Annotated in this window: 54 protein-coding genes (1 of these 54 running past the window's edge); 24 read left to right on the top strand and 30 right to left on the bottom strand. The window is 70.8% G+C overall.

Annotated elements, in window-relative coordinates:
* The 3 genes in view from MKK88_RS11475 to cpaB are tightly spaced (at most 20 nt apart) and all read right to left on the bottom strand, a layout consistent with a single transcriptional unit that may run on beyond the window.
* Positions 1-80, bottom strand: the 5' portion of a protein-coding gene (locus MKK88_RS11475) for a CpaD family pilus assembly protein (protein WP_243999735.1). Its footprint begins 679 nt before the window's first position; the window shows 80 of its 759 coding nt (coding positions 1-80); its start codon is at positions 78-80; its stop codon lies beyond the left edge, outside the window.
* A 20-nt stretch (positions 81-100) separates the two neighbouring features.
* Entirely contained in the window at positions 101-1,660 is a 1,560-nt protein-coding gene (locus tag MKK88_RS11480) for a type II and III secretion system protein family protein (protein ID WP_243999836.1), read from the bottom strand.
* Positions 1,661-1,665: 5 nt separating this feature from the next.
* A complete protein-coding gene (gene cpaB, locus MKK88_RS11485; RefSeq protein ID WP_243999737.1) occupies positions 1,666-2,457 on the bottom strand; it encodes a Flp pilus assembly protein CpaB in 792 nt (263 codons plus the stop codon).
* A gap of 257 nt (positions 2,458-2,714) precedes the next feature.
* Here cpaB and MKK88_RS11490 point away from each other — a divergent pair, with 257 nt between their 5' ends.
* Positions 2,715-3,962 carry an ABC transporter substrate-binding protein gene (locus MKK88_RS11490; RefSeq protein ID WP_243999739.1) on the top strand — a complete coding sequence of 416 codons (1,248 nt, stop codon included), beginning with the start codon at positions 2,715-2,717 and terminating at the stop codon, positions 3,960-3,962.
* A gap of 268 nt (positions 3,963-4,230) precedes the next feature.
* On the opposite strand, the gene thpR is transcribed toward MKK88_RS11490, so the two are convergent.
* Both thpR and MKK88_RS11500 read right to left on the bottom strand, forming a co-directional pair.
* Positions 4,231-4,770 carry an RNA 2',3'-cyclic phosphodiesterase gene (gene thpR / locus MKK88_RS11495; RefSeq protein ID WP_243999741.1) on the bottom strand — a complete coding sequence of 180 codons (540 nt, stop codon included), beginning with the start codon at positions 4,768-4,770 and terminating at the stop codon, positions 4,231-4,233.
* Positions 4,770-5,381, bottom strand: a complete 612-nt coding sequence (locus MKK88_RS11500) for an arylesterase (protein ID WP_409566645.1) — start codon at positions 5,379-5,381, stop codon at positions 4,770-4,772. The genes thpR and MKK88_RS11500 overlap by 1 nt, the downstream gene beginning before the upstream one ends.
* Positions 5,382-5,555: 174 nt before the next feature.
* Here MKK88_RS11500 and MKK88_RS11505 point away from each other — a divergent pair, with 174 nt between their 5' ends.
* Positions 5,556-6,257, top strand: coding sequence for an ABC transporter ATP-binding protein (locus MKK88_RS11505; protein ID WP_243999744.1), 702 nt, complete (start codon positions 5,556-5,558; stop codon positions 6,255-6,257).
* On the top strand, positions 6,257-8,833 hold the full coding sequence (locus MKK88_RS11510) for an ABC transporter permease (protein ID WP_243999746.1): 2,577 nt from the start codon (positions 6,257-6,259) through the stop codon (positions 8,831-8,833). Before MKK88_RS11505 ends, MKK88_RS11510 begins: the two co-directional genes overlap by 1 nt.
* Positions 8,834-9,060: 227 nt before the next feature.
* On the opposite strand, the gene MKK88_RS11515 is transcribed toward MKK88_RS11510, so the two are convergent.
* Entirely contained in the window at positions 9,061-9,369 is a 309-nt protein-coding gene (locus MKK88_RS11515) for a hypothetical protein (RefSeq protein ID WP_243999748.1), read from the bottom strand.
* Between the two features lie 161 nt (positions 9,370-9,530).
* On the opposite strand from MKK88_RS11515, the gene MKK88_RS11520 reads away from it, so the two are divergent.
* The 3 genes from MKK88_RS11520 to MKK88_RS11530 all read left to right on the top strand — a co-directional run bounded on the left by MKK88_RS11520 (position 9,531) and on the right by MKK88_RS11530 (position 12,279).
* Positions 9,531-10,124: a PAS domain-containing protein gene (locus MKK88_RS11520; protein ID WP_243999750.1), complete on the top strand. Its 594-nt coding sequence runs from the start codon at positions 9,531-9,533 to the stop codon at positions 10,122-10,124.
* Positions 10,125-10,519: 395 nt separating this feature from the next.
* The gene (locus MKK88_RS11525) at positions 10,520-11,290 is read left to right on the top strand and encodes a Bax inhibitor-1/YccA family protein (protein ID WP_243999752.1); all 771 of its coding nucleotides are present in this window, start codon (positions 10,520-10,522) and stop codon (positions 11,288-11,290) included.
* Positions 11,291-11,385: 95 nt separating this feature from the next.
* On the top strand, positions 11,386-12,279 hold the full coding sequence (locus MKK88_RS11530; protein ID WP_243999753.1) for a dihydrodipicolinate synthase family protein: 894 nt from the start codon (positions 11,386-11,388) through the stop codon (positions 12,277-12,279).
* A 191-nt stretch (positions 12,280-12,470) separates the two neighbouring features.
* On the opposite strand, the gene MKK88_RS11535 is transcribed toward MKK88_RS11530, so the two are convergent.
* Positions 12,471-12,845 (bottom strand): DUF2794 domain-containing protein, encoded by a 375-nt coding sequence (locus MKK88_RS11535; protein WP_243999755.1) that lies wholly within the window; start codon positions 12,843-12,845, stop codon positions 12,471-12,473.
* 349 nt (positions 12,846-13,194) lie between these two features.
* Here MKK88_RS11535 and bluB point away from each other — a divergent pair, with 349 nt between their 5' ends.
* On the top strand, positions 13,195-13,833 hold the full coding sequence (gene bluB / locus MKK88_RS11540; RefSeq protein ID WP_243999838.1) for a 5,6-dimethylbenzimidazole synthase: 639 nt from the start codon (positions 13,195-13,197) through the stop codon (positions 13,831-13,833).
* Between the two features lie 181 nt (positions 13,834-14,014).
* Complete coding sequence (locus MKK88_RS11545; RefSeq protein WP_243999757.1) at positions 14,015-14,524, top strand: L,D-transpeptidase; 510 nt, start codon at positions 14,015-14,017, stop codon at positions 14,522-14,524.
* A gap of 226 nt (positions 14,525-14,750) precedes the next feature.
* Here the strand turns inward: MKK88_RS11545 and MKK88_RS11550 are convergent, their stop codons facing one another.
* The 3 genes from MKK88_RS11550 to MKK88_RS11560 are packed head-to-tail and all read right to left on the bottom strand — an operon-like array spanning position 14,751 to position 15,751.
* Positions 14,751-15,101 carry a nucleotidyltransferase domain-containing protein gene (locus MKK88_RS11550; protein WP_313902310.1) on the bottom strand — a complete coding sequence of 117 codons (351 nt, stop codon included), beginning with the start codon at positions 15,099-15,101 and terminating at the stop codon, positions 14,751-14,753.
* A gap of 59 nt (positions 15,102-15,160) precedes the next feature.
* Positions 15,161-15,469, bottom strand: coding sequence for a cupin domain-containing protein (locus tag MKK88_RS11555; protein ID WP_243999761.1), 309 nt, complete (start codon positions 15,467-15,469; stop codon positions 15,161-15,163).
* Positions 15,470-15,529: 60 nt separating this feature from the next.
* Positions 15,530-15,751, bottom strand: coding sequence for a DUF1674 domain-containing protein (locus MKK88_RS11560; RefSeq protein WP_243999762.1), 222 nt, complete (start codon positions 15,749-15,751; stop codon positions 15,530-15,532).
* A 55-nt stretch (positions 15,752-15,806) separates the two neighbouring features.
* Here MKK88_RS11560 and MKK88_RS11565 point away from each other — a divergent pair, with 55 nt between their 5' ends.
* From MKK88_RS11565 to mscL, 6 genes are all read left to right on the top strand, one after another.
* On the top strand, positions 15,807-17,186 hold the full coding sequence (locus MKK88_RS11565) for an RsmB/NOP family class I SAM-dependent RNA methyltransferase (protein ID WP_409566646.1): 1,380 nt from the start codon (positions 15,807-15,809) through the stop codon (positions 17,184-17,186).
* A gap of 1,051 nt (positions 17,187-18,237) precedes the next feature.
* A complete protein-coding gene (locus MKK88_RS11570) occupies positions 18,238-18,465 on the top strand; it encodes a hypothetical protein (protein ID WP_243999764.1) in 228 nt (75 codons plus the stop codon).
* Positions 18,462-18,740 (top strand): type II toxin-antitoxin system RelE/ParE family toxin, encoded by a 279-nt coding sequence (locus tag MKK88_RS11575; RefSeq protein ID WP_243999766.1) that lies wholly within the window; start codon positions 18,462-18,464, stop codon positions 18,738-18,740. The genes MKK88_RS11570 and MKK88_RS11575 overlap by 4 nt, the downstream gene beginning before the upstream one ends.
* A 91-nt stretch (positions 18,741-18,831) precedes the next feature.
* The gene (locus tag MKK88_RS11580) at positions 18,832-19,542 is read left to right on the top strand and encodes a phosphatidylserine decarboxylase (RefSeq protein WP_243999768.1); all 711 of its coding nucleotides are present in this window, start codon (positions 18,832-18,834) and stop codon (positions 19,540-19,542) included.
* Positions 19,543-19,546: 4 nt separating this feature from the next.
* Positions 19,547-20,383: a CDP-alcohol phosphatidyltransferase family protein gene (locus MKK88_RS11585; RefSeq protein WP_243999770.1), complete on the top strand. Its 837-nt coding sequence runs from the start codon at positions 19,547-19,549 to the stop codon at positions 20,381-20,383.
* A 60-nt stretch (positions 20,384-20,443) separates the two neighbouring features.
* Entirely contained in the window at positions 20,444-20,863 is a 420-nt protein-coding gene (gene mscL / locus MKK88_RS11590) for a large conductance mechanosensitive channel protein MscL (RefSeq protein WP_243999772.1), read from the top strand.
* A gap of 4 nt (positions 20,864-20,867) precedes the next feature.
* Here mscL and MKK88_RS11595 read toward each other — a convergent pair whose 3' ends face one another.
* The 14 genes from MKK88_RS11595 to MKK88_RS11660 form a co-directional block, all read right to left on the bottom strand.
* On the bottom strand, positions 20,868-21,143 hold the full coding sequence (locus tag MKK88_RS11595; protein WP_243999774.1) for a hypothetical protein: 276 nt from the start codon (positions 21,141-21,143) through the stop codon (positions 20,868-20,870).
* Positions 21,144-21,276: 133 nt separating this feature from the next.
* Entirely contained in the window at positions 21,277-21,690 is a 414-nt protein-coding gene (locus tag MKK88_RS11600) for a DUF1236 domain-containing protein (protein ID WP_243999776.1), read from the bottom strand.
* A 124-nt stretch (positions 21,691-21,814) separates the two neighbouring features.
* Positions 21,815-22,555 carry a NepR family anti-sigma factor gene (locus MKK88_RS11605; RefSeq protein ID WP_243999778.1) on the bottom strand — a complete coding sequence of 247 codons (741 nt, stop codon included), beginning with the start codon at positions 22,553-22,555 and terminating at the stop codon, positions 21,815-21,817.
* A gap of 160 nt (positions 22,556-22,715) precedes the next feature.
* Positions 22,716-23,501, bottom strand: coding sequence for a class II glutamine amidotransferase (locus MKK88_RS11610; RefSeq protein ID WP_243999780.1), 786 nt, complete (start codon positions 23,499-23,501; stop codon positions 22,716-22,718).
* Positions 23,502-23,579: 78 nt separating this feature from the next.
* A complete protein-coding gene (locus MKK88_RS11615; protein WP_243999782.1) occupies positions 23,580-23,891 on the bottom strand; it encodes an oxidase in 312 nt (103 codons plus the stop codon).
* A gap of 1 nt (position 23,892) precedes the next feature.
* Positions 23,893-24,552 (bottom strand): cytochrome c oxidase subunit 3, encoded by a 660-nt coding sequence (locus MKK88_RS11620; RefSeq protein ID WP_243999784.1) that lies wholly within the window; start codon positions 24,550-24,552, stop codon positions 23,893-23,895.
* On the bottom strand, positions 24,549-26,225 hold the full coding sequence (locus tag MKK88_RS11625) for a cbb3-type cytochrome c oxidase subunit I (RefSeq protein WP_243999786.1): 1,677 nt from the start codon (positions 26,223-26,225) through the stop codon (positions 24,549-24,551). Before MKK88_RS11625 ends, MKK88_RS11620 begins: the two co-directional genes overlap by 4 nt.
* Positions 26,222-27,211: a cytochrome c oxidase subunit II gene (coxB, locus tag MKK88_RS11630; RefSeq protein ID WP_243999788.1), complete on the bottom strand. Its 990-nt coding sequence runs from the start codon at positions 27,209-27,211 to the stop codon at positions 26,222-26,224. Before coxB ends, MKK88_RS11625 begins: the two co-directional genes overlap by 4 nt.
* On the bottom strand, positions 27,208-27,696 hold the full coding sequence (locus tag MKK88_RS11635; protein ID WP_243999790.1) for a hypothetical protein: 489 nt from the start codon (positions 27,694-27,696) through the stop codon (positions 27,208-27,210). Before MKK88_RS11635 ends, coxB begins: the two co-directional genes overlap by 4 nt.
* A complete protein-coding gene (locus tag MKK88_RS11640; protein WP_243999792.1) occupies positions 27,693-28,766 on the bottom strand; it encodes a hypothetical protein in 1,074 nt (357 codons plus the stop codon). The genes MKK88_RS11635 and MKK88_RS11640 overlap by 4 nt, the downstream gene beginning before the upstream one ends.
* Positions 28,763-29,296 (bottom strand): c-type cytochrome, encoded by a 534-nt coding sequence (locus MKK88_RS11645; RefSeq protein WP_243999794.1) that lies wholly within the window; start codon positions 29,294-29,296, stop codon positions 28,763-28,765. Before MKK88_RS11645 ends, MKK88_RS11640 begins: the two co-directional genes overlap by 4 nt.
* On the bottom strand, positions 29,293-31,305 hold the full coding sequence (locus MKK88_RS11650) for a DUF3341 domain-containing protein (RefSeq protein ID WP_243999796.1): 2,013 nt from the start codon (positions 31,303-31,305) through the stop codon (positions 29,293-29,295). The genes MKK88_RS11645 and MKK88_RS11650 overlap by 4 nt, the downstream gene beginning before the upstream one ends.
* Before the next feature lie 2 nt (positions 31,306-31,307).
* Entirely contained in the window at positions 31,308-34,268 is a 2,961-nt protein-coding gene (locus MKK88_RS11655) for a TAT-variant-translocated molybdopterin oxidoreductase (protein ID WP_243999798.1), read from the bottom strand.
* Positions 34,265-34,924: a cytochrome c3 family protein gene (locus tag MKK88_RS11660; protein WP_243999800.1), complete on the bottom strand. Its 660-nt coding sequence runs from the start codon at positions 34,922-34,924 to the stop codon at positions 34,265-34,267. The genes MKK88_RS11655 and MKK88_RS11660 overlap by 4 nt, the downstream gene beginning before the upstream one ends.
* 361 nt (positions 34,925-35,285) lie before the next feature.
* Here MKK88_RS11660 and MKK88_RS11665 point away from each other — a divergent pair, with 361 nt between their 5' ends.
* Positions 35,286-37,859, top strand: coding sequence for an ABC transporter ATP-binding protein (locus MKK88_RS11665; protein WP_243999802.1), 2,574 nt, complete (start codon positions 35,286-35,288; stop codon positions 37,857-37,859).
* A 168-nt stretch (positions 37,860-38,027) separates the two neighbouring features.
* Positions 38,028-38,483 carry a hypothetical protein gene (locus tag MKK88_RS11670; RefSeq protein ID WP_243999804.1) on the top strand — a complete coding sequence of 152 codons (456 nt, stop codon included), beginning with the start codon at positions 38,028-38,030 and terminating at the stop codon, positions 38,481-38,483.
* A gap of 54 nt (positions 38,484-38,537) precedes the next feature.
* Here the strand turns inward: MKK88_RS11670 and MKK88_RS11675 are convergent, their stop codons facing one another.
* Entirely contained in the window at positions 38,538-39,650 is a 1,113-nt protein-coding gene (locus MKK88_RS11675; RefSeq protein WP_243999806.1) for an FAD-binding domain-containing protein, read from the bottom strand.
* A gap of 206 nt (positions 39,651-39,856) precedes the next feature.
* Between MKK88_RS11675 and MKK88_RS11680 the strand changes: the two genes are divergently transcribed.
* Positions 39,857-41,047 carry a murein L,D-transpeptidase family protein gene (locus tag MKK88_RS11680; RefSeq protein WP_243999808.1) on the top strand — a complete coding sequence of 397 codons (1,191 nt, stop codon included), beginning with the start codon at positions 39,857-39,859 and terminating at the stop codon, positions 41,045-41,047.
* Positions 41,048-41,252: 205 nt separating this feature from the next.
* Positions 41,253-42,194, top strand: a complete 942-nt coding sequence (locus MKK88_RS11685) for an MBL fold metallo-hydrolase (protein ID WP_243999810.1) — start codon at positions 41,253-41,255, stop codon at positions 42,192-42,194.
* Here the strand turns inward: MKK88_RS11685 and MKK88_RS11690 are convergent, their stop codons facing one another.
* On the bottom strand, positions 42,195-42,413 hold the full coding sequence (locus tag MKK88_RS11690) for a hypothetical protein (protein WP_243999812.1): 219 nt from the start codon (positions 42,411-42,413) through the stop codon (positions 42,195-42,197).
* A 247-nt stretch (positions 42,414-42,660) separates the two neighbouring features.
* Between MKK88_RS11690 and MKK88_RS11695 the strand changes: the two genes are divergently transcribed.
* Both MKK88_RS11695 and MKK88_RS11700 read left to right on the top strand, forming a co-directional pair.
* Complete coding sequence (locus MKK88_RS11695) at positions 42,661-43,905, top strand: complex I NDUFA9 subunit family protein (RefSeq protein ID WP_243999814.1); 1,245 nt, start codon at positions 42,661-42,663, stop codon at positions 43,903-43,905.
* Between the two features lie 41 nt (positions 43,906-43,946).
* Positions 43,947-44,912, top strand: a complete 966-nt coding sequence (locus tag MKK88_RS11700; RefSeq protein WP_243999816.1) for a GDP-mannose 4,6-dehydratase — start codon at positions 43,947-43,949, stop codon at positions 44,910-44,912.
* 18 nt (positions 44,913-44,930) lie between these two features.
* Here the strand turns inward: MKK88_RS11700 and MKK88_RS11705 are convergent, their stop codons facing one another.
* The 4 genes from MKK88_RS11705 to MKK88_RS11720 all read right to left on the bottom strand — a co-directional run bounded on the left by MKK88_RS11705 (position 44,931) and on the right by MKK88_RS11720 (position 48,883).
* Entirely contained in the window at positions 44,931-46,133 is a 1,203-nt protein-coding gene (locus tag MKK88_RS11705) for a CaiB/BaiF CoA transferase family protein (protein ID WP_243999818.1), read from the bottom strand.
* A gap of 175 nt (positions 46,134-46,308) precedes the next feature.
* The gene (locus MKK88_RS11710; RefSeq protein WP_243999820.1) at positions 46,309-47,124 is read right to left on the bottom strand and encodes an IclR family transcriptional regulator; all 816 of its coding nucleotides are present in this window, start codon (positions 47,122-47,124) and stop codon (positions 46,309-46,311) included.
* Positions 47,121-47,858: an enoyl-CoA hydratase-related protein gene (locus MKK88_RS11715; protein WP_243999822.1), complete on the bottom strand. Its 738-nt coding sequence runs from the start codon at positions 47,856-47,858 to the stop codon at positions 47,121-47,123. The genes MKK88_RS11710 and MKK88_RS11715 overlap by 4 nt, the downstream gene beginning before the upstream one ends.
* Entirely contained in the window at positions 47,855-48,883 is a 1,029-nt protein-coding gene (locus MKK88_RS11720; RefSeq protein ID WP_243999824.1) for an NAD(P)H-dependent flavin oxidoreductase, read from the bottom strand. Before MKK88_RS11720 ends, MKK88_RS11715 begins: the two co-directional genes overlap by 4 nt.
* A 317-nt stretch (positions 48,884-49,200) precedes the next feature.
* Here MKK88_RS11720 and MKK88_RS11725 point away from each other — a divergent pair, with 317 nt between their 5' ends.
* From MKK88_RS11725 to MKK88_RS11740, 4 genes are all read left to right on the top strand, one after another.
* Complete coding sequence (locus MKK88_RS11725) at positions 49,201-51,270, top strand: 3-hydroxyacyl-CoA dehydrogenase NAD-binding domain-containing protein (protein WP_243999826.1); 2,070 nt, start codon at positions 49,201-49,203, stop codon at positions 51,268-51,270.
* Between the two features lie 88 nt (positions 51,271-51,358).
* A complete protein-coding gene (locus MKK88_RS11730) occupies positions 51,359-52,546 on the top strand; it encodes an acetyl-CoA C-acyltransferase (protein WP_243999828.1) in 1,188 nt (395 codons plus the stop codon).
* Positions 52,547-52,550: 4 nt separating this feature from the next.
* Positions 52,551-53,747, top strand: coding sequence for an acyl-CoA dehydrogenase family protein (locus MKK88_RS11735; protein WP_243999830.1), 1,197 nt, complete (start codon positions 52,551-52,553; stop codon positions 53,745-53,747).
* Between the two features lie 182 nt (positions 53,748-53,929).
* On the top strand, positions 53,930-55,084 hold the full coding sequence (locus MKK88_RS11740) for an acyl-CoA dehydrogenase family protein (protein ID WP_243999832.1): 1,155 nt from the start codon (positions 53,930-53,932) through the stop codon (positions 55,082-55,084).
* The last annotated feature ends 40 nt before the right edge of the window (positions 55,085-55,124 follow it).

Here is a 55,124-nt window from a genome sequence, read left to right on the forward strand (position 1 = left end):
CCGAGCGCGCTGGCGGCGAGCAGGGGGGCGAGGCGGCGCTGGTGGGCCGCTGGCCGGGCGGGCGGGTGGCGTCCGATCATGGCTTCGATCCTGGAAGGCGCTATTCGACGATGAAGCCGACGCGGCCGCGATAGCTCTGCCCGACCGGCGCCGCGCTGGTGGGGGCGACCTTGCCGTACAGGCGGTTGATCTGGCCGAGCAGCACCGCCTGGCCGTCGGTGGAATCGACGAAGTTGTCGTCGGGCCGGCTGACCTGCTTCGGCTCCATCACCCGGGCGATGTAGGGGGTGACCATGATCATCAGCTCGGTCTCCATGCGCTGGTAGTCCCGGGAGCGGAACAGGGCACCGAGGATCGGCAGGTTGATCAGGCCGGGCAGGCCGGAGATCGCCTGCTTGTTCACCTGCTGGATCAGGCCGGCGGTCATCATCACGCCGCCGGAGGGCAGCTCGACCGTGGTCTCGGACCGGCGGACCCGGGTGCCGGGGATGGCGGTCGTGACGCCGCTGTTCGTGTAGTTGAAGCTGTTCTGCGGATCGATCTCGGTCACGTCGGTGGCGACGCGGATGGAGATGCGGTTGTCGGCCAGAACCACCGGCGTGAAGCTCAGGGCAACGCCGTAGGGCTTGAAGGTGATGCCCGGCGGGGAACAAAGGCCGCCGACGCAGGTCGATGCCGCCGACGGCACCGGGAACTCGCCGCCGGCCAGGAACTTGGCGGCCTCGCCGGAAATCGCCGTCAGCGTCGGCTCCGCGAGCACCCGCGAGACCCCGGCCTGCTCGAAGGCCTTGAGCGTCGCCTGGAGCGAGAAGCCACCCGCCTTCACCGAGGCCTGGATCTGGTTGCCCTGGGGGAAGGTCGTATTGATCGGGAAGGGCAGCGCGTTGTTGAACGCCGGGGAGGTCGCCGCGTTGCCGAGCGGGTTCAGCGCCGACCAATTGCCGTTCAGGTTGATGCCGAACTGCTTCAGGACCGTGCGCGACACCTCGACCACGGTGACGCGCAGCATCACCTGATCCTTGTTGCGGATGGAGAGGTTGTTGATCACCGCGCCCCGGGCGCCGGCCGCGACGCCGCCGCTCGCAGCCCCCGCGGCCCCCGCCGCGCCGGAGCCACCCAACCCCACGAAGGCGTTGGAGATGTCGATTGCCTGCTGGGCCTCGGCCGAGGAATTCACCGAGCCCGACAGCAGCACCGAAGCCCCGGAGGAGCGTACGTCGAACCGTCCGCCCGGGATGCTCTGGTTGAGCAACTCGCGGAGGGTGCCGAGATTGAGGTCGCGCGCCACCGTCACGTCGAGGGCGGCGATCTGGCGGCCCTCGGCATCCATGATGAAGATCGAGGTCGCGCCGTCGGCCATGCCGATGACGAAGACCTTGCGGGTCGAGCGGACCACGGCGTTGGCGACCGCCGGATTGGCGACGAACACCTCCTTGGCGTCCCGCGGCAGGTCCACGATCACGGAGCGTCCGGCGGTCAGCTCGACGCGGCGGGTCGAGGCGGCCTCCGCGGCGCCGACCGTCAGGACCGGCGCCGGGCCGTGGATCGAGCGCTCCTGCGCGGCGGCCGGGTTGGCCAGGGCGGTCAGGATGGCGAGCAGGCCGGCCGAGCGGGAGGCTTGGCGGCGGGCCGTGCGGGCGAGGGGCAGCTGAGCGATCATGGCGGTCACGGCGTCTGCTGCCGCGCGACGCCGAAGCGCACGACGGTCAGGTCGGATGTGGGCGTCTCCGCCGGAGGCGGCTCGGAGGGCTGACCGGCATCGGCGAGGCTGCGCAGCGACAGCGACAGCACGCCGTCGCGTCCGGCGAGGGTCAGAATCTCCGCCTGGCTGGGGGTGACCGCCAGTGTCGCGGTCTCGCCCGTGACGACGTTGGTGCCGTTCTTCTCCTGGATCAGCTGGCCGATCGCCAGGACGCGGATATCGGTCAGGATCGTCTCCGAGAGCTGCACGTCGCGGTTGTCGCTCTTCCTGATCTTGTGGAAGGTGCGGATCACGTCGACATGGTCGTTCGGCAGGATGAAGCCGCCGGCCGAGTTGGTGCCGCGGCTGTCGGTCGTGATCGCGACCGCGCGCTGGCCCGGCGGCAGGATCGCCGCCATGAAGCCGCTCTCCGGCCGCACGAGCTTCTGCGCGCGGATCGGCTCGCCTGCCAGGAAGCCCGAGCGCGCCGAGGCGCCCGTGGTCTCCTCCAGGCCCTTGGGATTGCTCTTGCGGGTCACGAAGCCGGCATTGACGGCGTTATCCGGCCAGGGCTGCCAGCGCAGGTCCGCGGCGCGCAGCACCTGCCCCATGGGCATGTCGGCGGCGGCGACCAGCACGTCGGTCATTGGCACCGGCGGCGCCTCGGCCTTCATCGGCGTCGGCGGTGGAGCCGGATCGCCACCGCTCATCAGGAAGGCCGCTCCACTGCCCGCCGCGAGGGCGATGCCGAGGACGGCGAGACGGGCTGGTTTCATCGCATGGCCACGCGCCGGAGACGGCCGAATTGCCGTTCATGACCGGAATCTGCGCGGGGAATCGTGTAATTATGGTTAAGGTTTAATAACCCCGCCGCGACCTCCGTCTGGAAACGGACATTCGGGCGATTCCGCATCACAACCGGCGCGATCCTTCAGCAAACGGTGCAGCTTGGCCGTGGCCTGACACCCATGCCTGCTCTATTTTGCATGCGGAATCGCCCCGGAAGCGGGCGCACGGACGAATCGGGGGAAACATGACCAGGACAATCGGTGGCGCGGTGGTGGCGGCGGCGCTGGCGGGCACGGCCCTTGCGGGACTGATTTCCGGGGCCGCCGCCCAGGGCGGCGCGGACGCGTTCTCGGGCAACGCGGTGCGCATCGGCGTCCTCAACGACCAGTCCGGCCTCTACGCCGAATACGGCGGCCAGGGCTCGGTCGAGGCCGCCCGCATGGCGGTGGAGGATATGGGCGGCAAGATCGGCAGCGTGCCGATCGAGATCCTCACGGCCGACCACCAGAACAAGCCCGACATCGCCTCGGCGATCGCCCGGCAATGGTACGACCGCGACGGCGTCGACGCGATCATGGAACTGACCACCTCCTCGGTGGCGCTCGCGGTCCAGGGCCTGTCCAAGGAGAAGAAGAAGATCACCATCACGACGGGCGCGGCGACCAGCGACCTCACCGGCAAGGCCTGCACGCCCTACGGCTACCACTGGGCGTTCGACACGCGGGCGCTCGCGGTGGGCACCGGCGGCGCGCTGACCCGGGCGGGCGGCGACACGTGGTTCTTCCTCACCGCCGATTACGCCTTCGGGTCGGCGCTGGAGGCCGACACCAGCAAGGTGGTGATCGCCAACGGCGGCAAGGTGGTGGGCAGCGTCCGGCACCCGCTCTCTAACCAGGATTTCTCCTCGTTCCTGCTTCAGGCCCAGGGCTCGAAGGCCAAGGTGATCGGGCTCGCCAATGCCGGGCTCGACACCTCGAACGCGATCAAGCAGGCGGCCGAGTACGGCATCGTCGAGGGCGGCCAGAAGCTCGCGGCTTTGCTGTTCACCCTGTCGGAGGTTCACGGGCTCGGCCTGAAGGTGGCCCAGGGCCTGACGCTCACCGAGGGCTGGTACTGGGACGCCAACGACGAGACCCGCGCCTTCGGCCAGCGCTACATGAAGCGCACCGGCCGGATGCCCAACATGATCCAGGCCGGCACCTACTCGGCAGTGCTGTCCTACCTGAAGGCCGTGAAGGCGGCGGGCACCGACGAGACCGACGCGGTCAACGCCAAGCTCAAGGCGCTGCCGGTGGACGATGTCTTCGCCCATAACGGGGTCGTGCAGGCTGACGGCCTGATGGTGCACGACATGTACCTGTTCGAGGTCAAGAAGCCGTCCGAGTCGAAGGGCGAGTGGGACCTCTACAAGCTGATCTCGACCGTCCCCGGCAAGGAGGCCTTCGCCTCGCCGACCGAGAGCGGCTGCCCACTGACGGCGGCGGCGAAGTAGGAAGTTGTCGAACCAAGACGGTACATGGCCTCAGGCCGAATTGAGTCCAAGGTCACCGCGCATTCTCCCTCCCCCCTTTGCGGGGTAGGGTGGCCCCCGAAGGGGGTCGGGAGAGGGCAGCGACGGTGCAGAACAGGGCTGTGGCCTTCATGCCGATCGCGTCCTTTGCGGAAGCCGGGCTCCCCTCTCCCGACCCCCACTGACGCGTGGGCCACCCTCCCCCGCAGAGGGGGGAGGGAGGGCGCTTGGTTGATCCGAGCTGCCAAAACTATGCGAACGGAAATTCCGCCTCCGCCACATACGGCCCACCCCCGGTCGAGTCCCGCGCCGAGAACAGCGTCACCCGGTCTACAGTGAACGCCAGCGTCGCGAAGACCGGCGCCTGCGACAGGTACATCGCGGCCGCCTCCGGGGTCGCGTCGCGCCGCAGCCGGGCCAGCGTGATGTGCGGGGTGAATTTCCGCCGCTCCGGCTCGACGCCGGCCCGGCGGATCAGCCGCTCCTGCTCGGCCTGGAGATCCATCAGCGCCGGGTCGGCCACCACCGAGGCGTAGAGCGCCCGGGGCCTGTCGCCGCCGAACAGGCCGAGGCCGTCGAGCGTCACCGTGAGGGCCGGGCGCGCCCGCATCTCGGCGAGCGCCTCCACCACGTCGTCGGCCGTCCGCGCGTCGATGTCGCCGATGAAGCGCAGCGTCACGTGGAAGTCGTCCGGGTCGATCCAGCGGGCGCCGGGCAGGCCGCCCTGATAGACCTCGAGCGCCTCGGCGACCGCATGCGGCACGGTGAGCCCGGTGAACAGGCGTGGCACTACCGCGACGCCCCCTGCCGGAGGCCACCCAAAAACGTCTCCACCGTCGGCAGCATGCGGGCTGCGATCGTCTCCACCCCCTGCCGGTTCGGGTGCAGCATGTCGTCGAGGTGCTGCGCCCGGTCGCCGATGATCCCGTCGAGGAAGAACGGGTACAGGGTCAGGTCGTAGCGCTTGGCCAGCGTCGGGTAGATCGCGTCGAACCGCGCCTTGTAGTCCGGACCGAGATTGGGCGCGGCCTGCATGCCGGCGAGCAGGACCGGGATGCCCCGCGCCTTCAGCCGCTCGATGATCGCCGACAGCGCGCCCTCGGTGACCTTCGGATCGGTGCCGCGCAGCATGTCGTTGGCGCCGAGTTCGAGGATCACCCCGGCGGTCCCGTCCGGCACCGACCAGTCGACCCGGTCGAGGCCGCCCGTGGCGGTGTCGCCCGAGACGCCGGCATTGGCCACGGTGACATCCTCGCCCTTGGCCTTGAGCATACGCTCGAGAACGGTGGGAAAGGCGGCGTCGGACGGGAGCCGGTAGCCCGCGGTGAGGCTGTCGCCGAGGGCGACGAGCCGGGTCGGGCCGTCCGCGGCCTGCGGGGCTGTCATGAAAGGGAGAATCATGAGCGCTAGCGCTGCGGCAAACAGGGCCGTGCGCCGGAACACAGCGCCGCCATCATGGTGCGGCCCCAATGGGCGACCCATATCGCGGTGCAACCACGGCCCGTGCCGCCAGGATCGAAACCAAGACAGGACCTCGCGCGCCATGCTCGTCATCGCCCACAGATCGGCTTACCCGTGAACCAAGGCAAGGTGGTGGGCGCACCCGCGATCGCGCTGTCCGACATCGATCTCAGCCTCGGACGCGGGGCCGCCCGGGTCCACGTCCTGCGGGGCATCTCCCTGAATGTCGGCCGTGGCGAGGCGGTGGGCCTCGTCGGGCCGTCCGGTTCGGGCAAATCGACGCTGCTGATGGTGATGGCCGGGCTGGAGCGGCCCGATTCCGGCGGCGTCGTGATCGAGGACACCGACCTCGTCCGCCTCGACGAGGACGCGCTGGCCCGGTTCCGCGGCCGGCGGATCGGCATCGTGTTCCAGGCCTTCCACCTCGTGCCGACCATGACGGCCCTGGAGAACGTGGCGCTGCCGCTCGAACTGGCCGACCGGCCGGGCGCCCTGGAGCGGGCCCGCGCCGAGCTGGAGGCGGTGGGCCTCGGCCACCGGCTGCACCATTATCCGGCGCAGCTCTCGGGGGGCGAGCAGCAGCGCGTCGCCATCGCCCGGGCGGTCGCCCCCGACCCGGCGATCCTGGTGGCCGACGAGCCCACCGGCAACCTCGACGAGGCCACCGGCCGGCAGATCGTCGATCTCCTGTTCCGCCTGAAGCGCGACCGCGGCGCGACGTTGGTGCTGGTCACCCACGACAACGGCCTCGCCCGCCTGTGCGACCGCACCGTGCGCCTGCGCTCGGGGCAGATCGAGGAGGCTTTGGCGGCCTGATGCACGGCACGATCACCCGCCCCGAACCGGCACCCCGCCGCATCCCGCTCACCCTGCGCCTTGCTGTGCGCGAGCTGCGCGCCGGCCTCTCGGGCTTCGCGGTGTTCCTCGCCTGCATCGCGCTCGGCGTCATGGCGATCGCGGGCGTGGCGTCGATCTCGCGCTCGCTCTCGGACGGGCTCGGCCGGGAAGGGCGCCGCATCCTCGGCGGCGATCTCGCCTACAACCTGATCAACCGCGAGGCGACCGAGGCGGAGAAGCAGGCCCTGGCGCGGGAAGGCAAGCTCGATATCGTCGCCTCCCTGCGGGCGATGGCGGTGGCGCCGAGCGGCGATGCGGCGCTCGTCGAGCTGAAGTCCGTCGATCCCGCCACCTACCCGGCCGCGGGCGAGCTCGCCACCGATCCGCCGGGGCGCCCCGCCGATCTCCTGGCGGAACGCGACGGGGTGCCGGGGGCGCTGGCCGACCCGGCGCTGCTCACCCGCCTCGCCGTCAAGGTCGGCGACCGCCTCTCGCTGGCCGGCCACCCGATCGCGATCCGCGGCACCATCGTGTCCGAGCCCGACAAGATCGCCGGCGGCATCGGCTTCGGGCCGCGGCTGATGATCTCCGAGCCGACTCTGCGCGCCACCGGCCTCGTCCAGCCCGGCAGCCTCAACCGCTGGAGCTACCGCCTCATCCTGCCGCCCGGCACGCCGGATGCCGACCTCGACGCCGCGCAGGCGCGCATCAAAGCCGCGACTCCGGAGGCCGGCTGGGAGATCCGCTCGCGCACCAACGCCGATCCGCGCTTCGCCAAGAGCATCGAGCGGTTCACGCAGTTCCTGACCCTGGTGGGGCTCACCGCGCTGATCGTCGGCGGGGTCGGGGTCGGCAACGCGGTCCACGCCTTCGTGGAGCGCAAGCGACCCGCGATCGCGACCCTCAAGAGCGTCGGCGCGCCGGGCTCGCAGGTGGTCGCCCTGTACCTGGCCCAGGTGATGCTGATCGCCGGCCTCGGCACGCTCATCGGTCTCGTGATCGGGGCGAGCCTGCCCTTCCTCCTCGACGCCCTGTTCTCGGCCGATTTGCCGCTGCCGCTCAATCCCACGCTCGCCCCGGGGGAGCTGGCGCTGGCCGCCGCCTACGGCCTGATCACGGCCTTCGCCTTCGCGATCACGCCCCTCGGCCGCGCTCACGACGTGCCGGTCTCCGGGCTGTTCCGCGACACGGTCGATCCTGCCCGGGTGCGCCCGCGCTGGCGCTACCGGATCTGGCTGACCCTCAGCCTCGCGGCCCTGGTGGGCCTGTCGGTGGCGACCGCCTTCGACCGGCGGGTGGCGCTGATCTTCATCGCGGCGGCCGCCATCGCGTTCGGCCTGCTGCATCTGGTGGCCCTCGGCCTGATGGCGCTCGCCCGGCGCCTGCCGCATCCGCGCTGGCCGGCGCCCCGGATGGCCCTCGCCAACCTCCACCGGCCCGGCGCCCTGACGCCGGCCATCGTCCTGTCGCTGGGCCTCGGCGTGACGCTCCTCGTGACGCTCAGCCTGATCGACGCCAACGTCCGGCGCACGATCAGCGCGACCCTGCCGGCCCGGGCGCCGAACCTGTTCTTCCTCGACATCCCCTCGCGGGACGCCGCCCAGTTCCGGGAGTTCCTGGCCCGCTCGGCGCCCAACGGGAAGATCGAGGACGTGCCGATGATGCGCGGCCGGATCGTCGCCCTGAACGGCGTGCCGGCGGGCAAGATCCGCGCGCCGGAGGACGCCGCCTGGGTGCTCGACGGCGACCGGGGCATCACCTACGCCGACACGGTGCCGGAAGGCTCCAGTCTCACCGAGGGGGCGTGGTGGAGCCCGCAGCAGGGCGCCAAGCCGCTCGTCTCCTTCGAGGCCGCCCTCGCCCGCCAGCTCGGCCTGAAGCTCGGCGACACCGTGACGGTAAACGTACTCGGCCGCGACCTCACGGCGACGATCTTCAATCTGCGCCGGGTGGAGTGGCGCAACCTGGGCATCAACTTCGTGATGGTGTTCTCCCCCGGCACCTTCCGGGGCGCACCGCACTCGGATCTCGCGACCCTGACGCTGCCCGGCGGCACCGATGCGGGGGTGGAGAACCACATCCTGCGCGACGTCGCAAAGAGCTTCCCGTCGGTGAGCGCGGTGCGGGTCAAGGATGCCCTCGACGCGATCGGCGATCTCGTCGGTCGGCTGGTCCTGGCGATCCGCGGGGCGAGCGCGGTCGCGGTGCTGGCGAGCCTGTTCGTGCTGGCCGGCGCCATCGCGGCCGGCCACCGGGCGCGCCTCTACGACGCCGTGGTGCTCAAGGTGCTCGGCGCGAGCCGGTCCCGCCTGCTCACCGCCTACGCCATCGAGTATGCGGCTCTGGGGCTCGCCACGGCCCTGTTCGGCCTCGCGGCCGGCACGCTCGCCGGCTGGGTGATCGTCGCCAAGGTGATGCACCTCGACTTCCGGCTGGACCTCTCGGGGGCGCTGGTGGCGGCGCTGGCCGCCGTGGCGCTGGCGATCCTGCTCGGGCTGCTGGGCACGTGGCGGATCCTGGGGCAGAAGCCGGCACCGTACCTGCGGCAGATCTGACGGCGCCGGCCCATGTCGGCCTCAGCGCCAGACTCCCCCGGGGCCTCTGGCGAAGAACGGTCTCGCCCCCTGCCGCACGCCGATCCTGTCGCCGCCGAAGCCGGGCCGGCTCCGGTCAAGGCAGGCCCTCGGGCCCGCCGGGCCAACCGCGCCCCGTCGAACGACGCCCGATCCGGAATCGGCACCATCGGTCCGAAGGGAGGGGCTTTCAGCGCCCGAGCCCGCACTCATAGGTCCCCGCACGCCGCCTTCTCAGCGGTGCTCCGGCCGTCTTCGGCACCTCCGGGGCCAACCATCGTGAGAACCGCTTCACCGAAGCGCGTCCGTGCGCCCGGATCGAGCCGGCGCAGATGGATCCCGACCAGTGCCAGCAGCCGCTCCGTATCCCGCTCGATCACTCCGGGGTGATCGGGACCGTAGAACGCCCCGACCGGCAAATCGAGGGACTGGGCAATCCTGTTCAGCGCACGCGAAGGCGAAGATTCCGCCTTCAGGTCCGCAATCCTGCGCAGGGAATCGAGCGCCTTCTCGTTCATGGCGAACCCTCGGATTGCTCACCGCGGAGGATAATTTTCCAATCGTGACGGGGAGTGCCTGTTTGAACGGGTATTCGCAAGTGAACTCTTTGTCATTTTTCCAGAAGATTGGTACGTGACCAGACATTCGGGTTTCGATCGGCCCGGGGGGACCGTTCAACATGCACATCAACCTCATGGATGGCCGCGCGGAGAACGCCGACCGTCTCCGCGCGGCTCTCGAAGCCTCGTGCGTCGTGGGAACCTGGGAGTGGGACCATATCCGCGGCATGGTCGTCTACGACGCGGGCGCGGCCCGCCTGCTGACCGGCCGCGCCGACCTCGCCGACCAGCCGATCAAGGGCCCGATGGCCCTGGCCGCGGTGCATCCCGAGGACCTGACGTGGCTGATGGACGACATGCTCCAAGCGATCCGGTCCGGCGGATTGGTGCTGGCCGAATACCGCGTGTTCAAGGCGGATGGCTCCGTCCGCTGGCTCCTGAGCCGCGGGCGGACCCACCGGAACGAAGACGGCCAGCCGCAGCGCTCGCACGGCATCCTCATCCTGATGGACATCACGGAAATCCGGGACGGCGGCGACCGCTACGTGGTCGGCAAGCCCCGGGCGGGTGGCGACCCGCTGGAACGGGCGGCCGATCTCGCCATCGCGCTGAAGCACGCGCTCACCGACGACATGCCCGGGGAGGTGCGGGTTGCCGCCGAGTTGCTGCTGCTGGGCCTGGGCCGCGCGCTCGCCCGTAGAATGCCGGGCTGAGCACGGGAACCGGATTTCGACGACCGCGGATCGCGCAGGCAGGCTCGAACCGGCCGCGCCCGACCGATCCGCACCGGAAAACCCGGAGCCAGCGCGGGTGGGCGGGACATAAGGAAGCCATTAAGACTTCGCGCATGCACATCGAAACGCCCGGATCCCGGCAACCGCCAGTCGAACAACCCGCGGGCAGGGCGGAATGCATTTTAATCCCCGCCCGGATGGACAAAAATACATCGTCCGGACATGGAAAACCGGCCGCGCAACCGTGGCCGGGCACTTGTGCTGGCGACGCGCGCGCAACATATTCCTGACCGAGGCGCCAGCCTGGCGCCAGAGGTCCTGCGTGGGCCTCGCCCGAAACACCACGCTGAGAGAGCCTCCGCAAGGAAACTCCCATGGCATTCGAGAACAGTCCCTTCCGGTACGGCGCCCAGCAGCCGACGGGCTACGCCGGCACCCAGGTCGAGGTCGACCAGGGCCTGCGTGCCTTCATGCTCGGCGTCTACAACAACATGGTCATCGGGCTCGGGATCTCCGGTCTCGTCGCCCTCGGCCTGAACATGGCCTCGGTCGCGGCCTACCAGGGTACGCGCCCGATCCTGACCCCGTTCGGTCAGACCCTCTACCTGAGCCCGCTCAAGTGGGTGCTGATGCTGGCCCCGCTTGCGTTCATCTTCGTCTTCTCGATGCGGATGGACCGGATGTCGGCCTCGTCGGCGCGGACGATGTTCTTCGCCTTCGCGGCGGTGATGGGCGCGTCGATGTCTTCGCTCCTGCTGGTCTTCACCGGCGCGAGCGTGGTCCAGGTGTTCTTCATCACGGCGGCGGCCTTCGGCTCGCTGAGCCTGTGGGGCTACACCACGAAGCGCAGCCTCTCCGGCATGGGCTCGTTCCTGATGATGGGCCTGATCGGCATCATCCTCGCGTCGCTGGTGAACATCTTCTTCGCCTCGTCGGCCCTCCAGTTCGCCATCTCGGTGCTGGGCGTGCTGATCTTCGCGGGGCTGACCGCCTACGACACCCAGAAGCTCAAGGAGATGTATCTCTACGGAGGCTTCAACGGCGAGATGGCGGCCAAGATGTCGGTCAACGGCGCCCTGACGCTCTATCTCGACTTCATCAACATGTTCCAGTTCCTGCTCAGCCTGATCGGCGACCGCCGCTAGGCAAGACGGACTGACTGACGCACGAAACCCCGGCGGGCGACCGCCGGGGTTTCTTTTTGCCTGACGGGTCGGGGCGCGGGCGCTACCCTGGCCTCATGCTGAGAATCACCGGCCTCTCCGCCTTCCCGATCACGCCGAGCGACGCCGACGGCCGCGTCGAGGCCGACGCCCTGCGCCGGCTGCTGGAGCCGCTGGCGGCGGCCGGCGTCGATTCGATCGGCCTGCTCGGCAGCACCGGCACCTACGCCTACCTGTCCCGGGACGAGCGGCGCCGGGCGGTGGAGATCGCCGTCGAGACCGTGTTGGGCCGGACGCCCCTGCTGGTCGGCATCGGCGCGCTGCGCACCGATGACGCGATCCGCCTGGCCCGGGATGCGCGCGCGGCCGGCGCGGCTGCGGGTCTCCTCGCGCCCGTCTCCTACACGCCGCTCACGGAGGACGAGGTCCTCGCGCATTTCGAGGCGGTGGCGGGGGAGGGCGGCCTGCCGCTCGTGATCTACGACAATCCCGCCACCACGCATTTCCGCTTCGCGCCGGAGCTGATCGGCCGGATCGCCCGCCTGCCCGGCGTGGTAGCCGCCAAGTGTCCGGCGCCCGAGCCGGACGCCGCCGCGGCCGGGGTCGCCGCCCTCCGGGCCGCCGTGCCGACCGGGTTTCCCATTGGGTTCAGCGGTGACTGGAACGCGACCGAGGCCCTGATCGCCGGGGGCGCCGCATGGTTCAGCGTGGCCGCGGGCCTGTTTCCGAAGACGTGCCTGGCCCTCGCAAGGGCCGCCGAGGCGGGCGACGCGGACCGCGCCCGGGCGCTGAATGCCGAACTCGAACCCCTCTGGGCGCTGTTCAAGGCCCATTCGAGCCTGCGGGTGGTCTATGCGCTGGCCGGGATCCTGGGCCTCTGCCGGGCCGAGCCGCCCCGTCCGATCCGGCCGCTGGCGCCCGAGGTCCAGGCGGAGATCGCTGGGATGCAGCACGTTCTATCGCTCACGTGAAATCGACGGATCATGCGGCTTCCGTTTGAACGCCGCGGTCGCTGCAGCCCACACCATCATCACGAGCGCAGCGCCGTGACCCAGGCCGGCGCGACGCCGGACGACGTGGCGCCGGACGACGTGGCGCCACTGGATCGCTGCGCTCCGCTCGCAGAGACGGCGGGGTCGAACGCGTCAACCGGAGCGCGGTCTCACACCGCCCGGGGTGCCGGTTCCAGCACGGCGATCACCCGGGCGAGGTCGGTGCCGCGCTTCAGCACCTGTCCGCTGGCGGCGATCACCGCGTAGGCCCCCTGGCGGCGGGCGAGCTTCGGATCCTTCTCGATCCGGTAGAGCGGCATCTCGGAGGCGCGGCGATAGATCGAGAACACCGCCTTGTCGCGCCGGAAGTCGAGGGCGTAATCGCGCCATTCACCCGCGGCGACCTGCCGTCCGTAGAGGTTGAAGATCACGCGCAACTCGTCCCGGTTGAAAGCGATCTGGGGCGGCTCCGCGCGGACCGGGAAGGGGATCACATGGCCCGCCGCCTCGTCGGGCCCGGGCCCGGCGCCCATCCGCTCAGTCATTCGAACTCCCGCGCATCCTTGCTTTGCCGGATGATGGCCCCCGCCGGAGCGACCTGCAAGGGTGCCGGCCGGGCCAATCCGTGTCGCGCAGGACACACCCAAGAGACAAAAATCACCGTTCCGCCCAATTGATGCCTTTTGCAGGCCGCGCTGCAGGCTCACAACAGATGGTGAACCTCGCCGGTTTCTGACCGGCCGGCGCCCCGACCCAGCTCCCCAGCCCTCGGTCGCCGGTCGGGATCCCAGGACCCGGCACTCCGAGGTTTCGAGACCCAAGACTTCAGGCCGCCCCAACCGGGCGGCCTTTTTTCTGTTCGGTCCGGGCCTGGATGCTTGTATGCCACGGGTCATGGGCCCGCCCGCCTTCGACGACGCCTTCCTGCAGGATCTCGACGCGCTGTTCGCGTGGCGCCGGGACGTGCGCCGGTTCCGGACCGATCCGGTCGACGCGGACCATCTCGACGCGTGCCTGGCGGCGGCCCACCACGCCCCATCGGTCGGCAACAGCCGGCCCTGGCGCTTCGTGCGCGTCTCGGACCCCGACCGGCGCGCCGCCATCATCGCGAGCTTCGGACGCTGCAACGCGGCGGCGGCGGAGACCTACGATGCGGATCGGGCGGCGCGCTACCGGGCGCTGAAGCTCGCAGGCCTGCGGGAGGCGCCGGTCCACCTCGCGGCCTTCTGCGATTCGGCGACCGCGGCCGGCCTTGGGCTCGGCCGGGCCAGCATGCCGGAGACCCTGGCGTATTCGGTGGTCGGGGCGGTTCAGTGCTTCTGGCTGGCCGCCCGGGCGCGGGGGCTCGGCGTCGGCTGGGTCTCGATCCTTGAACCCGATGCCGTCACGGCGATCCTGGCGGTGCCGGAGACGTGGCGGCTCGTCGCCTACCTGTGCGTCGGACACCCGGTCGAGGAGCACCGCGATCCGGAGCTGGAGCGCCACAGCTGGCAGGAGGAGGATCCGCGCGGCCGGCGGCTGATCGAGCGCTGAGCCCTGACACAGCCAGACCCGAAGTCGTACCCAAGACCTCGGCGGCGAATTTACGTTGCTGCTTTACCGTGATCCGCGGTTTCAAGTGCCATCCACGCATCAACCATAGCTTTCGCTGGAACGCCAAGCTCGGCCGTGGATTACTCGGCCGCAGAAGATCACGCGTATCGGGGAACGAGTTATGTCGGGTCGGGTGGCGGCTGTATTCGGATTGGCCGGCGCGATGCTGGCTGGATGCTTCGGCGGCGCGCAGGCGCGCGAGATCGTGCCCTTCCAGAACGGCGTCGCGCCGGGCTCGATCGTGATCAGCGTGACCCAGCGCAAGCTCTATCTGGTCAACGGCGACGGGACGGCGATCCGTTATCCGGTGGCGGTGGGCAAGCCCGGCAAGCAATGGTTCGGCACCGCCGCCATCGACGGCAAGTACGTGGCGCCCGCGTGGTCGCCGCCGGACGAGGTCAAGCGCGACAACCCGCGCCTGCCGAACCTGATCGCGGGCGGCTCGCCGCACAACCCGATGGGCGCGGCCGCCATGACCCTGCAGGGCGGCCAGTACGCGATCCACGGCACCAACCGACCGAGCTCGGTCGGCACCTGGGCATCCTATGGCTGCATCCGGATGTACAATCAGGATGTGGTCGATCTCTACGCGCGGGTCGATGTCGGCACGCCGGTCTACATGACGCACTGACGGCGGCAGACCGAGACCGATGGGTTTGTTTCGGCTGTCCGAGCGGATGATGCGGGTCTCGACGGCTGCGATAAACGCCTCGACCCTCGCCAGCCTGCGCCCGACCGCGGTCTTTTCCGGCGTCGGCTCGGCCGTGTGGGGGTCATCGGCGGGGTAACCGAAAGCGGTCGCGCCGATCGCGCATCCTGCCGCTCCTTCATGATCCACGCGTTCGCGTCGGAGACGCTCATCGTGCTGGGCCCATCGCCCGGTCGAAAAGGAGAATGCCGTCCTTCGCCACATCGTGCGCCAGGGCGTTGATAGCGCTCCGGCGCGTCTCGAAGATTCTGCGACGCATCGGCGTGACCTGAACGGGCAAGCCGACGTCGCGTATGATCCGCCAAACCATGCTCGGCGTGTAAAGGCCGGGGGGAACATCGTCATCCAACAGGATGCAGAGGTCCCAGTCGCTGCCCGGGTCGTAATCGCCCCGGGCGCGGCTGCCGAACAGGATCACGCGCTCCACCGGCGCGATCGAACGAAGACGCTCCCACCGCCGCCGTGAGCGGCGGCGGCAGTCTCTCCTGGGCAGCCAGATCGCGCATCGTCGAGACTATACCGCACCGCGTCGCGATGTGCAGGCGTCAGGGGTGATTGTCACCCGGCCGGCGGCGCGGTCGCCTCGACGGCCGTGAAGGTCTCCAGGATCCGGTAGGTGTGCTCGGCCCCGGCCGGCACGCAGTAGGAATCGCCGGCCGCGAGCGCCACGGTCTCACTCCCGACCACCAGCTCGGCCCGGCCGCTGATCACGTAGCCCACGGTCTCGTGGGGGGAGGTGGTCATCGGCTTGTCGGTGTTCGGCTCCTCGGCGCGCCACATGCGCATGCCGAGACGCTCACCCCGGGCCAGGGTGATCTCACCGTGCGGCCCCTCGGCCGCGCCCCGGGCCGATACCTTCGTCGCCATCGCGTACTCTCCCTGTCGGTCAGGCAGGGGCAACGGCCCTCGGGCCGCCGCGTTCCGGCGTCAGAAGTCGACCGCGAGGCCCTTCACCTCCCAGTCGGCGTAGCGCACCGGTTCCAGGCCGCCGCGGCCCTGGCGCTCCGGCTTGGCGCTGATCTCGGCGGCGCGGGCATCGATCGCGGCCCGGCGCTCGGCCGCCTCCGCGAGGGCACGCTCCGCCGCGGGGCTCAGCCTGCGGGGGGTCGCACCGGCTGCGTTCGGGTTCTGTCTGTTCGGGTCTTGCATCGCGCTCGTTCGGGTGTGAGGGCGTGGATCGAGAGAATTCGGCTCCGGAGCAGAAGTGGCATCGCGGGACATCGGCCGCAACACGCGGCCTCAGACTTCAACGCCGGGGACGGGCGCCGAGACCGCGGGCCTCGGCACCCGGCGGGCGGCACAGCACGCGGTCGCGGCGCTGATCGGTCAGGACCGGCCGCCCGCCCTCGACGAGGCGCTGGCTCAGGCGATCCGCACCGAGGCGCTGGCGCCCGCAGACGCCGCCCTGGCGCGGGCGATCGCGGTCGCGACCTTCCGGCGCTACGGGCAGATCCGCGCCGCGCTCGCCCAGCGGCTGGAGCGCGGGCTTCCAACCGCCAAGCCCCAGCTCACGGCCCTGCTCGCCACCGCGACGGCCCAGATCCTCGATCTCGCGGTCCCCGACCATGCCGCCGTCGATCTCGCGGTGCGGCTCGCCAAGGCGGATAACCGGACGGCCCACCTCGCCGGCCTCGTCAACGCGGTGCTGCGCCGGATCGCCCGGGAACGTGACGCCATCCTGGCCGAGGGCGCCGACGCCCTTGCGACCAACACGCCCGACTGGCTCGCCCGCCGCTGGAGCGCCGCCTACGGGCCGGAGCGCGCGGAGGCGATCGCGCGGGCGCACTTGGCCGGCGCCGCGATCGATCTGACCCCGCGGGGGGACCCGGCGGACTGGGCCGAGCGGCTCGGCGCCGTGGTGCTGCCCACCGGCTCCCTGCGCCTGCCGGAGAACGGGCCGTCGATCCCGGACCTGCCGGGCTTCCAGGAGGCCGCATGGTGGGTACAGGATGCCGCCGCTGCGATCCCGGCCCGGCTGCTCGCCCCCAGGCCGGGCACCCGCGTGCTCGACCTCTGCGCGGCCCCCGGTGGCAAGACCCTCCAGCTCGCCGCGACCGGCGCGCACGTCACGGCAATCGACCGTTCCGCACCCCGGCTCGAGCGCCTGCGCGAGAACGTCGCGCGGCTCGGCTTCGACGTGGAGATCCGGGTCGCGGACGCCCTGGCGCTGGAGGGGCAAGCGCATGACGCGGTGCTGCTCGACGCCCCCTGCTCGGCCACCGGCACGATCCGGCGCCATCCGGATGTGGCCTGGACCAAGGCGGAGGCCGATATCGGCCGGCTCGCCGGGCTCCAGCGCAGGCTCCTCGACCACGCCGCCGAACTGGTGCGGCCGGGCGGGGTTCTGGTTTACTGCACCTGCTCCCTGGAGCCGGAGGAGGGCAAGGCGCAGGTCGCGGCCTTCCTGGCACGCGATCCCCGGTTCACACGCGTCCCGGTGCAGCCCGGGGAAGTGGGGGGCGATGCCGGGCTGATCGATGCCGCCGGCGATCTGCGCACCCTGCCGTGCCATCTCGCCGACGTCCCGGGCGCCCGCGGGGGGCTCGACGGGTTCTTTGCGAGCCGACTCCAGCGCGCGGGCTAGCGGTTTCATCCGTCTCACCCGGACACCAACGCGCTGCTAGGACAACGCTCTTCCCCCTCCGCCTGCGGGGCCGGGTGGGGTGGGGCAGGGGGCACAGCCGCGCCTCATCCTGCGTCACCCCCACCTCCAACGCTGCCCCACAGGGGCTCCGGACGACACGGGCTTGAGGCACAAAGCCGATGACGGCGCGCGACGCGCCCCCTCTCCCGTGCGGCCGCGGAGACCCGCATTCCTTCAAGCTGGCGGATGCGCGTGTCGAAACCGCAAACCTGCGTAGCCCGTAGCTCAACGGAAACAGGGAGCCCGGCGGGCAGCCCGTGCGAACAGCATGCCGCCCTTGACAATGTTCCTATTTTGTGCTCATTAGCCGCACCTGTCCGCGGCACTTCGGGAGCGATCCCGGGGTGTCCTTCGGGGGCCCGCCCGGTGGCTGACCGGGCGGGTCCGCGGATGGGGCGGTGCCCGCGTCGGTGGCTCTTCAGCCGCCATCGCCCCGGGCGGCGGACCGATACGGGGCGTGCCTCGGATGCGGGCGTGAGAAACACCGGGCCACCCCGGCAGGGCGAGGAAATGCGCCCCGCGCCGACCCGCTTCTGGGCCGACCCTGAGCCTCTTGCGGACCCGCCCACTACGAGGCGGGCACGGGCTGGAAGGCCCCGATCCTTTGTGGGTTCCGGAGGTGCCAGCACCTCGTCCGAGACCGTCTGCCGGGACGTCGCAGGATCGGGACCGCTGGAGCCACCGCGACGAGACAGACGGTACCGGGCCGGGATTACGCCTGCTCGATGCCGCGGGCGCCGCGGGGATCGGATCCCGCGCGTATCTGGCCGACACCTGGGTCCTCGCGGCGTCCCGCGTCCCTTCGTGTTGCGCTTCCGCCATGCCCCCGGCGCCGCAGGCGCGCGGGGACGATGGCGCGTGTCCGAGCGGCTCCGCCCGCAAGGGGCGCCGTCGACGCCGAACGACCCATGTCCGAGTTGATCATGACCGACCTGATCGAGACGCCCTGCCGATGACTGCCTTCCGACCCGGCGGCCTGTATCATGGCGCCATGACCGACCTCCTGGACCGAGCCATCGCGCGCGTCGGCGCGTCCCCCGCCGCCCAGCCGGACGATGCCGCCCGCATGCGGCTGCCGTTCGCGGGTGCGGCGGATGACCCGGTGTACCAGCTGACGCCGGAGGCGACGGATCTCACGGCGTCGAATACGGAAGTGCCACGCGGCGAGTTCGTGACGGACGATCAGATCCGCGCCATCTGGATGAAACATGGCCTGTGAGCGTTCGGTACCCCCCTCCGGCGGCGCGGCAGGTCGAGGCCGCGCTTGACTATCTGGCCGCGCAGTCGCCGGACGCCGCGCGGGGATTGCGCGAGCGCCTGCCCGCGGTGACGACGCTCTTGGAAGCTCATCCCTCCCTGGGGCACGGCACGGGCGTGGGGCATATCCGACGCTTTCCGCTTGGCACCCAACCTTATTCCGTGGATTCTTCGATCGACCGGGACGCGATCCTCGTGCACCGCATCCGTCATGCCTTCCGGCGGCCCCTGTCCTGACCGCGACACCCGGCCTTGCCCCGGAAAGTTGACGCCGGACCGGCAGGCTGCCATCCGCCCGGCAAAGCCCTGATCCTTGAGTCCCCACAGAATGACCGACCTCATCGAGACGATCCGCCGGACGCTCGTGCCGATCCACAAGGAGGGCTATCCCTTCATCCTGATCGGCATCGTGCTGACGGTGCTGGCCGGCTACTTCTCCCAGTTCTTCGGCTGGATCTTCCTGATCCTCACCCTCTGGGTCTGCTACTTCTTCCGCGATCCGGAGCGCGTCACCCCGGTGACCGACGGGCTGGTGGTCTCCCCGGCCGACGGCCGCGTGAATCTCATCGCCACCGTCCTGCCGCCGCCGGAACTCGACCTGCCGCAGGTGCCCACCTTGCGGGTCTCGGTCTTCATGAACGTGTTCGATTGCCACGTGAACCGGATGCCGGTCCCGGGGCGGATCGGCCAGATCCACTACACGCCCGGCCTGTTCCTCAATGCCGAGCTCGATAAGGCCAGCGACGACAACGAACGCAACGGCATGGTCATCGAGACCACCCATGGCGGAAGCCCGAAGCGCGTCGGCGTGGTGCAGATCGCGGGGCTGGTGGCGAGGCGCATCGTCGGGTTCGTCTCGGCGGGCGACGTGCTCGGCGTCGGCGAGCGGTTCGGGCTGATCCGCTTCGGCTCGCGGGTGGACGTCTACCTGCCGGCGGGCGCGACCGTGCTGGTCGGCCTCGGCCAGAAGGCGGTGGCGGGCGAGACCGTGCTGGCCGATCTCGCCGGCGGCTCGGATCGTGTGTTCAAGCGGATCTGACCCGATGGACGATCTGTTCCCGCCCTTCGCGCCCGATCCGAACGAGCCGCGCCCGCGCCGGTTCAAGCCGGTGCCGTTCCGGATGATCGCGCCCAACATGATCACCCTGATGGCGCTCTGCCTCGGGCTGACCGCAATCCGCCTCGCCTTCGAGGGCAAGTTCGAGCCCGCCGTGATCGCCGTGGTGGTGGCGGGCGTGCTCGACGGCATCGACGGGCGGGTGGCGCGGCTGCTCAAGGGCACCTCGCGCTTCGGGGCGGAGCTCGATTCCCTCGCCGACTTCGTGAATTTCGGCTGCGCCCCGGCGCTCATCCTCTACGGCTTCGTGCTGTTCCACCTGAAGTCGCTCGGCTGGATCATCGCGCTGATCTTCGCCATCGCGATGGCTTTGCGCCTCGCCCGCTTCAACGCGATGCTGGACGACCCGAACCGCCCGGAATGGAAGAAGGATTTCTTCGTCGGTATGCCGGCGCCGGCGGGCGCGCTCACCGCGATGCTGCCGCTCTACCTACACTTCCTGGGCTTCGGCCTGGAGCGCTGGGCGGCCCCCGCGATCCTGATCTACGTGCTGTGCATCGCCCTGCTGGTCGTCTCCACGGTCCCGACCTACTCGGGCAAGACCATGGGCAAGCGGGTGCCACGCAGCCTCGTGCTGCCGATCTTCCTGTTCGGCGTGGCGGCCTTCGGCATCCTGATCAGCTACCCGTTCGAGGCGCTTGTGGCGGTGAGCGGGGGGTATCTCGTGACCATCCCGGTGGTCGCCGCGCAGTATCGCCGTCGCCTCAAGGCGGAGCAGGCCGCGGGCACCGAGGAGCGGCCGGTCGCCGTCGCCTCGGAATAGAAGCTGGTCGTCGCGGGATCCGCCCCTACCTTGGCCGTGTCCGGCGAGGAGGATTCGGGGATGCTCGAAGAATTCAAAAAATTCGCGCTGCGCGGGAACGTGGTCGATCTCGCGGTCGGCGTGATCATCGGCGCCGCCTTCGGGGCGATCGTCAATTCCGCGGTCCAGGACATCTTCATGCCGGTGATCGGCGCGGTCACGGGCGGGCTCGATTTCTCGAACTACTACATCCCGCTCTCGTCCAAGGTTCAGGCCGGGCTGCCCTACGTGGACGCCAAGAAGCAGGGCGCCGTGATCGGCTACGGCCAGTTCCTGACCCTGACGCTGAACTTCGTGATCGTGGCCTTCGTACTGTTCCTCGTGATCCGGGCGATGAACCGCCTGCAGCACGCCCAGCCCAAGGAGCCGGAGGCCGTCCCGGCCGACGTGAAGCTGCTCTCGGAGATCCGTGACCTCCTGGCGGCGAAACCCCGGGTCTGACCCGTCAGTTGCCGTGCCGGTCCGGTTCCTCGGGCTTGACACCCAGCGCGTCGAGGATCTGGTCGAGGGCCTGGCCGACCGCTCCGGTACCCTCCTCGTGGGTCTTCAGCCGGGTCTCGAGGCGGCGGATCTGCGGCTCGAACACCTCGGGCACGGAATCGTCGCCGAGGAAGCGCGGCTTGTCGGCCTCCACCGGCAGGACGCCGCGGAGCTGCTGTCCAAGGTGGTCGCGCACCGGCTCGGGGAGCACGGCGCCGGGGTCGGGAGAATCGTTGCTCATGGTCGCCTCACGGGTCGAACCGCCTATCAACGGCCAGTCGGATGAAGCGTTGCGCCGACAGCCGCACCAAGAGAAGGGACCCCGGAGCCGGGCTCCGGGGTCCCATGGGCCGATGCGGGATCGGCCCGCAGGCTTAGTCGATCACTTCGACGATGCGGTGGCCGCGATCGACCAGCACCGGGCGATCGTTCACCACGGTGTAGCGGTAGCCCGGCTGCACGCGGTACTCGCTCGGCACGTCGTAGTAGGTCACGCCCGAGGACGGCAGGGTGGATCCCACGGCGACGCGGCCGTCGTAATCGTACGAGCGGACATTGCGCTCGCGGACATAGCTGCGGAAGCGCGGGGCCATGTCGACGCCGAGGATGCCGCCCACCGTGCCGGTGGCCGCACCGACGGCGCCGCCGACGATCCCGCCGATCGGGCCGGCCGCATCGGCACCCGCGGCCGCGCCGCGCTCGGCACCCGGGATGGTGCCCTGGGCCTGGGCGGCCAGCGGCAGCGACAGGACGAGGGCCGAGGCGGCGATGAGGGTCTTGATGGTCATACGGGATTGCTCCGTTCCGTGGCGTTCCGCCGCGGACACGCGGCGAAGCTCGGGCCGGTAACGTCCGATACCCGGAATCGGATGCATCGCTTTTTGCGGAAGACCGCCGAGGGCTAACGCCGCCTTACGCGTCCTTGGGCATCGCCGACTGGATGAACCGGTCGGAGCCGAGATCCTCCTCGTCGTAGCCGAGCAGCTCCGCCAGCCGGCCCCGGGCACGGCTGACGCGGCTCTTCACGGTGCCGACCTTGCAACCCATGATCGTGGCCGCCTCCTCGTAGGAGACGCCCTCGGCACCGACCAGAACCAGGGCCTCGCGCTGGTCCGGCGGGAGCTTCGCCAGAGCCGATTGCAGATCCTCGACGTCGAGCCGGTCGCCCTGGTGCGGGGCGGTGGCGAGCCGGGCCGCGTAGGACCCGTCCTGATCCTCGACCTCGCGGACGCGCTTGCGGTGATCCGAGTAAAAGATGTTGCGCAGGATCGTGAACAGCCACGCGTTCAGGTTGGTGCCCGGCTGGAAACGGGCGCGGTGCTGCCAGCCCTTCAGCAGGGTGTCCTGCACGAGGTCGTCGGACCGGGCGGGGTTCGAGGTCAGCGACAGTGCGAAGGCGCGCAGGGACGGGACGGCGGCGAGCAGCCCGTTGCGGAATTCCGGCTCGATCGCCTCGCCCCGGGCGCGGAGCGCCGCCTCCAGCTTCTCGATCAGCTCGGCGAAGCGGGACGGGAGCAACTCCTCGCCGATCCGCTCGTAGACGGTGCGCAGGTGCTCGCCGAGATGCGTGCGGATGCCGGCGTTCAGGTTCGGGCGGCCATCCCGAGTCCCGCCCTCCTGGGACAGGACGGTATCGGTGTCGTCGCGGGTCATGCGGTTCGCACTCGTCAGCTCATCGTGGCTCGACCGCGGTCCCTCAAGGGTCGAGGCGGATCGCTTGCCGGCCTGAAATCAGGGCGAGTTCGGGCCGATGCGCTCCTGTTACGGGCGTTCTAGCGCATCGGACGCGGGCATGCACCCTCGGCCCACTGACTTATGATAAGCTTGCCGCCCGCAACAGACGGACCGTACCGTCCCGCAGGGTCAGGACGTCGCCGCGGGCGAGGTCGGTCCAGCGCTCGTCCCGGGTCAGCGCCTTCGTGGCGATGACGGTGACGATGTCGTGCTCCGTGGTCTCCCGGGCGAAGTCGACCTGCCAATCCTCGTCGATCAGGGTGGCCTTGCCGAAGGGCGCGCGGCGGGTGAGGTAGCAGAGGCGCTTGCCGCAATGGGCGTAGAGGGTGCGGCTGTCGGTCAGCAGCATGTTGAACACGCCGAGGCCGTGCAGCGCGCCGGCGAGGTCGGCGACGGCCCGGTCCAGGGCCTCGGGCCGGGGCAGGGCCTTGTAGCGGTCCTGCAGGCGGCCGAGCATCCAGCAGAAGGCGTGCTCGCTGTCGGTGGAGCCGATCGGCATGAAGCCGCCGAGCGGCAGCCGCTTCACGCCCTTGAGCTGGCCGTTATGCGCGAAGGTCCAGCGGCGGCCCCACAATTCGCGGCTGAACGGATGGGTGTTCTCCAGGCTGACCCGGCCGCGATTGGCCTTGCGGACATGGGCGACCACGATCCGGCTCTTGATCGGCATATCCCGCAGGAGCCGGGCGAGCTGCGAGCGGGCGCTCGGCTCCGGCTCGTGGAAGCTGCGGCAGGTGCGGCCGTCGTAGAAGCTGATGCCCCAGCCGTCGGCGTGGGGCCCGGTCTCGCCGCCGCGCCGGGCGAGGCCCGCGAAGGAGAAGCGGATGTCGGTCGGCACGTTGGCGCTCATGCCGAGCAGTTCGCACATCGTCTGTCAGCCGGGCCATGCGGGGAAGCGGCGACGTGTAGGAGTGTTCGGCCGTCCCGACAACGGCTTTCGCGCGGATCACCGCGCCAGATAGTCGGTCAGCGTCATCCCCACCATGATGGCGACCCAGAAGAAGCCGAGCCCCGAGAACAGCCGGATCAGCGGCGGCTCGTGGATCACCTCCATGGAGACGAGGAGGATCAGCGCCACCATCACAGCCACGACGAGAAGCTCGACGATCCAGACCTGCGCGAAGGGCAGGGTGGCGCCGAGCGTCACGTTGACGGCGAGCAGGGCGAGCAACGCCAGGAAGGTCAGCACCGGCGTACGCAGGCGCTTGCGGAGCAGGACGCGGTCGTCGGCGCTCAGGGTCGCGAGGGGGTTCCGCATCCTACCGGTTCACCACGTACAGGATCGGGAAGGCCAGGATCCAGACCAGATCGATGAAGTGCCAGTACAGGCCGTAGACCTCGATCCAGTTCTGGTGTCGCGACAGGAACCCGGCCTTGGCGGCCATCCAGGTCATGGCGAGCAGGAGCGCGATGCCCGTGAACAGGTGCAGCGCGTGGAGCAGCGTCGCCACGTAGTAGAGGTTCACGAACAGCCGCGCCGCCGGCGTCTCGGCGAGGGCAAAGGGCCGATGACTGAGGAACGGCATCATGTGCTCGTCCCAGTCGGCGTAGTACTCGTAGCCCTTCAGCACGAGGAACAGGCCGCCCAAGGCCGCCGTCGCCAGCATCGCCCGCACCATGGCGCGCTGCCAGCCCATCCGGGAGAACTCGATCGCCATCGACATGGTGAGCGAGGAGCAGATCAGCACCACGGTGTTCGTGGCGCCGATCCAGAACTTGAGGTGCTTGGCCGCCGCGATGGTTGCCTCGGGATGCTGGATCCGGGTGATCAGCGCCACGAGGAACAGGGCCGAGAACAACAGCAATTCGGTGATCAGCCACGCCCAGATGCCGAGCGTCGCCGCCTCGCGCTGCTGGGCGACGCTCTCGAAATGCTCGGCGCGGGCGACTCCGACGCCGTCGGCCAGACCCTCGCTCATCCGTGCTGGTCCCGGGATTCCTGGGCCTGGATCGGATAATCGTAGGGGATGCGCGGCACCTCGGGCGGGGACAGGAAATTGTGCGTCGGCGGCGGGGACGACGTCTCCCATTCGAGCCCCTTCGCGTTCCAGGGGTTGGCGGGCGCCTTCCGGCCGAACCACAGGGAATAGACGAGGTAGAGCATCGGGAAGATGTAGCCCGCCGCCAGGATCGTGGCGCCGGCCGATGACAGGACGTTGAGGAGCTGGAACTCGGCCGGATAGGTCGCGTAGCGCCGCGGCATCCCGAGATAGCCCAGGATGAATTGCGGGAAGAAGGTTACGTTGAAGCCGAGGAAGATCAGCAGCGCCGAGACCCGGCCCCAGGGCTCGCTGTACATCCGGCCGGTGAATTTCGGCCACCAGAAATGCAGGCCGCCGAGGAAGGCCAGCACCGTGCCGCCGACCATGATGTAGTGGAAATGCGCGACCACGAAGTAGGTCGCGTGGATGTGCTGGTTGATGGCGAGCGTCGCGAGGTAGAGGCCGGTGAGCCCGCCGAGCACGAACAGGCCGATATAGCCCATCGCGTAGAGCATCGGCGTGTCGAGGCGCAGGCTGCCCTTATGGATCGTGGCGGTCCAGTTGTAGACCTTCACGGCCGAGGGCACCGCCACCGCGAAGGAGAGCGCGGAGAACACCAGCGAGGCCAGGTCGCTCTGGCCGTTGACGAACATGTGGTGGCCCCAGACGAAGAAGGTCACCGAGGCCAGCCCGATCGACGCGTAGGCGACGAAGCGGTAGCCGAACAGCTTCTTCTGCGCGAAGGCCGGGACGATCTCGGAGATCACCCCCATGCCGGGCAGCACCATGATGTACACGGCCGGGTGCGAGTAGAACCAGAACAGGTGCTGGAACAGTACCGGGTCGCCGCCATAGGCCGGATCGAACACCCCGATGTGGAAGGCGCGCTCCGCGATCAGCAGGATCAGCGCCGTGGTGATCACCGGCGTCGCCAGCAGGAAGATCAGGCTGGTGGCGTAGTGCGTCCAGACGAAGATCGGCAGCTTGAACCACGTCATGCCGGGCGCCCGCATGGTGTGGATCGTGACCACGAAGTTGAGCCCCGTCAGGATCGACGAGAAGCCCACGATGGTCACGCCGATCAGCGCCGGCAGCACCCAGGTGTTGGAGAAGGCGGTGGAGAGCGGCGCGTAGAAGGTCCAGCCGGTATCGACGCCGCCCAGCACCACCGAGACCAGGGTGAACAGGGCGCCGGTCATGAACACGTACCAGCTCGTCAGGTTGAGTTTCGGGAAGGCGAGGTCCTTGGCCCCGATCATGAGGGGGATCAGGAAATTGCCGAAGGTCGCGGGGATCGACGGGATCAGGAAGAACCAGACCATCACCACCCCGTGGATGGTGAAGGCCTTGTTGTAGGTGTCGTTGGTCATGATCGCGCCGTCCGGAACGATCAGCGCAAGGCGCACCACACCCGCCGCCAGGGCCCCGATCACGAAGAAGCCGGTGATCGACGCGAGATAGAGGATCGCGATGCGCTTGTGATCGGTGGCGAGGAACCACGAGCGCAGGGTCGATTCCGCATGCAGGTAGTCGGGCTTGCGCCCGATGGTCGATTCCGGAGTGTGGGGTTCGCGGCGGGCGGTGCCGCCGATGCTGCCCGATGCGCTCATCGTGTCGCCCCCGCCGGCGTCGCGTCGGCGGCCTTACCGGCGGCCGGACTCGAATAGGATTTCAGGAAGTCGATGAGGGTCCCCAGCTCATCCGCCGGGATCCGGCCGGCGAAGCTTGGCATGACCTGTTTGTAGCCCTCGGCGAGCCGGTCGCCGTTCGGGTTCAGGATCTTGTCGCGCAGCCATCCCTCGTCGGCCGTGACGGTGCGGCCGTCGGCGAGCTTGACCTGGGATCCATAGAGCCCGGCGAGGCTCGGCGCCTTCACGGCCGATCCGGGCTCGTGGCAGCCGGCACAGCCATAGGCCTCGTAGAGGGCGCGACCCGCCGCGACCTTGCCCTGCTGGGCGCCCGCATGGGTCAGCCAGTCCTGATAGTCGCCGGGGTTCATGAAGGTGACCTCGCCGCCCATCACCGAATGGTCCGTGCCGCAATATTCCGAGCAGTAGAGATGATAGGTGCCGATCTTATCGGCCTTGAACCACAGGTCGGTGTAGCGGTCGGGCAGGGCGGCGACCTGCATCCGCACCGCCGGGAGGTAGAGGGCGTGGATCACGTCCTGGCTGATGATGTGCAGGCGGATCGGCTGGCCGATCGGCAGGTGCAGGTTGTTGATCTCGGACTGGCCGGTCGGGTGCTGGAACTTCCACATCCATTGCCGGCCGACCGCCTCGACCACCATGGCGTCGGGGGGCGCGTTCTTCGACTGGATGAACAGCTTCGCGCCCCAGACGAAGAAGATCAGCGTCAGCAGGAACGGGATCAGCATCCAGCTGATCTCGATGAGGTTCGAGCGAATTCCGGAGGGCTGCCGGTTCGCCTCCGAGCCCTCCCGGTAGCGCACGGCGAAATAGGTGATCGCCACGAACACCGGCACGGTGAGCAGCAGCGTCAGCACCGTGAAGGCCAGGATCAGCAGATCGGTCTCGGTCGCGGTGGCGGAGACCGCGGCGGGCCAGAGCTGGAGGGATTCGTGGCTCGGCGTCATGGTGCGGCGGGCTCCACCGTTTCGAGGGAGCGGCCCACGGTCAACTCCATGGCGCGGTCGAGCGGGATGCGGGCGCGGGTATGCGCCTCATCCCGGTAGCCGTAGCCGGCGATCCGCGCCTCGGTGGCGGCCCGCTCGCGGTCGATATCGGCATAGGGATTGGCCTGGAGGTTCGGGGGTGACGGCGCGAGGCGGGCGGTCTGCTGGGGCGTGAGCGCCGGCAGGGCCCGGCGCTGGCTCGCCGCGAAGGTGTGCATCAGCCAGATCATGGTGCCGATCACCGCCAGCGCCGTGAGGCCGAGGCCGCCCATGACCAGGGCGGTGTTGCGGACGTTGACGTCGCGCGTCTCGTGCCCGGGATCGTTCGGATCGCGCTGCGTGTTGGCGGGCGGACGCGGCGGGCGTCCGTTCAGGACGCCGCTGCCGCGCAGGGTCAGCCCGGCCAGGATCGCCGGGATCAGCCCGGAGGGTCCGCCCCCGCTCATGCCGGCCTCCCGGCGCGGCGGGCCGCGGAGGCGACCCGGTCGGCCCGCGGCCGCAGGAACGGCCGGAGCGCGGCGGCGAGGCAGGCCACGCCGCCGGCGGCGAGCGCGTCGCTCGGGCGGAGCACGAACCGGTCGCGGATCGCCGGGGTGATCAGCCAGAACATCTCCAGGGCATGCACGGCGAGCGTCGCGCCGGCCAGGATCCGCGTGGTCGGGCGGCCGGGCCGCAGGGTCGCGAGGCCGGCCAGCACCACCACGGCGCCCGCCACGATCGACAGCGCCCGCCCGAGCCAGCCACCGCGGGCGAAGTACCACGACACCTCCGGCGGCAGGTTGGCCGACCAGACGATCAGGAACTGCACGAAGTGCAGGTAGGCCCAGAGCCCGAGCAGCACCACGAGGGGCACCAGCCGGCCGCGGCCCGGCGCCGTGCGGCCGCGGCCGACAGGCTCGGGCTCCTCCCAGGCAAGCAGGATCGCCGCCGCGAAGGCCAGCCCGCTCCAGGCGGTCATGACCTGCAGGCCGAGCAGCGTCGAGTCGAGGCGCGGGTCGAGCGACGCGATCACATCGGTGACGAACAGGGTGCCGATCACCGCGTGGAGCCCCACCGCCGGGACGGTCCGGCGCTCGCCGGGGGCGTCGAAAGGCTGAGCGAAGCGGAGGGACAGCCAGATCCAGGCGGCGAGGTAGGCGATCACCCGGGCCACGAAGAACGGCACCATGAACCAAAGGGCCGCCAGCGGCGTGTGCGCCGGTTCCCGCACCCACGGGTAGAGCAGCGCCGCGGCGGCGAGCACCGGAAGCCCCAGCACGGCGGCCGCCGGCATCAGCGCCATCAGGCGCCGCAGGCCCGCCATCATCTCGACGCCGCCGCGTTCGCGAACCCGCTTGCCGAAACGCTCGGCCACGATGACCACCGGCAGGGCGCCGACCGGCAGGGCGAGGAGGACGAGCCACGCGGCGAGATACGAGGCCATCGCCCCGCGCCAGCCGCCCGCGAGCAGGCAAAGGGCCAGGAGGACGAGGCCGGCGAGGCCCAAGAGGGCGGGGTGGCGGGCCGGGCGGCTCATCGCGCCGCCTCCAGCCGAGCCCGGTCCGGCTCCGGCAGGCTCGCCACCGGGGCGTCCTGGCTGAGCTGGAGCGCGCGCACATACGCGACGATCGCCCAGCGGTCGGCGGACGGGATCATCTGCGCCATGCCGAACATCGCCTTCCGGCCGTTCGAGATCGCGTCGTAGATTTCGGCCGCGGAGGCCTTGCGCTGGGCCTCGCCCGTGAGATTGCCGGCATGCGGGAAGCCGCGGGCCACGATCATGCCCTGGCCGCGCCCGTCCTGGCCGTGGCAGGGGGTGCAGAACACCGCGTAGCGTTGCTGGCCCCTGTCGAGCAGGTCGTGGCTGATCGTCTGCGGCTGCGGTGCGGGCGTGGCGGGATCGCGGCGCGGCACCGTGCCGGCCACCGGCTGGCGCATGGTGATCTCGCGCGGGAAGAACGGGTTCTTGTCCCAGGTCTTGGCCCGGGCCTGATCGGCCATATCGGCCTCGCCGCACGCGCCGAGCGGCGCCAGGGCGAGGAGGACGAGGGGGAGGGCGGTCCTCATCGCGGGATCCGCCGGATCTCGAGGGGTCGCCCGGCCTCGGCCGGCAGGCCGACGAGCCGCCGCTCGATGCGCTCCGCGTCGAAGTGGTCGTCCCGCGCCTCCGCGGTCAGGAAGAAGCGGTCGTCCGAAGCGCGCAGGAAGCCCGGGATGTTGAAGGCCGGATGGTTCAGCCGCGGCAGGCGGTTGAGCACGAGCAGCGCGAGGTGGATCGCGACGCAGCCCGCCATCATCGCGAAGGAGATGCTCGGCACGACGAAGGACGGCCAGGACAGGCGCGGGCGCCCGCCGATCAGAAAGACGTAATCGTAGGCGGTGGCGTAGACGCACATCGCGAAGAAGCCTGCCCCGCCCAGGAGCGCCCCGGCGAGCGCGTAGGGCAGGATCGAGCGGCCCTCCAGGCCGAGGGGCCGGAGCGTGCGGGGCATCGGCACGGGCCCGTGCCCGTCGAGGTGGACATGGTCCGGGCTGAGGCCGGAGACCGCCTGGAGTGCGGCCGCAAGGTCGCCCTGGCTGGCGAAGCTCGCCGAGACGCCCCAGAACGGCCCGGGGCCGGCGCGCTCCTCGGGCCGGGCTGCCGCCCGGGACGCGGCTTCGCGCGCGGCTTCTTGAACAGCCGGAGCCTCAGTCAGGGCGAGGCGCCGGCTCTCGACGATCGAAACCGCCGGCAGGTAGCGCAGGAACAGGAGCAGCAGGGTCAGGAACAGGCCGACCGAGCCCGCGAAGGTGGCGATGCCCCAGATGTCCACGCCATAGGGCAGCCTGGAGGAGGGCAGAAAGTCCTGCGTCAGGGTCACGATGAGGACCATGACGTGGTCGGCATAGGCCCCGACGGCGACGAGCAGCCCCACCGCGGCCAGCGCCACCGGCGCCGTCCGGGCACGCGCCGACCACAGGATCTGCGCCGGCAGGACGAGGCAGAGGATCGCCGTCCACGAGACCAGGGCGTGGTCGCCGGTCATGCGCCGGGCGAGGACGCCGCGCGCCTGGGCGTCGCCGTTGAGGAAGGTGTCGAAATATTCGGCCGCGTAGCAATAGGCGCTGGCGCAGCCGAGGCAGAGGAGCAGGCGTCCCAGCACGTCGAGGTGGCGCGGGGTTACCAGGGCGTCGAGGCCGTAGACGAGGCGGATCAGCATCACGATCACCGCCGTGACGCCGACGCCGGAATAGACCGCGTTGACCAGGAAGCTCACCGGCACGAGCGTGCTGTGCCAGCCCGGCATCAGCGAGCCCGCCAGCATCACCGAGGCGCCGGTCTGGACCGAAACCACCAGCAGCACGCCGAGCAGTGCCACCGTCCGGTAGGCCTGGACCCAGATCTGCCAATGGGCCGCCGAGCCGCGCCAACCCGAGGCGACGATGCCGTAGACCTGGGCCCGCAGCAGGGCGCGCTTGCGGGTCGCCGCCTTGGCGTCGGCCTGGCGCATCGCCTCGACCTGGGCGCGGTCGCGCAAGGTCGCGAGATCCGGGAGCAGGCCGATGAACCAGAGACTCACGCAGATCACCAGGAACGACACGATGTCGATCGCATCCCAGAGGAGCGGCGAGCGGAATTGCGGCCAGAGGTCGTAGGTGTTGGGGTAGGGCAGGTTCCAGAAGAAGAACCACGGCCGCCCGAGATGGATGATCGGGTAGAGCCCGGCCGCCGCGGTGGCCAGCAGCGCCAGGGTCTCGGCGACCCGGTTGACCGCCCCGCGCCACTCGGCCCCGAGCAGGAGCAGCACGGCCGAGACCAGCAGGCTCCCCGAAGCCACGCCGATCCACCAATCGTAGCTCGCGATGTCGAGGGCCCAGACGACGGCGTTGTTGTTGCCCCAGATCCCGGGGCCGGTGGCCAGCAGGTAGCCGAGGGTGAGGAGGAACAGGCCGAGCAGCGCGGCCGCCCCCGCGAAGGCGATCCACCAGCGCCGGTTGCCCGGATGGGTCAGCGGGATCGCCGTGACCGTGCCGCCGATCCCCTGGAGGGTCTCGTCCGGCCGGATCAGGGGGCCGCCTGTGACAGAACCGGCCATGCTCAGCCCTCCCGTCCGCCGGGTTCCGAAGGCGGCGCGAGCCCGGCGAGGTAGGTGGTGCGCGGCCGCGTGTTGAGGTGGCCGAGCAGCGCGTATTCCCGGGGATCCCGGCGCGCGGCCGAGACGTGGCTCCCCGGATCGGCGACGTTGCCGAAGGTGATCGCCCGGGTCGGGCAGGCGCCCTGGCAGGCGGTCTCGACGGCGCCGTCCGGAATCGGGGCGTGGGCGTCCTTGGCGGAGGCGATCCGCGCCGCCGTGATCCGCTGGATGCAGTAGGTGCACTTCTCCATGACGCCGCGGGCGCGGACCGTCACCTCGGGGTTGCGCTGCTGCTGCTCCACCGGGGTCATGCCGCCGGTATAGTCGAGGTAGTTGAACCGGCGGACCTTGTAGGGGCAGTAGCTCTGGCAGGTCCGGGTCCCGACGCAGCGGTTGTAGACCTGCAGGTTCAGCCCCTCGCTGTCGTGGAGCGTCGCCTCGACCGGGCAGCCGAGTTCGCACGGCGCCTGCTCGCAATGCATGCAGGGCACCGGCTGGAAATGCGTGCTCGGCGCGTCGAGCTCGCCCGCGTAGTAGCGGTCGACCCGCAGCCAGCCCATCCAGCGCCCCAGCGCGACCTCCTCGCGGCCGACCACCGGGATGTTGTTCTCGGCCTGGCAGGCGGTGACGCAGGCATTGCAGCCGGTGCAGGCGTCGAGGTCGATGGCCATGCCCCATTGCGCCGCGACCCAGCGATCCTGGCTCTCCGGAGGCGGGTAGAACGAGGCGGGCGCCGGCGCGCCCTTGGGGTCGCCCACCGGCGCGGCACCGAGCGCCTGCACGCGGACGAGATCCTCGCCCTCCATCGTCCCAAGATGCTGGGTGGTGACCGGTACGCTGCGCCGCCCGGTCTTCGTCAGCCGGGCGCCTGCGAGCCGCCAGGACGCGCCGACAGGCCGGAGGGGCCCAGCATTATAGCCCAGACCCCGGGACAGGTGATCCGGCACGTCCCGGCCGTAGCCGAGCGTCAGGGTCACGGTGTCGTCGGCCTGCCCCGGCAGGATCCAGGCCGGCCCCTCGATCGCGCGACCCGCCGCCTCGATCCGCAGCACGTCGCCCGTGGCGATCCCCTCGCGCTCGGCAAGCCGGGGGCTCACCGCGATCACGTTTTCCCAGACCACCTTGGTCAGGGGCTTGGGCAGTTCCTGAAGCCACGCGAGGTCGGCATGGGTGCCGTCCCAGAGGGTCGGATCGGGGCGGAACAGCACCTCGATCCCGCCCGCGGGCGCAATGGGCGCGGGGGAGGGAGCGGCATTCTGCGTCAGCGCCACGGTCTCCGTCGGCCGCGCGCTGTCCGCCCAGAAGCCCCGGCGCAGGGCCTCAGAGAACCGGGCCTCGAAGGCGGCTTCGTCCTCACCGTCGCCGCGCCAGCGCACCTTGACCAGGGCGCGCGCGTCCTCGGCATCGCCGCCGCCCGCCAGGAAGGCCAGCATCTGCGGCAGGGTGCGGCCGTTATAGAGCGGCGCGATGGTCGGCTGGATCAGCCCCACGGTCCCGTCGAGGGAGCGGACATCACCCCAGGCTTCCAGAGGATGCGCGATCGGCAGGTGCCAATCGGCATGGGCGCCGGTCTCGTCGTAGTAGAGGCCGGCATGGATCTTGAGCGGCACGCGCTCCATCCGGGCGGCGAAATCGAGGGCGCCGGGCGCCTCGTAGACCGGGTTGGCGCCGAGCACGATCAGCGCCTTGACGGTGCCGCGCGCCATCGCCTCCGCGAGGTCGTCCAGCGTACCGGCGCCTTGCTCCGCGGCGGGCTCGCTATGCCGCAGGGTCGCGCCAGTATTGCCGAGGGCGTCGTTCAGACGGTGGACCAGCGCGTGCAGTTCGGGGCTCGCGGTCAGTCCCGCCGTGACGATGCCGGCGCCCCGCGCCCCGGCGAGGGCCGTGCCGGCCCCGCGCGCCCAGCGGGCGGCCGGATCGTCGCCCCCCGGCGCCGCACCGCCGCCGGCCATGCCCAGGAGATCACGGGCGAGATCCTCCAGGCGTCCGGCCGGGACCACGACGCCGTGATCGGCCTTGGCGCTGGTGAGTGTCGGGGTCGGGGCGGCGGCGTGGAGCGCGAGCAGGCGCCCATCCGCGTAGGCGGCGCGGCGCGCGTCGATCCAGCGCCGGGACAGGCCGACCTGCCCCGGGCCGAGATCCAGAAAATCGCCGTCGAGGGCCACGATGGTGCGGGCCCGATCGAACTGGGGAAGCGTCTCCAGCGGCCTTCCATAGGCCCGGCGGGCGCCCTCGTAGAGCCCGTCGCGGGTCGCGCCCGCGCCGACATGCCAGCGGAGCGCCGGGTAGGCGGCCCGCAGCCGGGCGATCTGCGCGGCGAGCGTGGGCGAGGTCACCGGGCCGGTCAGCAGGGCGAGCCTCTCACCCCGGTTCTCGCGCCACGCCGGCATCTGCGCCTGCAGGGCCGCGCGGAACGCGGCCCAGGAACTCGGCCGGCCGAGATGCTGCACCGCCTGCGACCGGAACGGGTCATAGAGCCCGAGCACGGAGGCCTGGGCCAGCACGTCGGTGCCGCCGCGGCTCCAGGGATGGTCGGGATTGCCCTCGATCTTCAGGGGCCGGCCGTTGCGGGTGGTGACGAGCACGCCGTTGCCGAAGCCGTCGAAAACGGCCGACGAGGCGTAGGCGAGGTCCGTCCCCGGCACGATCCGCTCGGGCTGGTTGACGTAGGGGACCTCGTAGTCGCGCCCGCTGCCGGCCCCGCAGGCGGTGAGCCCGCCGAGCGCGAAGGAGGCTGCCATCAGCTTCAGGAAGCCGCGCCGCTCCGGCGCCGCGGCGAGCCGGGCGGCGGAGGGAAACTCGGCCGCGAGATAAGACCGGAATTCCGGGCTGTCGGCCACGGCGTCGAGGCTGCGCCAGAAGCGCGGGCCATCGCCGCCGGAGAGCTTTTCGCGGAGTGCCGCGAGGTCGGGCGTACCGGTCATCGGTGGCAGATCCCGCACTCGGTGAGCCGCGCGCCGCCGCGGATATGGTATTGCTCGACGAGCTTCGGCCCCAGCGTCGCCTGATCGGCCGGCGGCTTCCAATTCATGTTCCAGACCTGATCGGGCGTGCGCACATACTTCTCCGGCGCCCGGTGGCAATCGAGGCAGAACTTCATCTCGAAGGCGTTGGCCCGATAGGTCATCTGCATCGAGGTCACGTCGCCGTGGCAGGTCGAGCAGCCGATCCCCTTCGTGACGTGCACGGAATGGTTGTAGTAGACGTATTGCGGCAGCTTGTTCAGCCGCTTCCATTCCAGCGGCTTGTCCTGCGCGTAGCTGTCGCGCACCGGCTTGAGCATGTCCGAGCCGGTCCAGATCTGCGAGTGGCAGGTCATGCAGGTATGGGTCGGCGGGATGCCGGCGGTGGCCTCCTTCTCGACCGTCGTGTGGCAGTAGCGGCAATCGACGCCGAGTTCGCCCGCATGGTGCTTGTGGCTGAACGGCACCGGCTGGGGCTGCACCACGCCCACGCCCGTCACGTAGTTCGAGCGCACGATGCCGGCGGCCAGCACCGGCACCCCGACGAGGCACGCGACACCGGTCATCAGCGCGAGCCGATAGAGCGCGTCGGCGCCAGGGGTGAAGAGCTGCGCCATCAGGCTCGCCCGCGCCGGAGGGCCGCCGGGATGTCGCGCTCGCTCTGCTCAAGCCGTCGCCGCAAGCCTCGCCCCACTCTCAGATCCCGGTCGCAAGCGGACCGCGCAACGCACCGCACACCTCAACCTAGAGCGCTTCCAGATCGGGGCTAGAACTTGGATTATGCGGACCGACATGTCGCACCGGTCTGAGCACGGCTCATAAAACTCTCGCTCACGGGCAACCTTTCGTCGGTTCGCGATAGCGCCGCGGGCGTTTTGCAAGAGGCACGGAAACCCTATCCGCCGCCGGTGCGAAGGCCTATGCCCGGGGCCGCTTCGATTGGACGCCGCGGACGATCACCCGATCCCCCGGAGACGCATGGAATCCGATCCCCTTCTCCTGACATGGCGTGCCGCACGGCGTCTGCACGGGGCCGCCGTGGCCCTCGCGGTCGGGATTGGCGCTCCGCTCTGCGCGCTCGCCATTCTGTGCCTGCGCGACCTCGTCGCGGTGCTGCCCCGCGACGATGCGCCGGTGCTGGCCTTCCTGCGGCTCACAATACCGTTGCAGGGCCGCGAACTCGTCCTGGCGCCAGGCCTGCCGATGCGGGCGGCCGGGCTCGAACTCGCGGCGTTCCTGTGCATCGCCACCTGTGCGGTGCTCCTGGCGGGCCTCGGATGGTGGGTGGCACGCCTGTGCTTCAGGGCCCAGACCCGCGCCGCCGATGCGGTGCGCGAGGGTGTCCTGCGGGCGATCCTCGACGCCCCGGCGGGCGCCCGTGACGAGGCGCGCAGCCTCGCCCGCCTCGTCGGCGAGGTGCTGGCGCGGGCCGACCGGCTGCTCGCCGCCGGGATCGTGCTGCCGGCGATGACGCTCGCCGCGCTGATCCTGGCCCTGGGGTTTGCCGCGCTCGCAGCACCCCGCCTGATCCCGGCCGCCCTGGTGGGCCTTGGGGCGGTCGGCCTCGCCTATGGGCTGGTGCTTGAACGTGCCCGGGACCGGCAGGACCTGCGCCTGCGCACCAGCGCGCGCGCCGAAGAGAACCTGAACGACCTCGTGCGCCGCCTTCCGGCCGTGCGCAACCACGGGGCGGCCGCCCTGGAGCGGCGGCGCATCGCGATCCGCGTGGTCGCGATGCGCGGCACCGTGGCGCGCGCCGAGGCGCGACTGGCCTATGCAAGGGCGCCGGCGCTCGCCCTGGCGGTGATCCTGCCGGCGATCGCGGTCGGCACGGCCCTGTGGCGGACGACGGGTCCGGGCGCGCCCCCGGCACCGCCGGTGGATCCCGCGGCCTTCCTGGCGGCGGTCGGCGCCTTCGGCCTCGCGGGCTGGCTCGCCGCCATCTGCGCGCGGCTCTGGACGGTGCGCCGCGCCGTGCGCCCGCGCCTCCGCGACCTCGCCCGCATCGTCGCTTCCCTCGAAGGCCGCCGGGCGCGGACCGGTGCCCCCGTGCCGCTGCCCCGATCGGGCCCGCTGGCGACCCAGGGGGTCGGCGCCTTCGACCCGGTCACCGGTGAGCGGCTGACCGGCGTCGACGTCGCGGTGTCCATGCCGGGCCATGTGGCGATCACCGGCGGCCGCGGCAGCGGCGCCCGGGCGCTGGCCGCGGTGCTCGCCGGGCAGGTCGAGCCGACCGCCGGCACCGTCACCTACGCGGGCACGGACCTGCGCGGCTTCGACCCCGCGGAGCGCGCCCGCCGCATCGCCTTCGCGGCGGGGGAGGCGATCCTGATGGCGGGCTCCCTGCGCCAGAACTTGCTCTACGGCACTGATCCGAGCAGCGCCCCCGACGACATCGCCCTCGTCGGGCTCTGCCGGCTGACCGGGCTCGACGGCTTCGTCTACGCCCGCGGCCTGACCGGGCGGCTCGATCCCGCGGCCCGGCCGCGGCTCGCGGCGGCGATCGTGGCGGCCCGCCGGACCATGCGGCAGGCGCTCGCCGCCAAGGGGGCCGAGCGCCTTGTCGAGCCGTTCGACCCCGATCGCTACAACCATCAGGCCAGCATCGGCGAGAACATCCTGTTCGGTGAACCCGTGGGCGGCGCCTTCGCGCCCCTGCGCTTCGCACGCCATCCCTACCTGCGGGCGGTGCTGGAGGCCGAGGGGCTGGTACGGCCGCTGACCGAGATCGGCCTGTCGGTCGCCCGCAGCACCGTGGAGATCTTCGCCGACCTGCCCAACGACCATCCCCTGTTCGACGCCTACTCGCTGTTCCAGGCCGCGGAACGGGGCTATTTCGAGGACCTCGTGGTGCGCCTGCCCGATGCCGGGGCGCTGCGCCGGGGCCCTGCGGGCCAGCGCGACCGGATGCGGCTGATCGGGCTCGCCCTGCGCTACAGCGAATCGCGCCACCGCTTCGGCCTGATCGACGCCGCCTTCGAGGCGCGGCTGGTCCAGGCCCGGCGCTCCTTCGCGCGGATGCTGCCGGCCCACCTCGCTGGTGCCGTCGAGTTCCACGATCCCCGCCGGGTCAACCCGGCCGCCAGCCTGGAGGAGAACCTGCTGTTCGGCCGGATCAGCCTCGGCGAGGCCAATGCCGAGCCGCGGGTGCGGGCCCTGGTGCGGCGCGTGCTCGCCGAGGAGGGCCTGGAGGCCGCGGTCTATGAACTCGGTCTCGACAGCAAGGTCGAGATCCAGCCGAGCACCGGCGCACTGGCGGACGGCGCGATCAACGCCCGGGAGCGGATGGCGATCGAGCTGGTCCGCTGCCTTGCCCGGGAACCCGACATCCTGGTGGTCGCGATCGCCGCCGACGAGCGCAAGGAGGGGCTGCACGATCGCCTCGCCGGACTGCGGCAGATGCGGGCCGGGCGCGGGCTGATCGTCTGCCTGCCGGGCGCCGGCGTGCTGGAGGAGATCGCTCCGTTCGATGCGGTGATCGCGGTGGAGAACAGCGCCGTGGTGGCGCCCCCCGCGGTTGACGTGGTCGCCGAGCCCGCCCCGGTGGCGTGAGCGCTCAGGGGTCGCGTAGGGCGGCCCTCACCACCCGCGGGAGGTCAGCCGGGCGCCATCGGATCGATGCGGGTCCCCTGCGAAGATTCGCCCGCGCGTCCGGGGTGGTCGGACGTCACGCGCGCCCGATCTCCGCAACCGCGCCCGCGTGGGCCCAAGGAGATCCCCATGAGAGTGTCGGTCCTGGCGGTGCTGGCGGCATTGAACGCAACGGTCGCCCTTGCCCAGGCAGGCGACGCGACCCTGGCCAGCGCGGGCAACTGGGACCTGAAACGCTCGGACAGCAGTGCGACGCGCGAAGCCGCGTGCCGTCTGACCCCGAAGACACCGTCTCGTATCCAGGTGACCAGGGACAGGCTGGTGGTCACCGGTCTGCCGAAAAATTCGATCTTCAATTATCAGTACCGAATAGACGACAAGCCTGCCTCGACCCCGGCGATTCCGACGAGCGCCATGCAGACCGATGGGATCATCGTCCTCGATGGCGACGCGCTGGCGGGGATTTTGAACGGCCATCGGTTTCAGATCCGCATCCTCGACAAATGGCACGAGGCGATTACGGAAGACGTCGATCTGTCCGGCCTGAAAGACCTTCACGGGAAGCTGGTTCAAGCCTGCCCATAGGGTCCCCGCGCGGTCGGCCGCCGGCTGTCGCGACGTGCCGGGGGCGTGCCGCGCTCAGTGCGGCCTGAGACGGGGGATGGCCTTCCGCAGACGCGCATAGCCGCGCGTGGCCAAGGGCCATGCAGCCTCGTCCCAGTCACGGCGAACCCGCAGGCAGCCGGCCGGGAGAGCATCGGCGGAGGGCCCGACCGGCGCCCAGGCCGTTACCAGCGGACACCCCGGGTCCCAGTCCGCCGGGACCAGGCTCGCCGGACAGCCGAAATGCGCTGCGGCCCGCTCCAGGGCGTCGGCCATCGCGGCCTCATCGGCCCCCCGCACGCGGTCGGACGCGCCCGGCGCATGGGCGACGTGGCCGCCGACCCGGACGATCCTGGCTTCGCCGAGCGGGAGGCTTTCCGGGTTCAGGTCATCGAGATGCAGGAGCAGCGCGGCGTCGCCGGCCGGCGCTGCATCGGCTCGCGGCAGCGGGACCTCCCGCGGCGGCGTAGCCTCGTCCAGCGGATCCGGATATTCGTCGAGGCCGACGGGATCGAAGCGCGCATCGGTATAGCGCCTGATATTCTCGGCCCGGGCGACATAATGCTTGCCGCGCGTGTGCAGGCCGGCCACCCAGCGCCACGACAGGGTGTTGCTCGCCGGATCGCCGTCGATCAGATGCGTCATGAAGAAGGCGGCCCCGAGCGCCCAGGGCAGGCGCAGGGTGAAGATCCAGATCGAGGCGAACCACATCCTTGCGTGGTTGTGCAGCCAGCCCGTTTCGACGAGGTCGTGGGCCCAGTCGTCGAACCCGTCGATGCCGGTCCGGCCCGCGATGGCGGCCTCGTAGGCGCGGCGCAGCCCCGGTTCGGCATCCAGCCGCCCGCGGTCCGCGGCGGCCAGCGACAGGAAACCGGTCCAGGCTCCGGGGTGGGTCTCGAGATGACCCTTGAAATAGGTCCGCCAGAACACCTCGGACACGAATTTGTCGCTTCCCCCGTCACCGAACGCGCTCTCGGCCGCGGCCACCACCTCGGCCTCGGTGATCAGCCTGCGGCGCAGGTAGGGCGAGAGCGCCGAGGTCGTCGGCTCCGCGCCCGCCCCGCGGTCGGTGTTGCGGGCGCCGGCGTAGTCGACACCCGCCTTGGCGAGGAAAGCGGACAGCCGGTCGAGCGCGGCGTCGCGGGTCATGGGAAAGGCGCGATCCATGCCGGTGAGCTAGGGCGGGTTACGGCGTGGCGGATGCGACCGATTCCCTGAACCTCAATCGCATCCAACGACGGGCATTGCGGGCGGGGACCGACCGAGACCGCAGCCTCACCGCCGCCGCAATAATCCGCCACCTCGGAAACCCGGCCCGTCCGGCGTCCTCCCGGCCGATCCAGTCCGGACGGTTCATGCCTCGAACGCCCTCGATCACCTACGCCACCGGCCTCGTCCTCCTGACGCTCTCGGCCCCCGCCGCAGCCCAGGCCGGCAAGGCCGAGGCGCCAATCCCGGCCGCGACCCTCGCGTTGATGGCCCAGAAGGGCGTCACCGCCGGCGCACCGGTGCTGTTCCGGGCCTATAAGAAAGAATCGGAGATCGAGGTCTGGAAGAAGGGCCCGTCCGGCTACGTCTTCATCAAGACCTTCCCGATCTGCCGCTGGTCCGGCCAGCTCGGCCCCAAGCGCAAGAACGGCGACCGGCAGACCCCGGAGGGGTTCTACACGGTGCCCAAGCGCCAGATGAACCCGAACTCGCACTATTACCTGTCCTTCGACGTCGGCTATCCGAACGCCTACGACCGGGCGCATGGCGGCACCGGCTCGGCCGTGATGGTCCACGGCATCTGCTCGTCGATGGGCTGCTTCGCCATGACCAACGGCACGGTCGGCGAGATCTACGCCATCGCCCGGGAGGCCTTGAAGGGCGGGCAGGCGGCGTTCCAGTTCCAGTCTTACCCGTTCCGGATGAGCGCCGAGAACATGGCCCGCCACCGGACCGATCCGAACATCGCGTTCTGGCGCGAGCTCAAGGCCGGGTCCGACCGGTTCGAGGCGAGCCGCGAGGAGCTTCAGGTCTCGGTGGTCGCCGGCCGCTACGCCTTCGCACCGTCCAGGAACCCCGCCGTCGAGGCGGCCGTGGCGACCCGACAGGCCGTCGAGGAGGCCCGGATCGCGGCGCTCGCCGAGGCGGGGGAGCCGGCCGTGCGCACCACCTATTCCGACGGTGGCCAGAACGCCTTCTGGGCGGCCTACACGGCCCGGGGCGGAGAGGTCGGCGATATCAGCCGGCCCGAGGCCCTGGCCTTTGCCGGGCAGGAGGTGGTGGTCGTGCCGGGTCACCGCGTCGCACGTCCGGTGCCGGAATCGGTCTGGAGCGCCTGGGCGGCGGAGTCCACCCTGTCGCCCCGGTGGATGGCCGGCTTCATCCCGGTCTACGCCCGCGCCGCGGATCCGTTCGGGGCGCTCAGTGGCCCGATTCCGACGCGCTACGGCGACGGCCTGCCCTCCTGGCTGACCGCCGGCCCCGGCGGACTCACCCTGGGCCACGCGACGCTCTCCGGTTCGACGTCCGGCCTCATCGCGTCGGCCGAGACCCCGTGAGGCATGCAGGAGCCGGCCGCGCGGCCCCATCCGTGTGCGCAGACGCACATCACAGCGGCGTGCGGCACACCAATTCATGGTACGGCAGGAGACGTGCGGTACTCTTCAGCCGACAGCCTGCCGTAATCATTGCACTCTTCCCGGAACGGCGACGGGGTTTCGATCGTAACGGATCGGGATCGACGTCCGCAGATTCGTGATCGCCATGTCCAATTCGTGTGGGCCGACCGTCCCGGCGGCCAATCAGGACCTCGTACTGCGCTTCTGGGGCGTCCGGGGCTCGACCCCGGTCAGCGGTCCGCAATACGTCGAGTTCGGTGGCAGCACCCCCTGCCTCGAGGTCCGGTGCGGCGAGCGCCTGTTCGTCGTCGATGCCGGCTCGGGCATCTACAATCTCGGCCAGGGCCATCGGACCGACCTGCCCCGGGAAGTCGACCTGCTGTTCAGCCACCTGCACCTCGATCACACGGCGGGGCTCCCCTTCTTCAAGCCCGCGGTGCTCGACTGCGACCGGGTGATCAACACCTATTGCGGCAATCTCGGCGGCGAATCGGCTGGCCCGACCCTCGACCGCCTGTTCGCGCCACCGCTCTTCCCGGTTACACTCGACAAGCTATGCTGCACCTTCAACCATCACGGTTTCGAGGCGGGCCAGACCCTGACCTTCCCGGACGGCACCCGGGTCGACACGATCGCGCTCAACCATCCGCAGGGCTCGGTGGGCTACCGGTTCACGCATGGCGGACGGCGCCTGTGCCTGATCAGCGACATCGAGCACAGCGACCCGTGGCCGGATCCGGCGCTCGCGGAGTTCGTCGCCGGGGCCGACCTGATGGTCTATGACGGCATGTTCACCGACGGCGAATATCCGACCTGCCGGGGCTGGGGCCATTCCACGTGGCAGAAGGGCGTCGAGCTGGCGCAGGTCGCGGGCGTGAAGGCGCTGGCCATCATCCACCTGCACCCGGCCCATTCCGACACGGTGCTCCGCGACATGGAGGCCGATCTCCAGGCCGAGATGCCGACCGCCTTCATCGCCCGCGAATCCCAGAGCATCACGGTCGGCGCGCCCCGGACCGTGAGCCGCCGGCCCAATGGTCGTCCCACCGTGGCGCGCGAGGTACGCCGCCGGGTCAGGGTCGCCTGATCAGGCCGAGTGACCGAGCGATCGGGCCGAGGCGCGGGCTTTACGGGTCCGGTTGAACCGGCCGAAGGCGAACAGCACGAACAGGGCGACGCCGATGGTCAGGATGCTCCAGCCGTAGTTGCTGATGAGCTGCGCATCGATCGGGTGGCCGATCCAGCCGAGGGCGACGAGCAGCCCGAAGACGGCGATCGCCGCTGAGACGAGCATCCCGACAATCATCACACGCACTCCGATGAATCGCGTCCGCGCCATCCGATGCGACGCGGAAGACCGGGAAATGCGCGGGACCGGCAGCCGTTCCGTGCCGGCCTCGGACGCGGATGAGTAAAAGCTGGGCCGTTCGGCCTGCGGAAGGGCTGCAAACCGCGATCGTCGTACAGCACCTGATTGCCACGCCCTCCAGCCCCGCTCTAAGTAGGCCCCGTTACGGCGCCCCGGGGCGCGCGCGGAGCCCGAGACCACGGCGATGACCGGCCCAGACAGCACGACCGCGAACACGATTGCGAACACCGCCCGGGACAGCGGGCCAGCCCCCCTGGTCGCCCCGGGTCCCCTGCGGCCGCAGGACCAGCTTGTGACGATCTACGGCGGCTCCGGCTTCCTGGGCCGGCACGTGGTCCGGGCGCTGGCCAAGCGCGGCTACCGGATCCGCGTCGCGGTGCGCCGGCCGGATCTGGCGCTGTTCCTGCAGCCCCTGGGTCAGGTCAACCAGATCGTGGCCGTGCAGGCGAATCTGCGCTACCCCGACTCGGTGAACCGCGCCGCCGAGCGCGCCGACGTGCTGATCAACCTCGTCGGCATCCTGCAGGAGACCGGCTCTCAGAGCTTCGCGCGGCTGCAGGTCGACGGGGCCGAGACGATCGCCCGCGCGGCGGCCCGGCAGGGCGCCCGGATGATCCACGTCTCGGCGATCGGGGCGGACCCGGCCTCGCCCTCACTCTATGCCCGCACCAAGGCCGAGGGCGAGGCGAAGGTCTTCGCCGTCTGCCCGAACGCGGTGGTCGTCCGCCCCTCGCTGATCTTCGGGCCGGGCGACGGCTTCTTCAACCGCTTCGCCGGGCTGGCCCGGGCGCTCCCGGTCCTGCCGCTCGCCGGCGGCCAGTCGCGCTTCCAGCCGGCCTTCGTGGGCGACGTCGCGGAGGCGATCGCCCGTGCGGTCGACGGTACGCTCACGGGCGGGAAGGTCTATGAGCTGGGCGGCCCGGAGGTGGGCACGCTGGAGCACTTCGTGCGCTACATGCTGAAGACCATCCGGCGCAAACGCGTCGTGGTCGATCTGCCCCTGCCGGCGGCGAAGCTCCAGGCCCGGCTGCTGGAGATCGCCGACACCCTGACCTTCGGCCTTCTGCCCGACACGCTCAAGCTCACCCGCGATCAGGTCATCCTGCTTCAGAACGACAACGTCGTCTCGGAAGCCGCCAAGGCCGAGGGCCGGACCTTTGAGGGGATGGGGATCATCCCGACCGCCGCCGAGGCGGTGGTTCCGGGCTACCTCTGGACTTACCGCAAGGCCGGCCAGTTCTCCACGGAGCGGGATCTGGAGCACCTGTCGGAGGTGCCCGACACGATGGCGCCGCGGCCGCTGGCGGCTACGTCACAGCACCGGCCCCAGACCGCCTCCGGCCCGGCGATCGGCGCCGATGCCGGAAGCTCGCCGGGCGCCACGCCGAGCGGCATGGGCGTGCGCTGGGGGACCCGGAAGCCGAGCTAGGTGGTGAGCCCCATCCGCATCCGCGCCGCCCTGGCTTGGACATGAGGCGCATCCTCGTCACCGGCGCCGCCGGCTTCGTCGCCGGGCACGTCCTGCCGCTCCTGGTTGCGGCGGGCGACCGCGTGGCGGGGATCGGCCGCGGATGCGCCCCCCGGCTGCCGGAGGGCGTGACCTACGAGACCGTGGATCTCCTCGACGAGGCGGCACTCCGCGGCGTCGTGGCCCGCTTCCGGCCGACCGAGATCCTGCATCTGGCAGGCCTCGCCTCGGTGGCGGATTCCGCGAGCGGGCCGGGGCAGACGTGGCGGGTGAACGTCAACGGCCTGATGAACCTCGTCGCCGCCGTCGAGGCCGTGCCCGGCTGTACGTTCTTCGACGTCAGTTCCGGCGAGGTCTACGGCAGCGCCTTCCTGGCCGGCCACGCGCTGACCGAGGCGGCCGAGCCGCTGCCGCGCAACACCTATGCCCGGTCGAAATGGGTCGGCGAGCAGCTCCTGCGCGATCTCCTGCCCCGGATCGGGGTGAAGCTCGTGGTGCTGCGGCCGTTCAACCATATCGGCCCGGGCCAGGACGAGCGCTTCGTGGTGGCCTCCTTCGCGGGCCAGATCGCCCGGATCGAGGCCGGTCTGGTGCCGCCCTGCCTGGAGGTCGGCAACCTCTCCTCCCACCGCGACTTCCTCGACGTCGCGGATGTGGCGCAGGCCTATGCCGACCTGATCAGACAGTCGGATTCGCTGAGGGACGGCAGCGTGTTCAACATCAGCTCCGGCGTGCCGCGGACGATCGCCAGCGTGCTCGAGGATCTGCGTACCCGCGCCCGCGTGCCCTTCGAGATCCGGGTCGCCCCCGAGCGGGTGCGCCCGGCCGAGATCCCGATGGCGGCCGGCGATGCCGGGCTTTTGCGCGCCATGACCGGCTGGCGGCCGCGCGTCGCCTGGGATGCCGCCGTGAACCGGGTGCTGGACGATGCAAGGGCGCGACTGGCGGCCGCGCACAGCGGTGGATGAGGCGGACCAGCGCCCCCGCTACCGCACCACCCCCTTCGCCTTGAGCGCGTCCTGCGCCTCCACCGAATACTCCAACTGCTCCGCCAGGATCTCCGCGCCCGAATCCCCGAGCCCGGGCGGCATCCGGCGCACCGGCAGGCGCCGCCCGTCGAGCCGGTAGGGCGGGGCGATGACGTGGGCATTGTCGGAGCCGCCGACCACGAGGCCGGCCTCCCGGGCGCGGTCGCAGGTCAGGGCCTCGCGCAGGCCCATCACCTCGCCGCAGGGAATGCCGGCGGCCCGCAGCTTGGCGATCAGCGGGCCGCGCTGCCATTGCGCCAGCGCGGCCTCCAGCACCGGGATGAAGGCGGAGCGGTTCTTCGAGCGGTCGAGGTTGGTGGCGAAACGCGGATCGGCGACCAAGTCCGGCCGCTCCAGCACCTGCTCGCAGAAGCGGCGGTACTGGCCGTTGTTGCCCACCGTGATCACCACGGGCCCGTCCGCCGCCTCGAACACCCCGTAGGGCACGATCGAGGGATGGGCGTTGCCGTAGCGGGGCGGATCGATGCCCCGGGCCAGCGCCTCCAGACCGTAATAGGAGGTCAGCGCCACGCCGCAATCGAACAGGGCGAGGTCGATCGCCTTGCCGCGCCCGGTGCGCTCCCGCTGGAACAGGGCCGCGAGCACGGCCTGGGCGGCGAACTGGCCGGTGAACAGGTCCACCGCCGCGACCCCGAACTTCAGCGGCGGCCCCCCGGCCTCGCCATTGAGCGCCATCACGCCGGATTCGCCCTGCACCACGAGGTCGTAGCCGGGCCGGCCCGCCTCCGAGCCGTCGGACGCATAGCCGGCGATGGAACAGTAGATCAGCCCGGAATTCTCCGCCGACAGCGCCGCGTAGCCGAGGCCGAGCTTGTCGGCACCGCCGGTCTTGAAGTTCTGCACCAGCACGTCGCTCTCGCGGGCGAGCGCCTTCACGATCGCCAGCCCCTCCGGCGTGGCGAGGTCGACGCCGATCGAGCGCTTGTTGCGGTTGACGCTGTCGAAATACGAGGTGTTGCCGGGGCTGGTCGGGACGCCCCAGTCGCGGGTGTCGTCGCCGCGCTCCGGGTGCTCGACCTTGATCACGTCGGCGCCGAGGTCGCCCAGCACCTGCGCGCACCAGGGCCCCGCCAGGACCCGGGACAGGTCGAGCACCCGGATCCCGGCGAGCGGCAGATCGTGAGCCGGATCAGCATCCATCGGAGAGGTCCTCGATACAGGGGGCTTGGCTCAAGAAAGTCCTGGTTTCAAAAGGTCTTCGACCTTTTGCGGGTCCAGGGCGGAGCCCTGGTGGGTTTGGGCGAAGCCCAACAACGGGGTTCCGCCCCGACACCCCGCCAAAGGGCTCGCCCTCTGGAAACCCCGTCTTCACGGCTCAAGCCCCCATCACGCCGTCGAGGCTGCGCACGGCCTCGATCAGCTTCGGACGCGCCACGTCCAGGAGGAAGCGCGCGTCGGTGATGACGGTGGGGGCACCGCAATTGACCGCCATGGGCGGCAGCCCGCCGCCTGGATGGAACCCGACCGCGATGGCGCAGACCGTCTCCTGCCACTCGCCGAACGAGGTGCAGCAGCCGATCTCCCGGTGCTCGTCCACCGCCCGGTCGAGGCTGGCCCGCAGGGCCGGCCAGGCCACGGGATCCAGCGCCTCCAGATCCTCGTAGAGGCCGGCGCGCTCCCGGTCGGGGCAGACCGCCACATAGGCCCGGCCCATGGCGCTGCGGGCGAGGGAGATGCGCGAGCCGGTGTCGAGGTTGAGCGAGATCGCCGCCGGGCCGCGCTGGCAATCGACGTAGCGCATGCTGAGCCGGTCGCGCACGCCGAGCCCGACCGAGGCGTTGGCCGCCTCCGCCACCGCCCGCAGGACCGGCCGGGCGATGGCCCGCACGTCGAGACCGCCGAGGGCCGCGGAGCTCAGCGCGATGGTCGCGGTGCCGAGCCGATAGCGGCCGAGCTCGGGCTCGTGCTGCAGGTAGCCGAGCTTGGTCAGCGTGTAGGTGAGCCGCGACACGGTGGAGCGCGGCAGGCCGCAGGCCTCGGCGATGTCGTGGTTGGCAAGGCTCGTCCGGCCCGGGCCGAAGCAGGCGAGCACCGCCAGCCCCCGGGCCAAAGCCGTGACGAAGTGGCGATCCTCCTTGGGGCCGGCCCCGGCGGCATCGGGCTCGGCCAGCAGGGTCTGTCCGTCCCTCATCGGCGCAGGAACGCCGCGAAGGCCGCCTGCGCCTCCGGACCGCGGCGCAGCGCGTGGAACACCTCCGCCTCCTCGGCCAGCGTACGGGCGACGGGCTCGTCCTGGCCGCGGCGCAGGGCCCGCTTGGTCGCGGCGATCGAGGTCCGGGGGAGGGCGGCGAGGGACCGGGCCTTGGCGAGGGCCATCGCCAGCGCCGTCCCCTTGGGTACGGCAGCGTTGACGAGGCCGGCCGACACGGCCTCCGCGGCCGTGAACGGCTCGCCGAGCATCAGCAGCTCGGCGGCCCGCTTCGATCCGGCCGTCAGGGGCAGCAGGTAGCTCGATCCGCCCTCGGGACTGAGGCCCAATGCCGTGAAGGGCAGGCGGAACCGGGCGCTATCCCCCGCATATGCGAGGTCGCAATGGAGCAGCAGCGTCGTGCCGATGCCGACCGCGTGGCCCTCCACCGCCGCCACGACCGGCTTCGGGCAGGCGCGCAGGGCCTTCAGGAAGGTCAGGCCGGGGCTGTCGCCCCCGGTCTCGACATCCTGGAAATCCTTGAGGTCGTTGCCGGCCGTGAAGCAGCCGTCGGCGCCGGTGAGCACGACGGCGGCCACGCTCTCGTCTCCCGCCACAGCCCGGAAGGCTTCGGTCAGCTCCGCATAGGCGGCGCGATCGAGGGCGTTGCGCCGCTCCGGCCGGTCGATGGTGACCAGCCGGATCCCGGGCTCCGGCTCGGCGAGGCGGATGCTCACGGCGCGGCCTCGCTCGCGTAATCCGCCGACACCCCGGCCATCCGCGCCCGCGCCGCCGCGTAGTCCCGGGCGAGCCGCGCGACGAGGTCGGCCGTGGCCGGCGCGTCCGCGATGGTGCCGACGCCCTGGCCCGCCCCCCAGACGTCCCGCCACGCCTTCACGCTGGCGCTGCCGAAATCCATCGCGGTCTTGTCGCGCACCGGCAGCGCCTCGGGATCGAGCCCCGACGCGCGGATGCTCGGCGTCAGGTAGTTGCCCGGCACGCCCGTGAAGTAGGGGGTGTAGAGGATGTCGGACGCCGCGCTGCCGGTGATCATGTCCTTGTAGCCGGGGACCGCGTTCGCCTCCCGGGTGGCGATGAAGCGGGTGCCCATATAGGCGAGGTCGGCGCCCATGGCCTGGGCGGCCAGGATCGAAGCGCCCGAGGTGATCGCCCCCGACAGGATCAGCGGCCCGTCGTAGAACCGCCGGATCTCGCCGATCAACGCGAAGGGGCTCAGCGTCCCCGCGTGGCCCCCCGCCCCGGCGCAGACCAGGATCAGCCCGTCGACGCCGGCCTCCAGCGCCTTCTCGGCGTGGCGGACATTGGTGACGTCGTGGAACACCACGCCGCCATAGGCATGGACCGGGCGGATCACCGCGTCCGGCGCCCGCAGCGAGGTGATGATGATCGGCACGCGGTGCCGGACGCAGGCCTCGACATCCTGCGCCAGACGGTCGTTCGAGGCGTGGACGATCTGGTTCACCGCGAAGGGCGCAATTCTCTTCGACGGATCCGCCGCCCGGGCCTCGGCAAGGGTCTGGGTGATCCGCGTGAGCCACGCGTCCAGCAGCTCGGCCGGCCGGGCGTTGAGCGCCGGGAAGGAGCCGACCACGCCCGACAGGCATTGCGCGATCACCAGCTCCGGTCCGGAGACGATGAACATCGGCGCGCAGATCACCGGCAGGGCGAGCCGGCCGCGCAGGATCTCGGGCAGGCGCCCGGCGGTGGGCTGCTCAGGGAACCGCGCGGGACCGTCGCTCACCGCCCGTTCCCCACCTGAGCCTGACAGGCGCTCACGCCCCGATCGATGCCATGCACGGCGCTTCCCCTGCTTTCGAGAGCCCGGCGCACGTTCGCCTGACAGCGCCCGCAACCGAGTCTTGTTCAATGCGGTTTTGATGACACGACGCCTGGGTCACGGTCAAACCGGTTCGTGCAAATTGTTCCGCACTGCGGAATGACCTGTCAGGACGCGCGGATAGTCACCGTACGTTCTTGACGAGATCAGTTGCTCAGACCAACATCGCTCCGACAAGCAGACTGCGGTTCTGCATTGCAGAATACAAAAGGGAGTCCCGGGTGGTTCGTCAGGAGGTCGATGGCGGCGTGGCCGTGCTCACGCTCGCCAACCCGCCGGTCAACGCGCTCGGCGCCGCGCTGCGGGCGGCCCTCGACGGGGCCCTGGACCAGGCCATCACGGACGAGTCGGTCCGGGCCATCGTGCTGGCCGCCGAGGGCAAGGTCTTCGTGGGCGGGGCCGACATCACCGAGTTCGGCAAGCCGCAGCAGCCGCCGAGCCTGCCCGACATCCTGGACCGCCTCGATGCCAGCCCGAAGCCCGTGGTGGCGGCGATCAACGGCGTGGCCCTCGGCGGCGGCCTCGAACTGGCGATGGCCTGCCACGGCCGGGTCGCGGCGCCCGCCGCCAAGCTCGGCCTGCCGGAGATCAAGCTCGGGATCATCCCGGGGGCGGGGGGCACGCAGCGCCTGCCCCGCCTGATCGGGCCGGACGCGGCCTTCCCGATGATGCTCACCGGCGATCCGGTCTCGGCCGAGAAGGCCGCTGCGCTCGGCATCGTCGATGCCGTGGTGCTCGGCGACCTCGTGGCGGCGGCCCGCACCCGCGCCCTGGAGATCGCCGATTCGGGCCGCCTGCCGCGGGTGCGCGACCGGTCGGACAAGCTGACACCGGAGGCGCAGGAAAAATTCGAGGTCTTGGCCGCCGAGGCCACAAAGCGTGATCCCGACGCCACCAACGTCCACGCCCTGGTGCGGGCGGTGCGCGCCGGCCTGGATCAGGATTTCGATTCCGCCGTCGCGACCGAGCGGGCCGAGTTCCGCACCCTGGTGGAGGATCCCCGCTCGAAGGCCCTGCGCTACGCCTTCTTCGCCGAGCGGGAAGCGGCCCGGGTCCCCGGCCTGCCGAAGGACACGCCCCGGCGTCCCATCCACACGGCCGCGGTGATCGGCGCCGGCACGATGGGCGGCGGCATCGCCATGTGCTTCGCCAATGCCGGGATCCCGGTCACGGTGATCGAGACGGAGGAGGGCGCCCTGACCCGCGGCCTCGACCGGGTGAAGGGCCTCTATGCCGGCTCGGCCAAGCGCGGCTCGATCACCGAGGCGCAGCGCGACGAGCGGATCGGCCGGATCACCGGCGCGATCGGCCTGGAGAACGCCAAGGCCGCCGACATCGTCATCGAGGCGGCTTTCGAGGACATGGGCGTCAAGCGCGAGATTTTTTCCAAGCTCGACGGCATCGCCAAGCCCGGCGCCATTCTCGCCAGCAACACCTCCTACCTCGACGTGAACGCCATCGCGGCGGTGACCAACCGGCCGCAGGACGTGCTCGGCCTGCACTTTTTCAGCCCGGCCAACGTCATGCGCCTCGTGGAGGTGGTCCGGGCGGAAAAAACCGCGCCGGATGTGCTGGCCACCGCCCTGGACCTCGGCAAGCGGCTCAACAAGCTGCCGGTGACGGTGGGGGTCTGCTTCGGCTTCGTCGGCAACCGCATGCTGGAGCGCCGCAGCCGCGCCGGCGAGCGCCTGCTGCTCGAGGGCGCGCTGCCCCACGAGGTCGACGCGGCGGTGACCGGCTTCGGCTTCCGGATGGGGCCCTTCGCCATGGGCGACCTCGCGGGGCTCGATATCGGCTGGCGCTCGCGCAGGGATTTCGGCGGCCGGGCTCCGGTGGCGGATTCGCTCGCCGAGATGGGCCGCTACGGCCAGAAGACCGGCCGCGGCTTCTACCTCTACCCGGACGGCGCCCGCACCGGCACCCGCGACCCGGAGGTGAAGGCGCTGATCGCGCGGGTCGCCGCCGAGCACGGCATCGCGCGCCGCAGCTTCACGCCGGACGAGATCGTGGCGCGGCTGATGTATCCGATGGTCAACGAGGGCGCGCGAATCCTGGAGGAGGGCATCGCGGCCCGGCCGAGCGACATCGATACGATCTGGATCAACGGCTACAACTGGCCGGCTTGGCGCGGCGGCCCGATGCACTGGGCCGACACCGTGGGCCTCAGGTCCATCGCCGAAGCTTTGTCCCGCTTTGCGGCCGAGACCGGCGACGACAGCCAGGAACCGGCCCCGCTCCTGAAGCGCCTCGCCGCCGAGGGCGGCGGTTTCGCCGACTGGAAAGCGGCCTGATGCCGGCCCAAGCGCGATCCGTCGGGGCTTCGCCCCGACACCCCACCAAAGGGCGTGACGCCCTTCGGAAACCCCAGAGGAACCCGTCATGACCGACGCGGTGATCGTCGCGACTGCCCGCACGCCCATCGGCAAGGCGCATCGGGGCGCGCTGAACCTCACCCGCGGCGCCGACCTCGCCGCCCACGCGATCCGCGGCGCCCTGGACCGGGCGCGCCTGGAGCCCGAGACGGTCGAGGAGGTGGTGCTCGGCTGCGGCTATCCGGAGAACGCCACCGGCGGCAACGTCGCCCGGCACGCGGCCCTGGTGGCGGGCATCCCGGTCGAGTCGGCCGGTGTCACGGTCTCGCGCTTCTGCGCCTCGGGCCTGGAGGCGATCGCCAGCGCGGCCCGGCGGATCATCCTCGACGGCGTGCCGGTGGCGGTGGCGGGCGGCGTCGAGTCGATCAGCCTCGTCCAGCCGAAGGTGCAGCGGGAACTGACCCGCAACGCGTGGCTGGAGGCCCACCTGCCGGCGATCTACATGCCGATGATCGAGACCGCCGACATCGTGGCGGAGCGGTACGGCATCTCCCGGGAAGCGCAGGACCGGTTCGCCCTGGAAAGCCAGCGCCGCACCGCCGCGGCGCAGGAACGCGGGCTGTTCGACGACGAGATTGTCCCGATGTCCGCCGTCATGGCGGTGACCGACAAGGCCACCGGTGAGACCCGCGAGGTCGAGACCCGGCTCGCCAAGGACGAGGGCAACCGGCCGGACACGACCCTGGAGGGCCTCGCCAAGCTCAAGCCCGTGCGCGGGGAGGGCGCCTTCATCACGGCGGGCAATGCCAGCCAGTTGTCGGACGGCGCCTCGGCCTCGGTGCTGATGTCGGCCGACGAGGCGGCGCGCCGGGGCCTCGAACCGCTGGGCACGTTCCGGGGCTTTGCCTCGGCGGGCTGCGGCCCCGACGAGATGGGCATCGGCCCGGTCTTCGCGGTGCCGCGGCTGCTGGAGCGGCAGGGCCTGCGGGTCTCCGACATCGACCTGTGGGAGCTGAACGAGGCCTTCGCGTCCCAGTCGGTCTATTGCCGCGACACGCTGGGGATCGACCCCGAGAAGGTCAACGTCAACGGCGGGGCCATCGCGGTCGGCCACCCGTTCGGCATGTCGGGGGCGCGACTCGTGGGCCACGCCCTGCTGGAGGGCCGCCGCCGCGGCGCCCGCTACGCCGTCGTGACCATGTGCGTCGCCGGCGGCCAGGGCTGCGCCGGCCTGTTCGAGATCGCCCGGAGCTGAACCGATGGACCTGCGCTTCACCGACGAGGAAATCGCGTTCCGCGACGAGGTCCGGAACTTCTGCCGGACGGAGATCCCGGCGGAGATCCGGAAGAAGGTCTCTGAGGGGCGCAGCCTCTCGAAGGAGGATTACGTCACCAGCCAACGGATCCTGAACGCCAAGGGCTGGGCGGTGCCGCACTGGCCGCAGGAATGGGGCGGCCGGGATTGGACCTCGATCCAGCGCTACATCTACACGGAAGAGCTGTTCCAGGCGGCGGTGCCGCTGCCGCAGCAGTTCAACTGCTACATGTTCGGCCCGGTGCTGGCGACCTTCGGCCGGGAAGACCAGAAGGCGCGTTTCCTCCCCCGGGCCGCCAACCTCGACGACTGGTGGTGCCAAGGATTCTCCGAGCCCGGCGCCGGCTCCGACCTCGCCTCGCTCAAGACCAAGGCGGTGCGCGACGGCGACCATTACGTCGTCGACGGCCAGAAGACCTGGACGACGCTCGGCCAGCACGCCGATTGGATTTTCTGCCTCGTCCGCACCGACTTCGAGGCCAAGAAGCAGCGCGGCATCTCGTTCCTGCTCATCGACATGAAGAGCCCGGGCATCACCGTGCGGCCGATCCTCACCCTGGAGGGCCGGCACGAGGTCAACGAGGTTTTTTTCGACTCTGTCCGCGTGCCGGTCGAGAACCTGGTTGGCGAGGAGAACAAGGGCTGGGACTACGCGAAATTCCTGCTCGCCAACGAGCGTACCGGCATCGCGCGGATCGGGCTGACCAAAGAGCGGATCGCCCGGATCAAGCGGCTGGCCCGGGAGATGCCGGCCGGGCCCGGCACGATGTGGGACGATCCCGCCTTCCGGTCTCGCGTCGCCGAGGTCGAGGTCGAGCTGAAGGCGCTGGAGATCACCCAGATGCGGGTGGCGGCCAAGAAGGGCCGGGCGGATTCGGTGGAGCCGGATCCGGCCTCGTCGCTGCTCAAGATCCGCGGTTCTCAACTCCAGCAGGCGGCGACCGAATTGCTGGTGGAACTGGCCGGCCCGTTCGCGCTGGCCGCGCCGGCCCGCGGGGCCGGGGCCAACAACCTGCCCGGAGGCTTCGACTGGGTCGATGCGGCCGCGCCGAGCTACTTCAACAACCGCAAGGTCTCGATCTACGGCGGCTCGAACGAGATCCAGCACAACGTCATCGCCAAGGGCATTCTGGGGTTGTGAGCGACAGTCCCATCCCACCCACAGCCTCATCCTGAGGTGCCCGCGTCAGCGGGCCTCGAAGGAGCCCTCCAGCTGGCCGCGAGATCCCTGGAGGGCTCCTACGAAGCGGCTGCGCCGCACCTCAGGATAAGGGAGATTGGTGGGACGAACGCCGCTGCCGCGACCATCCGTGAGGGAACACCATGGATTTCGACCTGAACGAGGACCAGTCGCTCCTGCGCGACAGCGTCGAGCGACTGGCCGCCGATCTCTACCCGTCCCTGGAGAGCCGGCAGGCGCGGCTGAAGGCGCCGCTGGGCTTCCCCGCGGAGGGCTGGGCGGCATTGTCCGAACTCGGCATCCCCGGCCTGCCCTTCTCGGAGGAGGAGGGCGGGTTCGGCGGCGGTCCGGTCGAGACCCTGCTGGTCATGGAGGCGGTGGGCCGCAACCTCGTGGTCGAGCCGCTGCTGGCGAGCCTCGTCCTCGGCTCGACCGCCCTGCGGCTCGGCGGCAGCACGGCGCAGAAGGAGCGCCTCGTCCCCGGCCTCGTCGCGGGTGACCTGCGGCTGACCCTCGCCCACACCGAGCGCCAGTCCCGCTACGATCTCGCGGATGTCGCCACCACGGCCCGGCGCAGCGGCGACGGTTTCGTGCTGAGCGGCGCCAAGAGCGTCGTGCCGAACGCCGACGCGGCCGGGCTGATGGTGGTCTCGGCCCGGGTCTCGGGCGAGCGGCGCGACCCACACGGGATCGGCCTGTTCCTGGTCCCGACCGACGCCGCCGGCGTCGCCATCGAGGCCTACCCGACTCAGGATGGCGGAAGGGCGGCCGAGGTCTCGTTCTCGGATGTCACGCTGCCGGGCGATGCGGCCCTCGGCGATCCGGAGGGCGGCCTGCCGCTTCTGGAGCGGGTGGTGGAGCACGGCATCGCGGCGCTCGCAGCCGAGGCGGTGGGCTCCATGGACGCGCTTCACGAGCTCACCGTGGAGTACCTCAAGACGCGCAAGCAGTTCGGCGTCAGCGTCGGCTCGTTCCAGGCCCTCCAGCACCGGGCCGTGGACATGCTGATCCAGCTGGAACAGGCCCGCTCGATGGCGCTCTACGCCGCCATGATGGTGGACACGGCCGACGCCAGGGCGCGGGCCGCGGCCCTGTCAGCCGTGAAGGTCCAGATCAACAAGGCCTGCCGCTATGTCGGCCAGGAGGCGGTGCAACTCCACGGCGGCATCGGCATGACGCTGGAATATATCGGCGCCCACCACTTCAAGCGGCTCGCCATGATCGAGTACCAGCTCGGCGACACCGCCCATCACCTGCGCCGGATCACGCAGGACGAGAACGGCCTGCTGGCGGCGTAACCCCGGCGAACAAGGGGTTTCCAAAGGGCGAGCCCTTTGG

The sequence above is a fragment of the Methylobacterium sp. E-005 genome (assembly GCF_022829725.1).
In the GTDB taxonomy this organism is placed as follows: Bacteria; Pseudomonadota; Alphaproteobacteria; order Rhizobiales; family Beijerinckiaceae; genus Methylobacterium.

Excerpts from the sequence above, each read along its gene's own strand:
- MKK88_RS11595 (WP_243999774.1), bottom strand. The coding sequence starts at position 21,143 with ATGAGCAACGATTCTCCCGACCCCGGCGCCGTGCTCCCCGAGCCGGTG.
- MKK88_RS11710 (WP_243999820.1), bottom strand. The coding sequence starts at position 47,124 with ATGAGGGACGGACAGACCCTGCTGGCCGAGCCCGATGCCGCCGGGGCC.
- MKK88_RS11665 (WP_243999802.1), top strand. The coding sequence starts at position 35,286 with ATGGAATCCGATCCCCTTCTCCTGACATGGCGTGCCGCACGGCGTCTG.
- MKK88_RS11660 (WP_243999800.1), bottom strand. The coding sequence starts at position 34,924 with ATGGCGCAGCTCTTCACCCCTGGCGCCGACGCGCTCTATCGGCTCGCG.
- MKK88_RS11570 (WP_243999764.1), top strand. The coding sequence starts at position 18,238 with ATGACCGACCTCCTGGACCGAGCCATCGCGCGCGTCGGCGCGTCCCCC.
- MKK88_RS11530 (WP_243999753.1), top strand. The coding sequence starts at position 11,386 with ATGCTGAGAATCACCGGCCTCTCCGCCTTCCCGATCACGCCGAGCGAC.
- MKK88_RS11625 (WP_243999786.1), bottom strand. The coding sequence starts at position 26,225 with ATGAGCGCATCGGGCAGCATCGGCGGCACCGCCCGCCGCGAACCCCAC.
- MKK88_RS11555 (WP_243999761.1), bottom strand. The coding sequence starts at position 15,469 with ATGGCGACGAAGGTATCGGCCCGGGGCGCGGCCGAGGGGCCGCACGGT.
- MKK88_RS11605 (WP_243999778.1), bottom strand. The coding sequence starts at position 22,555 with ATGACCCGCGACGACACCGATACCGTCCTGTCCCAGGAGGGCGGGACT.
- MKK88_RS11545 (WP_243999757.1), top strand. The coding sequence starts at position 14,015 with ATGTCGGGTCGGGTGGCGGCTGTATTCGGATTGGCCGGCGCGATGCTG.
- MKK88_RS11675 (WP_243999806.1), bottom strand. The coding sequence starts at position 39,650 with ATGACCCGCGACGCCGCGCTCGACCGGCTGTCCGCTTTCCTCGCCAAG.
- MKK88_RS11520 (WP_243999750.1), top strand. The coding sequence starts at position 9,531 with ATGCACATCAACCTCATGGATGGCCGCGCGGAGAACGCCGACCGTCTC.
- MKK88_RS11615 (WP_243999782.1), bottom strand. The coding sequence starts at position 23,891 with ATGCGGAACCCCCTCGCGACCCTGAGCGCCGACGACCGCGTCCTGCTC.
- MKK88_RS11640 (WP_243999792.1), bottom strand. The coding sequence starts at position 28,766 with ATGAGCCGCCCGGCCCGCCACCCCGCCCTCTTGGGCCTCGCCGGCCTC.
- MKK88_RS11680 (WP_243999808.1), top strand. The coding sequence starts at position 39,857 with ATGCCTCGAACGCCCTCGATCACCTACGCCACCGGCCTCGTCCTCCTG.
- MKK88_RS11510 (WP_243999746.1), top strand. The coding sequence starts at position 6,257 with ATGCACGGCACGATCACCCGCCCCGAACCGGCACCCCGCCGCATCCCG.
- MKK88_RS11635 (WP_243999790.1), bottom strand. The coding sequence starts at position 27,696 with ATGAGCGGGGGCGGACCCTCCGGGCTGATCCCGGCGATCCTGGCCGGG.
- MKK88_RS11560 (WP_243999762.1), bottom strand. The coding sequence starts at position 15,751 with ATGCAAGACCCGAACAGACAGAACCCGAACGCAGCCGGTGCGACCCCC.
- MKK88_RS11620 (WP_243999784.1), bottom strand. The coding sequence starts at position 24,552 with ATGAGCGAGGGTCTGGCCGACGGCGTCGGAGTCGCCCGCGCCGAGCAT.
- MKK88_RS11670 (WP_243999804.1), top strand. The coding sequence starts at position 38,028 with ATGAGAGTGTCGGTCCTGGCGGTGCTGGCGGCATTGAACGCAACGGTC.
- coxB (WP_243999788.1), bottom strand. The coding sequence starts at position 27,211 with ATGACGCCGAGCCACGAATCCCTCCAGCTCTGGCCCGCCGCGGTCTCC.
- MKK88_RS11490 (WP_243999739.1), top strand. The coding sequence starts at position 2,715 with ATGACCAGGACAATCGGTGGCGCGGTGGTGGCGGCGGCGCTGGCGGGC.
- MKK88_RS11645 (WP_243999794.1), bottom strand. The coding sequence starts at position 29,296 with ATGAGGACCGCCCTCCCCCTCGTCCTCCTCGCCCTGGCGCCGCTCGGC.
- MKK88_RS11535 (WP_243999755.1), bottom strand. The coding sequence starts at position 12,845 with ATGACTGAGCGGATGGGCGCCGGGCCCGGGCCCGACGAGGCGGCGGGC.
- MKK88_RS11610 (WP_243999780.1), bottom strand. The coding sequence starts at position 23,501 with ATGTGCGAACTGCTCGGCATGAGCGCCAACGTGCCGACCGACATCCGC.
- MKK88_RS11685 (WP_243999810.1), top strand. The coding sequence starts at position 41,253 with ATGTCCAATTCGTGTGGGCCGACCGTCCCGGCGGCCAATCAGGACCTC.
- MKK88_RS11655 (WP_243999798.1), bottom strand. The coding sequence starts at position 34,268 with ATGACCGGTACGCCCGACCTCGCGGCACTCCGCGAAAAGCTCTCCGGC.
- MKK88_RS11690 (WP_243999812.1), bottom strand. The coding sequence starts at position 42,413 with ATGATTGTCGGGATGCTCGTCTCAGCGGCGATCGCCGTCTTCGGGCTG.
- MKK88_RS11515 (WP_243999748.1), bottom strand. The coding sequence starts at position 9,369 with ATGAACGAGAAGGCGCTCGATTCCCTGCGCAGGATTGCGGACCTGAAG.
- MKK88_RS11705 (WP_243999818.1), bottom strand. The coding sequence starts at position 46,133 with ATGGATGCTGATCCGGCTCACGATCTGCCGCTCGCCGGGATCCGGGTG.
- MKK88_RS11585 (WP_243999770.1), top strand. The coding sequence starts at position 19,547 with ATGGACGATCTGTTCCCGCCCTTCGCGCCCGATCCGAACGAGCCGCGC.
- cpaB (WP_243999737.1), bottom strand. The coding sequence starts at position 2,457 with ATGAAACCAGCCCGTCTCGCCGTCCTCGGCATCGCCCTCGCGGCGGGC.
- MKK88_RS11700 (WP_243999816.1), top strand. The coding sequence starts at position 43,947 with ATGAGGCGCATCCTCGTCACCGGCGCCGCCGGCTTCGTCGCCGGGCAC.
- MKK88_RS11600 (WP_243999776.1), bottom strand. The coding sequence starts at position 21,690 with ATGACCATCAAGACCCTCATCGCCGCCTCGGCCCTCGTCCTGTCGCTG.
- MKK88_RS11500 (WP_409566645.1), bottom strand. The coding sequence starts at position 5,381 with ATGATTCTCCCTTTCATGACAGCCCCGCAGGCCGCGGACGGCCCGACC.
- MKK88_RS11735 (WP_243999830.1), top strand. The coding sequence starts at position 52,551 with ATGGACCTGCGCTTCACCGACGAGGAAATCGCGTTCCGCGACGAGGTC.
- MKK88_RS11525 (WP_243999752.1), top strand. The coding sequence starts at position 10,520 with ATGGCATTCGAGAACAGTCCCTTCCGGTACGGCGCCCAGCAGCCGACG.
- MKK88_RS11580 (WP_243999768.1), top strand. The coding sequence starts at position 18,832 with ATGACCGACCTCATCGAGACGATCCGCCGGACGCTCGTGCCGATCCAC.
- MKK88_RS11730 (WP_243999828.1), top strand. The coding sequence starts at position 51,359 with ATGACCGACGCGGTGATCGTCGCGACTGCCCGCACGCCCATCGGCAAG.
- MKK88_RS11740 (WP_243999832.1), top strand. The coding sequence starts at position 53,930 with ATGGATTTCGACCTGAACGAGGACCAGTCGCTCCTGCGCGACAGCGTC.
- MKK88_RS11695 (WP_243999814.1), top strand. The coding sequence starts at position 42,661 with ATGACCGGCCCAGACAGCACGACCGCGAACACGATTGCGAACACCGCC.
- MKK88_RS11650 (WP_243999796.1), bottom strand. The coding sequence starts at position 31,305 with ATGGCCGGTTCTGTCACAGGCGGCCCCCTGATCCGGCCGGACGAGACC.
- bluB (WP_243999838.1), top strand. The coding sequence starts at position 13,195 with ATGGGCCCGCCCGCCTTCGACGACGCCTTCCTGCAGGATCTCGACGCG.
- MKK88_RS11480 (WP_243999836.1), bottom strand. The coding sequence starts at position 1,660 with ATGATCGCTCAGCTGCCCCTCGCCCGCACGGCCCGCCGCCAAGCCTCC.
- mscL (WP_243999772.1), top strand. The coding sequence starts at position 20,444 with ATGCTCGAAGAATTCAAAAAATTCGCGCTGCGCGGGAACGTGGTCGAT.